Raw genomic sequence first — 57,671 nt, 5'->3', positions numbered from 1 at the left:
ATTTTATAGGAAGTGATTTCCTGCCGCTGTTTTTTTAGAATCATCACCACATCTATCGCGCTGCAACCGCCAACGCCCATCAACAAAAGTTCCATCGGACTTGCGCCTTTTGAAGGTTCGTCGGTTTTATTGTCGATTAAAACTGGAACTCCCGAAGCGCTTTTTGCTTCAAAAAGATAGTTGTCGTTTATTCTGTTTAGTGAAACTTTCATTAAATTAATTTTAGTCTTTTATCTTTCAGCGAAGCGGTCTTGAGTCTTGAGTCTTGTGTCCTTTTCAATCTTTATCGCTTATCCGCAAAATATCCCCAAAAACCCCACGAGCCGTAACTGCGGCTCCCGCCCCCGCGCCTTGAATAACGATCGGGTTGTCGCCATAACTTTCGGTGTAAATTTCAAAAATGGAATCACTTCCTTTAAGAGCGCCCAACATACTATTCTTGGGAACTGAAGTTAAATTTACGGTTAAAATTGCACCCGTTTCTTTTGACAAATCGCCGTGTAAATCTGCTACGTAACGAAAAACACAATCTTTCGGTCGGTTTTTCTTTTTGATTTGAAACGGTACGTCCAATTCCTGCAAACGGTCTAAAAATTCTCCTTTTGAAACGTTGCGTAAATCCTTTGGAATTAAATTTTGAATTGAAATATCTTCAAATTCGTTGTGCAAATCCAATTCACGGGCCAAGATAAGCAATTTCCGTCCAACGTCGTTTCCGCAAAGGTCTTCGCGTGGGTCGGGTTCTGTAAAACCTTTGTCAATTGCCGATTTTAAAACTGAACTGAACGTTCTATCTTCTTCCGAAAAAGTATTGAAAATATAACTCAACGAACCAGAAAACACGCCGCGAATTCGTGTAATATTTTCGCCCGAAAGATGCAAAAGCTTGATTGTATCAATCAACGGTAATCCAGCGCCCACATTCGTTTCATATAAATACTGACGTTTTTTGGAAGTCAGTTTTTGGCGAAGTTCTTTGTAAAAATTCAAATCCAACGTATTGGCGATTTTGTTTGAGGAAACCAAATGGAAACCGTTTTCCACAAAAGCCGAATAATTTTGAACGAAGTTTGAATCTGCTGTATTATCAACTAAAATCAGGTTTTGTAGGTTGTTGGTTTTTGCGAAGGAAATTACCTCTTCGGGATTATAACTTTTTCCCGATTCAATTTTTTCTTCAATCCAGTTTTTGTTCAATCCATTTTGCCGAAGTAAGACCGTTTTTGAATTTGCGATTGCAAAAATATTTAGGTCTAAATCGCGTCTTCGGGAGATTTCTTCTTTTGATGAAATGATTTGATCCACCAAATGGCTTCCCACATTTCCGTGGCCGAAAATGGCGATGTTTATCTTTTTCTTTTTAATCTTTTCCAGATTTATCAATTGTTCCAAAGGAATTTCAACTGTTGCTGCGCTCATCTTTTTTTTGTTTAATAGGTTAAAATTTCTTTAGATTTTTCAATGGTTTTAAATGCCTTGGAAAGATCGTTTAACAAATCGTCAGCATCTTCAATTCCGCAGGAAAGTCGAATGAGTGAATCGTTAATTCCAGCATTCAAACGAATTTCACGCGGAATGGAAGCGTGCGTCATTTGCGCGGGATGGCAAAGCAAACTTTTAACGCCACCAAGGCTTTCCGCCAATTTGAAATATTCTGTGTTGGTTACGAATTTTACGGCAGCTTCCTGTGTGTCATTTTTTAAACTGAAGGAAACAATCCCTCCAAACAAACCATTTTGCTGCTTTTTGGCGATTTCGTGGTTTTTATGGGTTTTTAAACCTGGGTAATGTACTTTTTCAACCGCATCTTGGTTTTCCAAAAACAACGCAACTTTCAGCGCGTTTTCGCATTGCTTTTTATAACGAATATCAAGTGTTTCAATTCCGCGAATGGTTAAAAAACAATCCCACGGACCTAAAATTCCGCCGGAAGCATTTTGAACAAATTTTATTTTTTCTGAAAGTTCCTGCGTGTTTGTAATCACCAAACCTGCAACCAAATCAGAATGGCCGCCGATGTATTTGGTACCGCTGTGAATTACAATATCTGCACCCAAATCAATTGGTTTTTGGGCAATTGGTGACGCAAAAGTGTTGTCGACAACCAATAGCGCATTTACACTTTTCGCAACTTTTGAAATGGCTTCGATATCTGAAATTTTCAAAGTTGGGTTGGTTGGCGATTCAATCCAAACCAGTTTTGTTTTTTTTGAAACTGCGTTTGCAATGTTTTCAACTTCTGTGGCATCAACGTAGTTTATTTTTATGCCAAGTTTTTCGTAAACATGGGTAAAAAGTCTGTACGCTCCGCCGTAAATATCGTCAACCGCGACTATTTCGTCTCCTACAGAAAGCAATTTCAAAACTGAATCAATCGCTGCCAAACCTGTGGCGAAGGCAAAACCGGAATGTCCATTTTCAAGTTGAGCAACTACGTCTTCCAACACTTTGCGGGTTGGGTTGTTGCTTCGGGCGTAATCAAAACCTTTGTTAACGCCCGGCGCTTCTTGGATAAAGGTTGAAGTTTGGTAAACCGGAACGGAAATAGCCCCAGTTAACGGATCACTTGGAATGGAATGGATAATTTTTGTTGCACTCATTTTTCTAATTTTTTTGAGTTAATAAATAGATTAAACCAAAAGTCAAAATGCGCCTTGCGACGTACTTCAATAGAAAAATGTTAAAAAGAATGAAAGCAAATTTTTCAGAATCGAAAAAATTGTCTTGTCGTTATCTATCGTCAATTCTTAAAATTCAGAATCGTTGTAGAATGTAGCACCTTCTTTCCGGAGAAAGGGTTGCTAAGGCGTCATAGGGTCTATTCCCTCGGCCTTTCTTGATAACATTTCAATAAAGTTTTGAACTTTGTGAGGGCAAATATAGCGTCAGAAAAATTTAATAACCAAATTTTTCGCCAAAAAACTTTAAATAAAATTGCGGTTCATTTAATTTTTTTACTTTTGCGCAAGACAAATTAAGAGGAAAGATTTGACTGATTGCAACCTCAATAAAAAATGCTAAAGGCAGTGAAAACTTCCCTTCGGCGCTCTCGTCAAATCTTCTGAAAAATATAATTTTTAAAACCATTTTATGGCCTATTTATTTACTTCGGAAAGTGTTTCCGAAGGACACCCAGACAAAGTTGCGGATCAAATCAGCGATGCGCTTTTAGATAATTTTTTAGCTTTTGACCCAGAGTCAAAAGTGGCTTGCGAAACTTTAGTTACCACCGGACAAGTTGTTTTGGCTGGCGAAGTGAAGAGCAATACTTACCTTGATGTACAAACTATTGCTCGCGATGTGATAAACAAAATTGGTTACACCAAAGGCGCTTATAAATTTAGCGGAGATAGCTGCGGGGTTATCTCTTTAATTCACGAACAGTCGCAAGATATCAACCAAGGTGTGGACCGTGAAAACAAAGAAGAACAAGGCGCTGGTGACCAAGGGATGATGTTCGGTTATGCTACCAAAGAAACCGAAAACTATATGCCATTGGCATTGGATATTTCACATAAAATTTTGATTGAATTGGCTGCGCTTCGCCGTGAAGAAAACGAAATAAAATATTTGCGCCCCGATGCGAAAAGCCAGGTAACTATTGAATATAGCGACGATAATGTTCCACAGAAAATTGTTGCAATTGTTGTATCCACACAGCACGATGACTTTGACGAAGACGAAAAAATGCTTTCGAAAATCAAAAAGGATATCACGGAAATTTTGATTCCAAGAGTGAAAAAATTGCTTCCAGAATATGTTCAAAAATTGTTTAATGATGATATCGTTTATCATATAAATCCAACCGGAAAATTTGTAATCGGTGGGCCTCACGGCGATACTGGATTAACGGGAAGAAAAATTATCGTTGACACTTACGGCGGAAAAGGCGCCCACGGCGGTGGTGCTTTCAGTGGAAAAGACCCGAGTAAAGTTGATAGAAGTGCTGCATATGCATCGCGACATATTGCGAAAAACCTTGTTGCTGCTGGTGTTGCCGATGAAGTTTTAATTCAGGTTAGCTATGCAATTGGAGTTGTGGAACCAACTTCTATTTTGGTGAATACTTACAACTCATCAAACGTAAAAATTTCCGATGGCGACATAGCAAAAAAGGTTTCAGAAATATTCAATATGCGCCCTGCTGCTATTGAAAAAAGGTTGAAATTGAGAAACCCAATTTATTCCGAAACCGCTTCTTACGGGCATATGGGCCGTGAGCCAAAAACCATTACCAAAACTTTTGAAAGTCCTTATAATGGACAAATTACAAAAGAAGTTGAACTTTTCACTTGGGAAAAATTGGACTATGTTGATAAGGTGAAGGAAGCATTCAACTTGTAAAACACAAATTACAAGCACCAAATTCCAAATAAATCCCAAAATTCAAATCCCAAATTCCAAAGAATACACTTGGAATTTGGGATTTGTTATTTGGTGCTTTTGAGATTTGTTGCTTTTACGGTTTACATTCCTCCTTTTCTTTCGGGAACTCTTGGCGTGGGCCAGGTTTGACGTTCTCCTGTTTTATCATCAATAGGCAAAATAACTTGCTCTCGCGAAGTTTTTGAATCATCTTCAGAAGCCATATAGGCTAAAATTGCTGTTAGAATCACATTGCTTTGCACATCGTCAAAAACAATTTTATCGTAGGTGTCCCGGTTTGTGTGCCAAGTGTAATTCCAGTAATTCCAGCTAAGCGAACTTAAACTGAAAGCCGGAGCTCCTGCCGCAACAAAGCTTGCATTGTCCGAACCGCCCCGTGCTGGCCAACCTGGAAAAGTGGTTTCAATATTTTTGCGAATAGTGTCGGGAACTGCACGTAACCAGCGCGACATATAATCATACGATTGTAAAAAACCTGCACCGTTAATACTTGTGACTCTTCCAGTTCCATTATCTTGGTTGAAAACTGCTTGAATATTACTGACAATTTCGGGATGATCTGCAACAAATGATGAAGAACCATTTAAACCCTGCTCCTCGCTTCCCCAATGGCCTACCAAAATGGTTCGTTTTGGATTGGGATATACTTTTTTCAGAATTCGCATGGCTTCCATCATAACCAAAGTTCCGGTTCCGTTATCGGTTGCGCCTGTTCCGCCGTCCCACGAATCAAAATGTGCGGAAAGTATAACATATTCCTCGGGTTTTTCAGTTCCTTTTATTTCTGCGATGGTGTTGAAAGTTGGCACTCTTCCCAAATCTTTCGACTCTGCAACTACGTGGATTTTCGGTTTATCGCCGTGTTCTACCATTCTGTAAAGCATAGTGTAATCTTCCAGTTCAATATCTACGGAAGGGATTTTTTTAGTACGGGCTCCAAAAATTTTATTCACTCCAAAACCTTTGGACCAATAGGAATCGACAATTCCAATTGCGCCAGCTTTTTCCAACGCAGGTATAATGCTTCGTCTATCATAACCGCTTCGCTTTATGTTTTCGTCCCACGCTTTCGTCTGTTCTTCTCTTTCAGTTTTCATCTTTTCAAAAGATTCGGGTGTTGCAAATTCTTTCCAGTTTTCGTCGGGACGGCCCGTAGGTTGCTTCATTGCTACCATTACAAATTTCCCTTTCACATTCGGCAACCATTTTTTGAATGAAATTGAATCTTTTATTTCAGGAAGTACAATCAATTCCGCAGTTACACCTTTTGATGAAGTTCCGGGATTCCACGCTAATTGGGTTCCATCTAAAGTCTGCACCCGTGGATAAACCATATCAATATGCGTTATGCCGCGCTCCCAGCCTTTCCATTCGCCCCATTGTTGGTTCTCAGCGGAAATACCCCAAGACTTGTATTTTGCTACAGCCCAATCGTGAGCTTGTTGCATTTGTGGAGTTCCAACCAATCGCGGACCAATATCGTCCAGCAATTCGTGGCCGAGAATTTCGAGTTGTGAATTTTCATAAGCCTCTTTTTGAATGTTCTCAATTACAGGGTTTTTTTCCTGCGAAAACACTGAAAAGGTTGAAAATAAAAAAAGGGATAGTGTAAAGAAGAATAGTTTTTTCATAGTAATAGGTTAATCTTCTGAAGTATTTTTCAGAAATAAAAAACATAAAACTACAACTATTTTCAGAAAGGAAAAATCTTAAATAATATTGTGATTCCTTGCCTTTTGAACGGCTTCAATCTTGCTGTGCACCTGCAATTTTTTGTAGATGTTTTCAATGTGTTTTCTAACGGTGCTGGGCGAAAGGAAAAGATGATCTGCAATTACTGTATAGCTCAAACCTTTGCTTAGCTGTTCCAAAACCTCAACTTCCCGTGTGGAAAGTGATATTTCTTCTTGATCGCGCGGGTTTTGGATATCTATAGGATTTCTGAGCAATTTCAAGGTTTTCATCGCAATGGAAGGATTCATCGCCGCACCGCCATTCAAGGTTTCCAAAATCCCTTCGTATAAATCTTTTGGATTGATTTCTTTCAGCAAATAACCGTCAGCACCAGCTTTTATCGCATTGAAAATATGCTCGTCATTGTCAAAAGCGGTGAGCATAATTATTTTGATGTGCGGGTATTTCTGCTTAACTATTTGGGTTGTTTCAATACCGTTTAAAACTGGCATTTCAATATCCATCAAAATTAAATCGAGGTTGTGATTTTCTTGCAGTTTTGTGAGAAGTTCGCTCCCGTTCAAGGAAGTATGCTTTACGGAAACATCTTCAAAAAAGGAAAGTTTTTCCTTTATGGCGTTTATAAGAAAAGTGTTGTCGTCAACAATTGCAATTTTAAGCATCTTTGGTACGGTTAGTTGTTTTAAAGATACTAAAAATACCTTTTATGAATTATTGAAAAAATAGGGCAATTGACGTATAAATAAAAAAGTGAAGACAGTATGCTTGTCCTCACTATTTTGGAAAATTTAAAACCACTTTTGTCCCCTTACCCATTTTTGAAACAAATTTAATGTTTCCTCCAATCTCTCTGGAACGCTTTTTCATATTGTTCAATCCATTGCCAAGTTCCGTGCTGTCTTGGTCAAAGCCGATTCCGGTATCTGTGATTTCAACTGTGTATTTGTTTTCTTTTTCTGAAATATTTACTTCAATTTCATCTGCTGACGCATATTTTAAAGCGTTGTTTACGGCCTCTTGAATAATCCTGTAAATATTCATTCCTTCCACCGAAGAAAAAATATGTGTTTCATCAACATTTTCATCAATGTTAAACGAAAAATCAGTTTTTTCGGAAGCGTTTTTTGCGTGTTCAATAAAGTTTGCAATACGGGATTGCAGATCTTCAAAGGTTATATTTTCCTTGTTCATCGCCCAAATGGTATCGCGCAATTCATAGATTGTCTGTTGCGTAAAGCTACTGATACCGATAAGTTTATTACCCAATTTTTCGCTTATATCCGTAAAACCATACTTTAAATTATCGATACTGGAAATAATGAAAGTAAGCTGCGCACCAATGTTGTCGTGCAAATCCCGTGAAATTCTTAAACGTTGTTCCTGTAATTTGTTTTGGGTTTCAATTTTTGCCAAAGCAGAGGTCAATTCGGTTTCTTTTTGAAGTTGTCGATTCTTCATTTTTTGCTGATTGTAAAGCAAGTAACCCAATAGTCCCAAAATCAAAGCAAGACCCAAACTACCAAAAATAAAAGTGTTTTTTCGGCGGACTTCCAAATCCTTTTCCGCAAGTTGGGCGCGTTGTTCCAGAATTTCGTTTTGCTTCTTTTCGGTTTCAAACTCAATATTGAGCGCAGCAATACTTTCCTGCACTTTTATACTGTGAACGCTGTCTTTAATTGCTGAATATTGCTCAAAATAATACAATGCTGAATCTGTATTGTTCAGTTTTTTGAATATATCTGAAAGCATTTTATAGTTGTACTGCGTAAGATTTCGATATTGCTTTTTAAGCGAAATGGGCAATGATTTATGCATAAATGGAATTGCGTCGTTCCATTTTTTTTCGGCCATAAAAACCTCGCCCAATTGTGTGTAATTCTCAGCAATTCCCAAAGAATCTGCCCAAACCAATCGTTGCTGAAGTGATTTATTGAAATATTCCCTCGATTTTGAAAAATTTTCCTGCAAGCCATAAGCTCCTGCCATATTACTCCAACTGTAGGGAATGCCTATAGTGTCGTTAATTTTTATTTTAATTTCCAACCCTCTATTAAAATAATATAGCGCACTGTCCAACTCATTGTTTATTTCTTTTAAAACCCCGTAATTGTTGTAAATATCTTTAAGCAGCTCTTCAAGTTTATTGGCTTCTGCAACTGCTTTTCCCTTTTGCATATAATAAAGTGCATTCTTTAAATCGCGATATTTCATGCTATAGCCCAAACCTGCATAATAGCCTGCAATTTTGTCCGTCTGCTTCAGCTTTTCATAAATAGTTATAGCCTCAATTGTGCTTTTTGTGCTTTCTTCATATTTGCCCTGATAACTATAAACCAATCCCAATTGCGAATACCCATCCGCAACTCCCAGTTCATAAGAAATCTTTTCGGCTGCTTTTATATTTTTCTGAAAGAGTGCAACAATGGAGTCTTGCGGAATATTGAGCCCTTGAACATAAAGTTTATTTATGGAATCTATTTGTTGCTTATTCTGCGAATAAATAGTGGCCGAGCCCAGCAAAACACAAAAAAGAAGTAAAAATCTCACCATATTTTACAGAATAATTTCTGGTTGCACTACAAGCACTTCTGTTAAATTGTGCTTTAAAAAACTATACTCCTGCAATCCAGAATTTCTAAATTTTATTTGATTGCCATTTAAAAAAATAGCGTGCTCCAATCTATCAATTTTTGACGAATGTGCATTCTTAATGGCTCTATTTTTAGTATAAAAATAAAATATTAGCACAAAAATAATGGCAAGTACTATTAAAAGTATGATTAATGGCAAATACATAAAGGTATGCTAGATTTAAACTTTAAAGATAGGTTTCTTTCTAAATTTTTAATATAGGGCAAATGCCCTATTTGATTGGGTGATATTTGTATTTTTAAAAAAAATGTAAGCCTATAAGACAGTTGTTTTATTGTTTGCAAAAAAATTAATTCTTCAACAATAAAATAATTAATGTTACAAATGCCACTACCACCGATGTGGCTATCAAAACGTAATTTACTTTTGAAAACAAGTTGCCCGGCATAGCTTTATTGGCAGACTTACAAAGAAAAAAAGCTGCGATAAGGCTTGGGAAAGCAATAAAAAGGTTGACATAATACGCCCAAAGCCAAGATGTTAAAAGTGCAATTATTCCAAAAAACAATGCTAAGGAATTATACAAAAGTGCTTTTGTTTGATTTTTCATAGAGATTTATTTTTCATAAAATCACTCACTATATTCCTGTAGTTGCTTTTTAATTTCTGGATATTGTTCGGGAGTCTTTGCAAGTTTTTTCGAAAGAATTTCCAAGGTTGCACTGTCCTTTTTTATAGAGAACATTATTAAATCCACAAAAAGCCTAAAGAGTATCAAAAGCACCGCTGCTATCATTCCGCTATTAAAAAGCATGTAAAAGAAAAAAGCCAGAATAACCACAAACTGCTGAATGAAAATACGCACATAGGGTTTCATTAAAATACCGTCCGGCGTATATTCCCTATATTTTTCGTTTCGCCAAAAATTGGTGTAGAAATAAGTCAGATTATTTACAATTATAGAAGCCAAAATAATCGGCATCCCTGCACTACCAAGAATAAATGTGTAATTATGAATTAAGTGGAACCCATCTTCTAAACCAGGAATACTGCTTTCAAAAAGCGAAAAAGCAAAAACAGATTGAATGGCCACAAACATTCCATAATGGAAGCAAAAGAAAATCATCAACGGAATGCCCGTAAGCTGTTTCTTGGGATCTGTGGATTTATTTCCGTATTTACCTACCAACCATAATTTCAATAAATGAATTACACCAATAATGATAGTTTCCAAAAAATAGGCAAACACAATGGTAAGTGGGTCTGCCATATGCAATGCCAAAAGCAAGAAAAGAAAAAGCGCGTTAGCCCATAAAATAGCATTGCTTTTGGTTGGCATCAGGATTGCATTCCACATAGTCTATATTTTATTTCAGTAGTTGGAGGCTTAAAAATAAAAACCCCATAGTTGAACATGGGGTTTCAGAACTGCAAACGCCCCTCAACTCGTTTGCATTTGAAAAATAATCTGGTTAGTAGATCACTTTAAATTTCCTATACAAAGATGCTTTTTAACAAAGGTGCAAACAATACGGCAATTGCCGTATTGTTGAAATTTCAGGTTTCAAATTCTAAAACTAAAGTGATGCCAAAACTTCTCAACCCATCGACTTCTCAACTCATCGACTTCATAAAAAAAACCGGAAGAAAAACTTGCGTTTCACCCCCGGCCCACGTAAAAACCTCAACATAGAGATTTTCTTAAGTGCGTGTGGCTATTAAAAATTTAAATCGAAAGAACCGTCCGTAATATTTTTTATTGACTGATCCCCGTTTACGTTTTTAGCCATAAAGTTGAATGTACCTTTGATTTTAGTATCTGTTTTTTCAGAAATTTTTACTTCCCCAACTACCCCACTACCTTGATAAGGAGCAGACCAAGTTTGTGAATTTTGTGGATTGTTCACATTTGCCTCTACATAAGTAGCGGTTACAAATACATTTGAATCGCTGAACTCATAAGTACCTGTACCATCATAATTATTGATGATAATAAAGATTCCTTTTCCAGAAGCATCAGAACCTTGAAGTGTAATTGTAGTACTTCCGCCACCTGTAGACTGGCTAGCAGTTGAAGCTATATCAAGTGAGGTAAAATTATTACCGTTCACTTTGGCAACAACAGTTCCAGAACCAGCACTTCCGCCTCCGCCGCCATCATCATCTTTTTTACAAGAAGTTAAACTTACGGCAACAACTGCCATTAATACTAAAATTGATTTTTTAAAAGTTTTCATACTATTTGGGTTTAGTGTTCCGCTCTTGGCGAATACGTGATTAATTGTTGAAGCAAAATTGCCCTAAAACCAAAAGGCAGACAATACGGCAATTGACGTATTCTTTTCTGAAAATTTATTTTGGTGCGCAACAATTAAGGGTTTGATGCGTACCAACTATCAATTTAGTGCGTACCAATCAACAAATTGATGCGCACCAATTTAAGTTTCGGCAACAATCTTAAAATATAATGTGTGGGTAATGTTGTTTAAGCGAAGTTATTTTTTGCTGGAGTTTTTCAGAAAATTGTAGATGTTCCTTGCTTTGCGGGTTGAAAGGTCTGTGAAGCAAACCATTTTGAATGGACACAATTTCTTTCTGTAGCGTTTCTGTTTCCGAACCAATCCACACTTCAGAAAATTTCTGCCAAATAATTTCGATAGCGGTTTTGTTTGGGTGAAGTAAATCCTCGGCGTAAAAGCGGTAATCACGAAGTTCGTCCATCAATATTTCAAACGACGGAAAATAATAATAACTTCTCGACTGCGCTCGAAGTGACAAAGATTGGTGAATTGCCGAAAGTAAATAAGCTTTACTGAGCGAATTTTCTACAAAACCATCTTTAATATGCCGCACGGGCGAAACGGTGTTTATAATTGTCGCGGCTGGGTTTATTTCTGAAATTCGACTAAAAATATTTTGAAGGCTTTTCGAAATGGTTTCAATGGAAAGCAATTCCTTTTGAAAATTTTGCTGCGGAAGTTTATGGCAATTGGCTACAATTTCATTGGTTTCAGTTTTTCTATAAACCCACGAAGTGCCAAAAGTGATAATGATATGTGTTGAAGAAAATAAAGCTTCCCGTAAATTTTGAAGTGCTGAATTTAGATTTCTTAAAAATTCACTTTTATTCGGAGCTGAAAGCTCGGAATGTACTTCAAAACATTTCCAAATTCCATTATGCTCAAAGATGTTTTCTTCTGAAAAAGGGTTGTTTTCAATCGCCCGTACAACTAATCTTTCAATTGAAACTGGATTGAAAATAACCCCAAACGGATTCTGTAAATTCTGAAATTTAAAGTATTCAAACTTCGCCCCAATATTTTCCGAAAAACAACTTCCCAACAAAAGTATTTTTGAGGAATAATCTATTTGATTTTCTTCGGGTTTTAGCGGTATTTCGGTTTGGAGTTTCATTATTATCGGCGAAAACCTCTGCGAACTTTGCGTCTTTGCGGTAAAATTTACACCGCAGAGGCGCAGAGAACGCGAAGCATTACTTTAAAAATTCTTTTGCTTTTTCCAAAGCTTCGTCAATTCCGGCAGCATTCTTTCCTCCCGCAGTTGCAAAGAAAGACTGTCCGCCGCCACCGCCTTGAATGTATTTTCCAAGTTCGCGAATAATCTTTCCTGCATCAAGGTTTTTTTCACTGGCCAATTCTTTTGAAATATAGCAAGCAAGCAACACTTTTCCGTCGTGTTCAGCACCAAAAACCACAAAGAGATTTTCAGTTTCGCCGCCCATTTCAAAAGCCAAATCCTTCATTCCGCCTGCATCTAAATCTATTTTTTTAGCAAGGAAATTCACCCCGTTTATTTGCGCAATTTCAGCTTTTAATTCGCCTTTTAGATTCTTCGCTTTATCCTTTAACAATTGCTGAATTTGTTTTTGCAAGGCACTGTTTTCTTCCTGCAAACTTTCCACAGCTTTTACGGGGTCTTGTGCATTGTTCAATGCTTTTTGAAGCGATGCGAACGATTCACTTCTATCAATAAAATACTGTTTTGCAGCATCTCCAGTAATTGCTTCAATCCTTCTAATTCCAGATGCAACCGCCCCTTCGGAAGTGATTATAAAATGCCAAATATCATTCGTATTCGGCACGTGCGTTCCGCCGCAAAGCTCCATCGATTTTCCAAATTTTATCGCGCGAACGGCATCGCCATATTTTTCACCGAAAAGCGCAATGGCGCCCTCGTCTATGGCTTGTTGATAGGGAATATTTCTTCGCTCTTCCAAAGCGATTCCTTCGCGGATTCTTGCATTCACAAAATCTTCAACTTGTTTCAACTCCTCATCACTCACTTTTGCGAAATGTGAAAAGTCAAAACGCAAATTTCTGCTGTGAACCATACTTCCTTTTTGCGCCACGTGTTCGCCAAGAATATTGCGCAAACCTTGGTGGAGCAAATGCGTTGCTGTGTGATTTGAAGCTGTTCTGCTTCGTTGTTTTTCATCAACCACCGCTTTAAAAGTAGTTTCAGGATTTCGCGGAAGTGTCTTTGTAAAATGGATTATTAAATTGTTCTCCTTTTTGGTGTCAACAATATAAGTAACGCCGCCATCGGCTGCTTCCAAATAGCCTTTATCGCCCACTTGGCCTCCACCTTCGGGATAAAAAGGGGTTAGGTTGAAAACGAGTTGGTACATTTCGCCTTCCTTTTTGCTGTCCACTTTTCGATAACGTGTAATTTTTACTTGGGTTTCCAAGGTATCATAACCTACAAATTCCTCTACATCATCTTTTTCCAAAACAACCCAATCGCCCGTTTCCACTTTTGTTGCGGCGCGGGAACGATCTTTTTGCTGCTGAAGTTCTGCATCAAATTCCTTTTCATTTAAGGAATAACCGCGTTCGCGAAGAATCAATGCCGTTAAATCTATCGGGAAACCGAAAGTATCGTACAATTCAAATGCTTTTTTACCAGAAATTTCTTTGGAATCAGCAGTTTCAATAACGTTTTCAAGCAACACCAAACCTTGGTCCAGCGTTCGTAAAAAAGAATTTTCCTCTTCGCGGATAACGTTTGTAATTAAGTTCTTTTCAGTAATAAGCTCTGGAAAGGCATCGCCCATTTGCGCGCTCAACGTTTCAATCAATTTATAAATAAAAGGTTCTTTTTTGTCCAAAAACGTAAATCCGTAGCGGATTGCCCTTCTCAATATTCTTCGGATCACGTAACCAGCTCCCGTATTGCTCGGAAGTTGTCCATCTGCAATTGAAAACGCAACCGCACGAACGTGGTCTGCAATTACTCGCGTTGCTATGTCCTTCTTTTCGTCTTTTCCGTAGTTCGTATTTGTAATCGCTCCAATTTCACGAATTAACGGCGTGAAAACATCGGTGTCATAATTGCTCTGTTTGTTCTGCAAAACCATACACAAACGCTCAAAACCCATTCCCGTATCAACGTGCTGCGCAGGTAATTTTTCAAGACTGCCGTTGGCTTTTCGGTTGAACTGCATAAAAACCAAGTTCCAGATTTCCACTACTTGCGGATGGTCGTTATTCACCAAATCCTTTCCTGGAATTTTCTCCTTTTCTTCCGCAGAACGAATATCTACGTGTATTTCGCTACACGGCCCGCAGGGACCTTGGTCGCCCATTTCCCAAAAATTGTCTTTTTTGTTTCCATTCAGAATTCGGTCTTCGGGAACAAATTGTTTCCAAAGATCGTAGGCTTCGGTATCGCGCTCCAAACCTTCACTTTCATCGCCTTCAAAAATGGTTACGTACAGTATATCTTTATCAATTTTATAAACTTCGGTCAAAAGTTCCCACGCCCATTCAATTGCTTCTTTTTTGAAATAATCTCCAAAACTCCAATTCCCCAACATTTCGAACATGGTGTGGTGATAAGTATCCATTCCCACTTCTTCAAGATCATTGTGTTTTCCGCTTACGCGAAGACATTTTTGGGTATCGGCGATTCGGTTGCTTTTTGGTTTCCCATTTCCTAGGAAATATTCCTTAAACGGAGCCATCCCGCTATTGGTAAACATCAGCGTTGGATCGTTTTTTACAACCATTGGCGCAGATGGAACAATGAGGTGCTGTTTGGACTTGAAAAATTCTAAAAATTTGGAACGGGTTTCCTTCGAGTTCATTTCTTATAAAATTATGCTAAAATTAAGGGTTGGGCGCAGTGATAAACAATTTATATATTTGTAAAAACGTTACCTTTACTTCGCGCGAACAAGCAACGCGCAAAAATAGCAATTTTTTAACGCATGTCTAAGGTTAAATATTACTACGATAGCGAAACGCTTTCGTACCGAAAAATAGAAAAGAAAAAAGGCCGAAAAATAAAGATTTTCGCTTTAAGTCTTTTAGGCATGTTTCTTAGTGGCTTTCTGTTGCTTTTGGTCTATATAAACCTACCATCAGTTCAAACCCCTAAGGAATTGTCATTACAGCGTGAATTGAACAATATGCAGCTTCAGTTTGAGCTTCTGAACAAAAAAATAGAGCAAGCACAGGCAGTACTTGCTGAAGTTGAGGATAGGGACAACAACCTGTACCGTGTATATTTTGAAAGCAACCCAATTCCAGACGAACAGCGAAAAGCAGGTTTTGGAGGTATAAACCGTTACAAGGATTTGGAAGGTTTTGACAATTCAAAATTAATTATAAACACAACCCGCAATTTGGATATTTTGACGAAACAGATTGTTGTACAGTCAAAATCTCTGGACGAAATAGCGAAACTTGCAGAGGAAAAAGAGAAACTTTTGGAAGCCATTCCTGCAATCCAGCCAGTAAAAAACGAAGATTTAACGCGAATGGCATCGGGTTATGGTTACCGCACAGATCCATTTACAAAAGCTCGGAAATTTCACTACGGAATGGATTTTACCGCACCACGCGGAACGCCAGTTTATGCAACAGGAGACGGCAAAGTTACTCGTGCCGATAATACCGCAACAGGCTACGGAAACCACGTTGTAATTGATCACGGTTATGGCTATGAAAGTCTTTACGGGCATTTGTATAAATACAATGTGCGGGCTGGACAAAAAGTAAAACGTGGTGATATTATAGGTTTTGTTGGAAGCACAGGAAGAAGTGAAGCTCCGCATTGCCACTACGAAGTTTTTAAGGATGGCGAACGCATAAACCCGATAAATTTCTATTACGGAAGTTTAACGGCTGAAGAATTTGCTGATATTTTGAGAAAAGCACAGGAAGAGAACCAATCTTTAGACTAAAATTCCAAATTCCAAAGAAAAGAAAACTCATAACTCATAACTAAAATTAATGCACATAGACCTACCCGAAAGATTATATTACAACATTGGCGAAGTAGCCGAAGCTTTCGGTGTGAACACTTCACTTATACGTTTTTGGGAAAAGGAATTTGATGCATTAAAACCGAAAAAAAACGCAAAAGGCAACAGAAAATTCACGCCGCAGGATATAAAAAATCTTGAACTCATCTATCATTTGGTGAAAGAACGCGGATTTACATTGGAAGGCGCAAAAATCCATTTAAAGGAAAACAAACAAAAAACACTTGACCAATTTGAGATTATCCGCAAATTGGAATCAGTAAAAGCAGAACTTATAAAAATTAAAGAACAACTCTAAAAACAACCTCATCATGAAAAAATGGTTACCCATTATTATTATTCTTGGCATTATTCTCCTTATTGGCGCCTATATGGCGAGTTTAAACAATAAACTTGTAGTACTGGACCAAAACGCAACGGCACAATGGGCAAATGTTGAAAGCTCCTACCAACGTCGTGCAGATCTTATTCCTAATATCGTCAGCACCGCAAAAGGATATGCTGAATTTGAACAATCAACATTAATTGCCGTTACCGAGGCCAGAAGTAAAGCAACATCTGTAACTATTGACCCTTCAAACATTACTCCGGAGCAACTTGCACAGTATCAAGAAGCGCAAGCAGGCGTTACCTCTGCCCTTTCACGTTTATTGGCAGTTTTTGAAAGATACCCAGATTTAAAGGCGAATGAAAATTTCAAGGAATTGATAAACGAACTGGAACGTACCGAAAACCGCATCAACGTGGAGCGCAATAGATTTAATGACACTGCTCGTGAGTTCAATACTAAAGTAAATCAATTCCCAACAAAACTTTTTGCTGGCATATTGGGCTTCCATGAAAAAGCTTATTTCAAAGCAGATGCAGGAACTGAAAAAGCGCCACAAGTGAATTTTGATGACTTAGGAAAAGATAACTAGAATGTCTAAAGTTGAAGATTTTCTTACTTCGGAAGAAGAAGCCGCTATTGTTGAAGCCATTCGCATTGCTGAAAAAAACACCTCGGGAGAGATCCGGGTTCATTTGGAACCTAGTTCAATTTCTGCGGAAGAACCCAACGAACACATTGACGCCTTTGACCGTGCCGCGGAAGTATTTGATATGCTGAATATGGACAACACGGCAGAGCGTAACGGCGTTCTTATCTATGTTGCCGTTAACGATCGCACCCTTGTAATTATGGGTGACAAAGGTATCAACGATATTGTAGGGCAGAATTTTTGGGAAAGCACCAAAGACATCATCATAAACAATTTTAAAAATGGGGATATGAAACAAGGTTTGGTGGAAGGAATCTTAAAGGCAGGCGAACAGTTGAAAAAACATTTTCCTCATCAAAAAGATGACAAAAATGAATTGCCGGATGATATTTCGGTGGGATAATTTTTAATATTTCAGTCGGCAAATCAGTTGGCAGTAAACACCTTCAATGAAACATTTTCTTCAGAAATATAAAATTCTATTTGTTTTAATTGCCATTGCATTTTTATCTGAAAATGTTTTGGCACAATATGAAATTCCTCCAAAACCTTCCGTTCAGACTTCACTTTACGATTATATAAATCTGCTTACACCGTCACAAAAAACTGCATTAGAAAATAAGCTGATTCGCTATGCAGATTCTACTAGCACGCAAATTGTTTGCATCATTATTGGTTCTACAAACGGCGAAGACATTTCCATGCTCGGTGCCGAATGGGGCCAAAAATGGGGAATCGGGCAAAAAGGGGAAGACAACGGAATTGTAATCACGCTTGCAAAAGACGACCGCAAAGTTGATATAAATACAGGTTACGGCATTGAATACCGAATCACCGATTTAATGTCTGAACGTATCATAAACCGAATTATGATTCCTGAATTTAAAGCAGAAAATTATTACGAAGGTCTTGATAAAGGTAGCGATGCAATTTTTGCAGCGCTGAAAGGGGAGTTTAAGGAAGATCGTGATTTTGGGAAGAAAAACGGAACCCCCATCCCCTTTTTTATAATCTTCGTATTTATCATTATTATTTTAGCTCTTATACGTAAAGGCGGTCGCGGTGGTAAAGGTGGCGGCGGAGGAAGTTTGCTTGATATTATTGTGCTCAGTAGCCTTGGTCGTGGCGGTTTTGGCGGCGGAGGAGGCAGCTTTGGCGGTGGCGGAAGTTTCGGTGGCGGAGGCGGCTTTGGCGGCGGTTTCGGAGGCGGTGGCTTTGGCGGCGGTGGTGCTAGTGGTGGCTGGTAGTTCAGTATTCAGTAAATTTCTGAAAAGCGCTTCTTTATATTTTCCTTTATAGCTGAAACTTATAAAATATCAATCCCACGGATTGTCATCTATTTCTCCTTTCTTCCCAAGCGTATTGAATTTGTAACTTAGCGTAAGCATAAAATATTGCTTCAAAACAGTGCTTTCAATATCTTGAATATAGTCTTCGCTTGAAGTTCTTTTTACATTGTTATTCTGATTGAGCAAATCATAAATTTTTAAACTTGCACTTGCCTTATCATCCAAGAAAGAATAAGATACCGTACTGTTCCAAAAAACATAATTTTTTTCAAATCCATTGGCAACATCTGGATTGTATATATAGGAAACATCGTTGTTCCATTCCAGGTTTTTAGGAAAAAAAGTAGTTGTTTTCAAATTGAATTCGTGCCGTGTATATTTTCTATCCTCAAAAGAATCGATATTGAAAGTATTCGTATTGAAGTTTAATGAATATTCAGGGTTTATTTCAAAATAATCATTCCATTTAAAACTTAAATTCACCGATGGAAAATAACTTACCGTTTTACTGGCGTATTGCACGTTGTTATTAAAGTTTATATTTCTATTTAAAGTGGCATACATTTGCACCCCATACTTGAAACTGCGCAAGGTATCAATTTTTATATTTTTACTGTAACCCAGACTTCCGGATAGTTCATAATTGCCATTTACGTTTGCGTAAGTTGTGTTTCTCACTAAATTTTCATCCACAATAGTATTTGGCGCCACACGATCATTGGTCATTGCAGCCCTGATATAACTATATATTCCTGATTGGGTTTTAAAATCATAGTTATTGGCTCCGAAATATAAATTATGCGAATTTGAAGGTTTTAAATCTGGATTTCCTCGGGTAATGTCCAACGGATTTGAAACATCCACAAAAGGAGATAATTGCTCAACGGAGGGTGCATTATTTTGCAGATAATAACCCATATAGGTGCTGAATTTTTTACTGAATTGATATCTGAAATTAAAACTCAACTCCAACGCGTCAAAATCATTTTTAAAATTAATGGCTCGCAGGGCATCATTACTTTCCAAGGTTCTAAAAATATAGCCAACAGTGATACCCGTATGTAATTTTTCTGAAGTATATGTTAGGCTTACTTGAGGCTTGGAGGATTGATCTGTATTTGTAAAGTCTGTACTTTGCGCTGTATTGAAGATTTCGTATTGCTGTGATTGGTTATCAAAATCGAAAACGCTTTTTCGGTCTTTTCGTTTATCCTTTTCAAAGTTATATCCCAAATAAAGAAAAAGGGTATCTGCAATAATTGGGAATCTCCAAGACGGTGTGATTTTAAAATCCGCTGAACTAGTTTTACCCTCAGTTAGTTGATTTCTATTGATAGAATTGGGTTCATCGCCAAAAATTTGTGTGGAAGAATTCGTAAAATCCTCGTTATCTACATCGTTGATTTTATTGTTCGTCCTAATCCTGAAATAACCACCTTTAGTTCCGTATTTTTTGGTCACAATTAATTCACTTTCAAAATTTCTCCCTTCCCGCTCGCTGTGGTTATCGTTTTGTGATTGGTTTATTAATTCTTGGTCTAAATTTCTACTTTCTTCACTTTTGTTTAAATCTGTAATGGATTTATTAAAGGTTAATTGTGGGCGCACCTCAATTAAAAACGTAGAATCTATTTGGGTTTTAAAACGAAGATTTGCAGAATGACTGTCATTATCATTTTCTGAATTGGAGCTGGAAGTTGAGAAATATCTGTTCTCGGGCAGAATATTTTCCCTGCTCCGCAACTCTTCATTAAAAGAATTTGAGGAAGAATAAAAGTAATCTGCAGATATGTCTGAGCCTTTTCCAAAATCGTCGGCAAAATTGGCGCCTGCAGTTCTTGAATTTGTAATTCCATCTCCTCCTCCAAAAGATCTTCCGTTATAATTAAAGGAACCATTGCTATTCATATTTATATAGCGGGCACTGCCAAACATTTTTTCAATTTCGCCAAAACTAAAACCTGGCGAATTGATATTATTTCCACCAGCAAGCGCACTCACCCGAAAATCGTTGTCAAAATAATTTATAAGTCCCGCATACTCGAAACGTTTATCCGTTCCGCCACCAGCTGCTACTCTACCAAAAATTCCTTTGTTTTTTTCTTCGTCGATTTTGATGTTTATGGTTTTGTTGTTCTCGTCGCCTTTTTCGCCAGTGAAAGCTTGTGAATCTGTTTTGGTATCGGTTACCTGAATTTTTTCGACGATTTCTTTTGTAAGATTTCGGGTTGCAATGGTGGGGTCGTCGCCGAAGAATGGTTTTCCGTTTACCAATATTTTATTTACAGGTTTTCCATTTACGGTTATATTTCCTTGGGCATCTACTTCAACCCCCGGAAGTTCTTTCAGCAAATCTTCAACCGTTGCATTTGCTTTAGTGTTGAATGAAGCTGCATTAAATTCCAACGTATCTTTTTTAATGGTAATGGGCGCCCGATTCGCAGTAACAACAACGCCTTCCAACTCTTCGGCCAGAACCGCCATTTTTATGGTCCCTAAATCTATGGGTTGTCCGTTAAGTGTTACTTTTTTTCGGAATGGGGTGTAACCATTATAACTTATATTCACGTTTATCTCTTCGGAAGAAGATTTTCCGGCCAATTCAAAATCCCCCTGTTTTCCGGTAATTGTATAAGTTATTAATGAACTATCGGCTACTTTTTCTGCAAAGACAGTAGCTGATTCCAAAGGAATTTCTTCATTTTCGTCAACAAGTTTCCCAGTAATTTCAAAATTTTGAGCATAAAGCAATGAAGAAAGCATGCTGAAAATCAGCAAGTAGAAGTATTTCTGCATAAATGGTAGATTCAATCTTTTTAAATTTTATTTTACTGGGGAGAAAATAAAGTTTAAATATAAAAGATTTACCTTTTAAAAAAGGAAAGGCCCTTATTTTTTTCTGAAATAAACAGTAATGGGAACCCCAGAAAAATCAAAGTTTTCCCGTAGTTTATTCTCAATGAAACGTTTATATGGATCCTTCACATACTGCGGCAGATTACAGAAAAATGCAAAACTTGGGTAAGGCGTTGGTAACTGCGTACAGAATTTTATTTTTACATATTTCGCCTTGTAAGCCGGAGGAGGATAATTTTGAATTATGGGAAGCATAACTTCATTCAACTCACTTGTCTTCACTTTTTTGCTTCGGTTTTGGTATACTTCAACCGCAGTTTCAATGGCTTTATAAATACGTTGTTTGGTAAGAACAGAAACAAAAACAATCGGTACGTCCACAAAAGGCTCACACTGCTGACGGATATATTTTTCATAATCCTTCACACTGCTGCTTTCCTTGTCTTCCACTAAATCCCACTTATTGGCAAGTATCACAATACCTTTGTTATTGCGCTGGGCAAGCCAGAAAATGTTTTCAACCTGTCCGTCAAAACCACGGGTGGCGTCAAAAACCAAAATAATTACATCGCAATGTTCAATGGCGCGAACGCTTCGCATTACGGAATAGAATTCCAAGTCTTCCTTTACCTTACTTTTTTTACGAATTCCAGCCGTATCAACCAAATTGAATTCAAAACCGAAACGATCGTATTTTGTATCTATACTATCACGCGTTGTTCCTGCAATATCAGTAACGATATAACGATCTTTACCAATCAAGGCATTTATGAATGAGGATTTCCCAGCGTTTGGACGACCCACAACTGCGAATCTTGGCAACTCACTATCATCCGGTTCTTCTCTATCCGGCAATGCTTTCACTAAATCATCGAGCAATTCACCTGTTCCACTTCCGTTAATGCTCGATAGGTTGTATTGATTTTCGAAACCTAAAGAATAAAATTCCAAAGCATCATTTACCCGTGAAGCTCCATCAACTTTATTGATTGCCAAAAAGATTGGTTTTTTTGAACGGCGAAGTAGTTTTGCAACTTCCTGGTCCATTCCTGTAACGCCACTTTCCACGTCAACCATAAAGATTATTGCATCTGCTTCATCAATGGCTAGTTCCACTTGCTTGTCAATTTCAGCTTCAAAAATATCGTCGCTTCCCTTTACATAACCTCCAGTGTCAATTAACGAAAATTCCTTTCCGTTCCAATCGCTTTTTCCGTAGTGACGGTCGCGCGTAACCCCACTCACTGCATCAACAATGGCTTCACGACGCTGAATCAATCTATTGAAAAAAGTGGATTTCCCTACATTTGGTCTTCCTACTACAGCAACAATGCTCATAATCTTAATTTTAGGGTGCAAAAATAGCTTTTAGTTGGCAGAAAAAATACTATTTTAACGGCTTTAAAAATAAATAATTAAAGAATGCTTTCCAATGAAATTGTATTGCGCCCACGTTTCCAAATGGAACTTGAAAAACCTTGTTCACAATTGGTTGTAAAATTTTCGGAAGCAAAAAAATCGCAAACTAAATTTGTGATTTCCTGCGTGGACGATCATATTTTTATAAAACTTCCAAATAAGGAACAGCATTTTTGGTCGCCGCAACTGCATTTGGAAATTTCTGAAAAAGATGAAAATTCGTGTAGTTTGCACGGATTTTTTGGACCAAATCCAACAATTTGGACCATGTTTATGTTTCTGCATGTTGCAGTGGGTATTCTATTTATGGTTGATTTAACTTGGCTATACTCCAATTATAAATTAGGGAATTCAATAACCATTCAAATTGTAATTGCAGCAATTTTGGTATTGGCTTGGATTTTACTGTATTTCGCCGGAGCCATGGGAAAGAAAAAAGGAAAACCCGGAATGCGCGAGCTTTATGATTTTATGCTGAAAACAATTCAATCATAATTCGTTATTGATTGTAGCCGAATCTTCGTAGCTGCCTTTCGTTACTTCGCCAATCTTTATTCACCTTCACATAAAGTTCTAAATGAATTTGTTTTCCAAAGAATTTTTCCAAATCCTTTCGGGCTTCGGTGCCCACACGCTTTAAAGCTGAACCTTTGTGGCCAATGATAATCCCCTTTTGCGTTTCGCGCTCAACCATAATTATACTGCGGATTCGGATGATATTTTCGTCCTCAAAAAATTCCTCGGTATCAATTTCAACGGAATAGGGAATTTCCTTTTTATAGTGCATCAATATTTTTTCGCGTATGGCTTCGTTTACGAAAAACCGCTCGGGTTTATCGGTGAGCTGGTCTTTTGGATAAAATGGCGGCGACTCGGGAAGTAATTCAATAATTCGATTAAAAACTTCGGAAACCCCAAAATTCTGAAGTGCCGAAATGGCGAAAATTTCAGCATTCGGAACTTTTTCCTGCCAAAGCTTTAAGGCTTCGGAAAGCAGCTCCTCGTTGCCTTTGTCAATTTTATTTATCAGCAATAAAACTGGAATTTTTGAATTGGTTATTTTTTTGAAAAACGCTTCATCTTTCAGCTCCTTTTCGCCCAATTCAACCAAATACAAAAGAATATCGGCATCCTCAAAGGCAGATTTCACAAAATCCATCATACTTTCCTGCAGTTGGTAGGCAGGTTTTATGATTCCGGGTGTATCGCTCAAAAGCACTTGAAAGTCATCGCCGTTCACAATTCCCAAAATTCTATGGCGCGTGGTCTGCGCTTTGGAAGTGATGATGGAAAGGCGCTCGCCCACAAAAGCGTTCATCAACGTGCTTTTGCCCACGTTTGGGTTTCCAATAATATTTACGAATCCGGCCTTGTGTTTTGTCATTTCTTTGGAATTGATATTGCAAATTTAAGGCTTAAATCCCGAAACAATGGATTTGGTTCAATTTTAAAACTTTCAGCCTTGAAATCCTTACTTTTGTGAAATGCTTTTTCCAAAGAAAAAAATAGAACTCGAAGAAGGCGATTATTACCTAACGCCCGAAGGCTACAAATGTTTTACGGAACAGTACCACTTAAAACGCGGATATTGCTGTGAAAGTGGCTGCCGTCATTGTCCGTACGGCTTTGACAAAAAAACTGGGAAGCATTAATAAACTCTGTGTGCTCTGTGCCTTTGCGGTTAATTTTCTCCATCGCGAAGGCGCAGAGAACGCAAAGAAAATATTCAAAATGACTGAGAACGAAATATCTTCAAAAATAATCGGTGCGGGTATTGAAGTCCACAAACAACTTGGACCTGGGTTATTGGAAAGCACCTATGAAGTTTGTTTAGCGCATGAGTTAAAATTGATGGGGTTGGAAGTGAAGCAACAGGTTCCGTTGCCAATTATTTATAAAGAAATTAAACTGAATGCTGGGTATAGAATTGATATGATTGTGGAAAATAAAGTTATTGTCGAAATTAAATCTGTTGACGCATTGGCCCCGATACATACTGCCCAAATATTGACTTATTTAAAGTTAAAAGAAGTAAAACTTGGACTTTTAATAAATTTCAATTCTGTAAAATTAATTGATGGACTCAAAAGAATCGTAAACAATTTATAACTCTGCGCCCTCTGCGTCTCTGCGGTTAATTTCCTCCACCGCGAAGGCGCAGAGAACGCAAAGAAAAATATAAAAAAAATGACTTTTAAAGAACAAATACAACAAGGCATTCCTTCAGTTTTACCCGAAAAGAAACCTTACGACCCATCCATAAACCACGCACCAAAACGAAAGGAAATCCTTTCAAAGGAAGAAAAGGAACTCGCGCTACGCAACGCCCTTCGCTATTTTGAGCCGAAACACCACGCCACGCTCCTACCCGAATTTCGCGAGGAGCTGGAAAAATACGGGCGCATTTATATGTACCGTTTCCGTCCCGATTATAAAATGTACGCGCGGCCAATTGCGGAATATCCCGGAAAATGTGAGCAGGCAAAGGCGATTATGCTAATGATTCAAAATAACTTGGATTATGCCGTGGCGCAACATCCGCATGAGTTGATTACCTATGGCGGAAATGGCGCGGTATTTCAAAACTGGGCGCAGTACCTTTTGGTGATGAAATACCTTTCTGAAATGACCGACGAGCAAACCTTAGCTGTTTATTCTGGGCATCCAATGGGTTTATTTCCTTCTCATAAAGATGCACCGCGAGTGGTTGTTACAAATGGAATGATGATTCCAAATTATTCAAAACCAGACGATTGGGAAAAATTCAATGCTTTGGGCGTAACACAGTACGGTCAAATGACCGCGGGAAGCTATATGTACATCGGTCCGCAGGGAATTGTACACGGAACCACAATTACCGTTTTGAATGGTTTCAGAAAAATTAAAAAAGAGCCAAAGGGCGGCTTGTTCGTAACTTCCGGTCTCGGCGGTATGAGCGGCGCGCAACCCAAAGCCGGAAATATTGCAGGCTGTGTAACGGTCTGCGCCGAAGTAAACAAAAAAGCTACGGAAACAAGGCACAGCCAAGGCTGGGTGGATGAAGTGATTTCAGATTTGGATAAACTCTCAAAACGAGTAAAAGAAGCATTGGCGAATAAGGAAACCGTTTCCATAGCCTACGACGGAAATGTGGTGGAAGTTTGGGAAAAATTTGCTGAGGAAAATATACATATCGATTTGGGAAGTGACCAAACTTCACTTCACAATCCCTGGGCTGGAGGGTATTACCCAGTTGGGTTGAGTTATGAGGAAGCCAACGAAATGATGGCAAACAATCCCGAACAATTCAAAAAAGAAGTGCAAAAAAGTTTGCGCCGCCAAGTGGAAGCCATCAACAAGCACACTGCAAAAGGCACATATTTCTTCGATTACGGAAATGCTTTTCTTTTGGAAGCCTCGCGCGCAGGTGCCGATGTGCTTTCCTCAGAAATAAATAAGGAATTCAAATATCCTTCCTATGTGCAGGATATTATGGGCCCAATGTGTTTCGATTACGGTTTTGGACCGTTCCGTTGGGTATGCGCTTCGGGAAAACCCGAAGATCTTCAAAAGACCGATGAAATAGCTTGTATTGTTTTGGAGGAATTGATGAAAAATTCACCAAAGGAAATCCAGCAACAAATGCAGGATAACATCACTTGGATTAAAGGCGCGCAGGAAAACAAATTGGTCGTTGGTTCGCAAGCGCGCATACTTTATGCAGATTCAGACGGGCGTGTGCAGATTGCTTCGGCTTTCAACAAAGCTATTTCGGAAGGAAAAATTGGCCCGGTAGTTTTGGGGCGTGACCATCACGATGTTTCGGGGACCGATTCGCCCTATCGCGAAACTTCAAATATATACGATGGTAGCAGGTTTACGGCCGATATGGCCATCCAAAATGTAATTGGCGATAGCTTTCGTGGCGCAACTTGGGTGAGCATCCACAACGGTGGCGGCGTAGGTTGGGGCGAAGTGATAAACGGTGGTTTCGGAATGGTTCTTGATGGTAGTACCGATGCACAACGGCGACTTGAAAATATGCTTTTCTGGGATGTGAATAACGGAATAGCCAGACGCAGTTGGGCACGGAATGACGAAGCTGTCTTCGCAATAAAACGCGCGATGCAAAACAATCCGCAATTAAAGGTTACGCTTCCAAATTTTGTTGACGATAAATTATTCAAATAAAAAATTACTCCTATGAAAGCACTTAAATTCTTACCACTGCTCTTGCTTTTTGTTTTCGCTTCCTGCTCCACCGTTCGCGTGGCGACAGATTTCGATAAAGAAGCAAATTTTAATCAGTACAATTCCTTTGCTTTTTTTAAGCCGGGAATAGACAAGGCTGAAATCAGCGATCTTGACAAAAAACGCATACTTCGCGCTATAGAAGAAAATCTTACCGTAAAAGGAATGTCAAAATCTGAAACTCCAGATTTGCTCGTTAGCATTTTCACCAAAGAGCGTGAGCGCATTGACGTTTACAATAATAATTTTGGTATGGGTTGGGGCTGGAGCCCTTGGTATTATGGAGGTTATTATGGCGGAAGCAACGTTTCCCGCTCAACCGAAGGCACCCTTTATATCGATTTGATTGATGCCAAAACTAACAATCTTGTTTGGCAAGGAATGGGAAGCGCAGATTTAGTAACGAGCAATATGGAAAAAAAGGAAGAGCGTATTCGTGAAATTGTGATGAAAATTTTAGCGGAATATCCTCCGGGAGCTATGAAAAAGTAAGTTTAAAAAACCCTCAACTAACAAAACCTTATTCTGAAAAAATTGTTTTAAGAAATAATTTCTTGAAACTATAGTAAAATCGACCTCATTCGATTTAAAAATTTAAAAAAAAGAAAAGGTATGAAATCAATTAAATTATTATTGTTCCTACTGCTTGCAAGTTTTGGAATGCAAGCACAGGAATTGGTTACCGGAAAGGCTGTTTTAACTCGCGTGGCCACGGGTATTTATGAAATCAAAAAAGAAGACGGCACAACTAAAAAAATAAACATTCGGCCAAATGAAGACAATCACGTGCAAGGCACACTTGCAGTGCTTTTTAGGGATTGTGAAAAATTGAGGCAATCTGTTTTCGATTCACATCTAGTTACGGAAGGACAATTGATACAAGTAGTTGAAACTTATAACAATTGCGAATACACACCTTTTGAGCCAACAGAAAAGGAGATTAAACAGGCCGCGAATTTTCAAGGGGATGAATATAAATTTTTCGTGAGCATTGGTGGTTCTTTAAACCGCATCAGTTTTTTCAATTTTGACGATTACGAAAATTTAACACAAGGGCAAGCAAGTTTTGGTATTGCCGCAACTCCTGGTTTTATTGGTTCCCTACAAGGCAATCTATATGTTACTTTGGAAGTGAATGCTGCATTTTCTGGCGATAAGGATTTTGGAAACTCTCCTTTCGAAACAAATTTTCGGAAGGATTCACAAAAAGCAAATTTAGGTTTAGAATACCACTTCAATAAAAATGGTTCAATTAGACCTTTAATTGGTATTGGGATTGGTCTTTCAAGCGACCATTATAAAGGGAACTATAATGGTTACAAATTAAACGAGAGAGATGGTAGTGCCTTTGCCATTCCCAAATTGGGCGTTTTGTTTTCTTTGGATGAGAAAAAATCGCTGGGTGTAATTTTAAGCTACATTCCTGAATATGAAAATGATCTTTCTTTCAGAACGGAAGACGATATAATTCCTTTGATTGTTGATACGCATTATATAAATGCAGGTTTGTATCTTTACTTTTAACTTTATAGGAAGTATTAACGATTAATACTTCCTATAAAGATTTTAAAATGTAGGGAACATGATAAAACTTTCAAAATACAACCAACGGTCGCTTTATGGTGGATTAATTGCTGCAATTATTACCGGAACTGGCGTTTTTCTCTTGGGAAATATTTCAGGTTACGAAGCAAAAAAATTGATAACCTCTTCCCTTCCGGGCATAAATATGCTTTGTAATACCATTGTGCTTGCCTCGGCTACAATTTTAGCACTTTTACTCACACTTTTAGGAATTAGTTCGGGTTCAAAATCAAAATTAAAAAAAGAACACTATGTGCAAGTGATGGCCATTGCAAAGCTAGATACTATACTATTTGTTGTGGCAATTATTCTTTTTCAAGTATTCAATATTCCTATTACGGAATCTGAAGAATTAAAAACCAATTGGTACTCCAATATTTATTGGGCAACATTATTTCTATCATCGCTACTAAGTGGTGGAATGGTTTCAGTTATTTTAATGCTCTACAATACCGTAATAAATATGATAAAAATTGTGGGGTTGGGAGAAAAAGATCATCCCTTGGTTTTTCAGGAAGAGGATGAAAATAAGGAATAAAAAAGCCTCCCCAAAAAAATTCTTGGAAAGGCCTTCAAAAATTGGGGATATATATGCTTACTGTTTAACCAATTTTATTCCTTTTTTAAATCCTTCGTTTGTGGAAACATTCATAAAATAAATACCAGATTTCCAGCTTCCGGTATTGATATTAATGGTTGTTTCTCCATTGTATTCTGCACTGAACAATTGCTGTCCCAAAACATTAAATACTGAAATTGATTCAATGGTAGAGTTACTTTTAATTATCATTTCATCATTCACCGGGTTTGCGAAAAATATTGAAACATTTGAAAACTCCTCTGTCCCTGCAGTTTCGTCAACCACATTTTGCGCATAAATTTTAGAGCCATTTCCTTTATCTTCTAAAAAAACTGCCACATTCTGCATATTTGCTTCTTTTGTAAAATTAACCCTGCTCTTATCTGCTGCAAAAGTAGCTACAGGACGTGTTTCTTCGTTCCAAAAAAAGTTTCCGTTTTCATCTAAATAAACAACGTTCAATGTGGTAGGAGAGACTCCATTGTTTTCACCTTCTTCCATCAAGAAAAGAGGGTTGCCATTTCTTAAACGAAGTGAACCCGCATGTGATTTATCATTTCCTATAGGAAATACAACTTTTGCATTGTCTGTCAATTCACGAGCACCTGAAACTTTGTCGAATTTTTGAACATATTCACCTCGTTCACTTTGGGTAGGATTTGTATAAGTTGCAACGGCCCATACATATTGCGACCCAGTTTGAAAAGCGATTTCAGTATCCATTTCATAATCCGTTTCATTAGTGTCAAAATCGGAACCATTGATTCCCCAAGGCAATGTTCCGTCAGAATCTATTCGTTGTAAATAGGAATCAAAACGCGTTCCAGCGGAAGCAAAATAGCCCATATAAACAACATCACCATCCTGCACCCCTGTATATGAACGGTTAAAAGCTGTAGCTCTATCGGCAATCTGTATTGCGCTTGCCCATACTGGATTTCCGTCCGTATCATATCTTTGGGCATATAAATTTGAGTTTATCCCGCTTAAGACAGAGTGATAAACTATTTCAAAATCGCCGCCTGCAAGTTCAAATAAATTACCTGCCACAGTATTTCCTGAACCAATAGTTTTTGTAGTTGGCCAAACAGCTGTTCCGCTAGCATCATATTTTTGCATAACGGCAGCACCGGAATCATGCCATGAAACAATGGCTTCTCCCGAAGATAGCGGTAATATAGTTACCGGAACACCTGTGCCCAGACTAATGCCATTGGCTCCCCAAAGTTGGTTTCCATCAATATCCATTTTAAAAGCATAAGCGGAAAAATCTTCCGTGCCTGTAACGCCTATATAAAGATTATCGTCCGCATCAACCACAGAATTCATTATAACCGTAAACGTGCTCATTGGCAATTGATCACTTACCAATATCCCGTCATTGCCCAAAGTTCGGTTGCCATCAGCATCCATTACTTGCAAACGCAATTCTATATTGGTTGGCGCGCCAACGTTTTTCCAATAAACAACATAGGTTTGTCCGTCAGAGGTGCCGCGAGCTTGCATGTCCAGCTCGCCAGATTCGGCGACCAATGTATTCACATCTGTGTCTGTCGTCCATTGCGCCGTGGCAATAAACATTGATAAAAAACAGCTAATAGTAAAAATAGTTTTCATGATATTCGTTTTAATTTCAGTTTGACTTTTTAATTGTAGTTTGCTTTTTGTCCAGCTCTTGGATTATTTTTTTTAAAGCATTTTTTTTGTCTGAATTGTTTTCCAACAGTTTTTCCAAATTGGTTTTTTCATTTGGTGTTTTTTTCATTGCAATGGTTTTGATTGTAAAACTTTTCCAAAAGTATATCCGGATTTTAGTTGTGCATAATTTTTCACCCTATCAAAAACACTCAAGCCCGAAAAACAACCATAGCATTACTACTCAATTATTTATAAAATATTGATTTTCAATTATCTAAATCTTGATTTAAAATTTAAAAAAATATGGAAATTTTACCCAAAGCTGGACAAATATGCAGACAAATCTGTATTTGAATTAGTAATGTCCAGCTTTTTTCGAAGCCGTGTTCGTGCATTTTCAACCGATTTTGAAGACTGTCCGGTAATTTGCGAAATCTCTTTTGAAGTAAGGTTCAATTTTAAAAGCGCGCAAAGTCGCTTGTCTCGAGAAGTTAAATCTGGGTGCTTTTCGGTCAAGTTGTTATAAAACGATTCGTGGACTTGCTCAAAACGCAGTTCAAATTCTTCCCAAACATTGCTTGAAGTGTCGCGCTTCAATCTTTTTACAATATAATCAATTGCGTTTTGGGTCTCTTTTTTGGCCGCTTTCAGTTTTATTTCCTTTAAATCGTTTAAAATATCCTCTATTATTTCGGTGCGATGCATTTCTATCATCGCTTTCCCTATCAATTCTTTATTTTTTAATTCCAGATTTGTATTTAACTCTTTCTGTTTTGCCGTAGCAAGTTGTTTTTCAAGTTCTGCCCTTTTCAATTTGTTTCGAAAACGATATAACAACATCCCCAAAACCAACAAAATGGCAAGCAAACCCAAAAGAATAATATAGTTTCTAGATTGTCTTTTACTTTCTTCCAGCGCGTGTATTTTTTCCTTGTTTCGGTATTCTTCACCAATCAAAAGCTTTTCAAGGTTTACGCGTTTATCCTCTAAATTTAAGGTATCGCCAATTGCAGAATATTTTTCAAAATAATTGGATGCATTTTCAAATTCCCCTTTTGCAATGTAACCTTTATACAAAAGCCCAATGGCACGCTGCTGTTCAAAGCCGAAGGGCGCAACGCTATCCAAATTTTTTACGGCTTTTTGCGCAAAATACACCGATGAGTCCGGCATATCTATATTTTGATAGAATTCTGAAAATTCGTTGTAAAACCAAGCCGCATTTCGGGAACTAGCACCTTTTTCAACATCCACTAGCGCTTTGTTGAAATAACTTTTAGCCAAATCTGGCTCATCTTTAATTACATAACAACGCGCGAGATTGGTGTGCAGGAACATTTTCAAATTTGGGTCTGAAATATTTTTTGAAAGGTGAAGCGACTCCTTGAAATAAGCCACTGAAGAATCTACATTTTTTTCCAAATAAAAACTCCCCATATTGTTGAGGATTCGCGCAAGATTTATGGTATCGTTCTTCTGCTTTTGATAATTGTAAACTTTTTTGAAGAATTGCAGCGCTTTTTCTTCGTTATCGGTTCGGGCATAAATTATTGCAAGGCCATTTTCCAATTTGAAACGTTCCGAAGCTGGCTGCGTTTCATAAAAACTGTACGCTTTTAGAAAATGTTCCAATGCAATATCCAGTGCATCCTTATCAAAATAAATGTCCCCAAGCGCTTTGTAAAAATGTGCAACTGTTTTCTGCGAATTAGATTTTAGGGCGCTCTCCTTTGCAATATCCATATAGCTTAACGCCCTATCCCAATCATCATTCGCCAGTTTTGAAGCAATTTTGATGCTCAATCTGGCTTTTTCACTTTCAGAAGAAGTTTGCGCCAAACTGTCCATCAAAACGGAAACGCCTTCTTGGGCAACCGCGGAGTGAACAAGGAATAGAAATAAAAGGAAACGAAAAAGCATAATTTAAAACTATCAAAATATTACTTATCCCAAATAGTGATCCGCTACATACCTAAAAAAACCCTATACCAACTGCAATCTTTAATTACTTCTGCCTCAAAAGCAGTATCAGAATAATCATTTTTCAGGATTTGGAAATAATCTCTATGATCGCCACAAACCTCAATCCTGTATCTGTAATTTGCATTCCGCTCTGTTGTATAGCAATAATTTGTTTTGGCGAGCATAAAAATAGCTTTTGCTTTGGTTTCTTTGCTCCCCTTCGCCTCTGTCGCTTTTTTAAAATATTTGGTGGCGTTCTTTAAAAATTCGGAATTCGTGCATTTTTGTTGGCCATCGGAATCATAATCATATCCCAAAATAGAGTTCCGGTCATTATTGCCAATATATTGAAGGGTGTTCAAAAACCATCCGCGTGCACTTGTATTGTACCACGCGTTTCCCAACATATAATAATAGTCGGCAGCATTTTCGGGATCATTTTTTGCCAATTCCTCAAGTTTTTTAAAGGTCTGGGCCAACTTCAGTTTATTGTCTGCATAGGTTTCTTCAAGTTCGATTTTTGGAGCATCATCACCAAAAAACTTTTTATATTTTAAATGAATTTTATCTGACTTTTCGGAAAATGGAGTGTCAAAATACTCCCGGATAGCGCCGGAAAATAATTCAGTCCTTATATTTTTTCCGTAAAAAACAGATGGATTTTCTATTTTTTTGAAATAGGAAATCGCTTCATCCAACTGGTTTTGCTGAAAATACCACGTGCCTTTCAGTTCATTTACATAATCTTGCGGATTGCTTTTCAGTTTTGACACAATCAATTTTTCATAATCAGTCTTTGCGGGAAGATTTATAAAATTTTGGATCTTTTGAATAACCTCATCCGCAACAAATTCATTTTTATAATGCAGTTTCCAATGATTTCCCAAATCTGCTTCAGACCTTTCAAAAGAATATTGGGCATTTTCCCCACTATAATCCATACTTCCCAAAAGTGAAACAATTACATTGCCATCTTTTTTATATAAATCTGAAATGGAATTAAAGAAAAATGCGGTTAACGGTCGGGATTCATTAAGTTGTGTGTCCGACTTCAATTTTGAAAAAAGCCACCCAATTTGTTTTCTGTCCAAGGTTTTTAGTTGCAATATTTCAATGGAAAAAGACAGGCGTTTGGCTTGCGGATACAGCTCACTATTTTTTTCAACTTTAGAGACTGATAGTGCTGCATTTTTGAAATCATCGTTTTTTAAATAGCTTGCCGAAAGAACGATTCTCCAAAAATCCTTTCTCAAAACAGCCTTATTTTCAAGTTGGTTTTTTGCTATTTCTTGAAGGGTTTGTAAAGGTTCAAAATCAAGTGCTCTTTCAGTGTCAAAATTTTCATACCATTTGTTGTAATTATTGGCGAATATTTTATTCTGAAGTTTATCAACCTCACGGATAGCAAGCACTTCCAAATAAGGAGAATTCGGGTTTTTCTCCTGCAATTTCTGCATCTCTTTGGAAATGCTGCCGTTGTAATAATATGATTTGAAAAAAGATTGAATTTCCGCATAACCGTTATCTGTAAAAAAATCGTCATTGAGTTGGGGATTGGACCAATCAAAATATTTTAAACTTAGGGCGCAACTTCTTCGGCGCGAAGGGACTTTTGAATAAACTTCTAAAAATCCCTTGGAAGCTTCCTGAAATTTTTGAAGATTATAGGCCGCCCCGGAACGTTGTTCTAAAGCGAGATAATAAATATAGGGCGCTTCGGAATCCAACTTCAGAAAATTATCGAAATATTGCAAAGCAGCTTCGTTCTCTTGAAGATAATGCGCCAAACGCACAATTTGATAGGCATACCTATTCTTTAAAAAGGAATTGGTTTCGGCCTTATAATTTTTCATAGCGAGTTCCAACAACTCAGGCTTCTGGTCATAATCATCGCTTTTCTCTCCCTGATACCAACCGTTGCCGCCGTTTTTATTGCTGCTAATTCCTTCGCATTGCTTTGCCAGCAACATATATTTAGCGAATGGTTTTTGAAGGTTTTTATTTATTTTATTCGCCATAATTCCATTAACAACATTGGAATTATTGTCTTCAAGTTTTTGATACCAATCTGAAGTTTCGGAATAAATTAGCTGATAAAGAACTTCTTCGCTCAAATTTTTTCCGAAGAATTTGCGCCAATCCTCCAAGTTTTCCTGCGTAGCAGTCAAGGTCTCTGGAAATTCGCAAAACGTGCTCCACGGGCAGTTTAAAAAAGGGTAAAGAGAGGCATCGCCAACAATTTTTTGGTCTATTACGGGATAATAAAGTTCTTCATATTCCGGGGCATAGCCACAAAAATTATTCGGCTTTTCTGCTGCAAATGAAATTGCTGAGGCAAATAAAATGACACTAACGTACAGTTTCCAAGAGTTCATTTACATTTAAATTTTGAAGCGTGGAGGAATTTATATGATATAAAATTACAGAATAATCCCGACCCGCAGCTTCCGAAATCATTTTCTGAAGTTTTTTAAATTCTGAAAAGGTTACGTCTTCCATTCTTAGTTTATCACCTTTATAAACAAAGTTTCCGTTTATAAAGGCATCGTCTGTAGCAATAAACCAATTTTCACTTTCTGAAACCGTAAAGTTTTCGGTGAGCTGCTGTTCCTCAATATCCGATAAAATACCAACCAATTGCCCCTCGCGGTACAAAACTCCCCAACTAAAAATGGGCAAGGCAACATTAAATGGTAATGGATATTCGTGAAGTCTGGAAAGGTATAAAGAGGTTTTTTCAATATTTAAAATTGAGTTAGTCTCTTCCATCGAGCCCAAATCGCCAACATTATAAAACATAATGGTAGCTTCATCAACCGGCGGAACTCCTGTTTTTTCTGGAAATTTTACTTGATGGAGCCTGACGGTAGCGGAAAATTTAATAGAATTTTCGCCGAATTGGCTCAATAAATCACTTTTTTGCAATTCCTCCAAAAAAGTAAAATACGATTCTTTTGTGCTTACAGTCCAATCGCAATCAATTTGAATCTGTGGAAAAATAATATTTCCATTGAAATGCTGAGACTTTAACCGAAGTATTTTCTCCAAAGTTTGCCCAGCAATATATTTCAATTGTGAAGGTTTCGTCGTTTTCTCAAAAACCTCATTTGTTATGTAAATTACAGGAATTATTTGCAAGCCCAAAGTTGAATCTTTAGCTGGCATTTGAAGCGTTGCGGTAGGTAAAACTTGATTTTCCTGTTGGTTATAACTCAAATCAAAAAAACGTAAGTACAGTTTTTTGGAATTCGCTTTTTTCAATAATTGCTTTTCGTTTTCTGAAATGGAATATTTTGTTTTCCAATGATAAAACGAAACGCTTTTTGCTTCATTTTCTTTACAGGCTTGAAAGCAAAATAAAACGAGAAAACACAAAGTGGCTACTGCAATTTTTTTCATCAGTAGTTCAAAACTTCCAAAATCTTTTGCTTCACTTTTTCGGTTGAAGGAATCATCGTTTCTTCCAAAACAGAGTTAAGCGGAATTGCAGGCATATTTTCGGAACCAATCAACATAACGGGCGCATCCAATTGCTGGAAACATTCCTCTTGGATTCTTCCCTGCAAGCCGCGTGAAAACCCATTTTCTGAAGGTTCTTCCGTTACGACCAAGCATTTTCCGCATTTCTTTACGCTTTTGAAAACGGTTTCATAATCCAAAGGATGAAGCGTTCTTAAATCCACAACTTCAATTTTGTCCTGCATTCCCAATTCCTCGGAAGCGTTCATAGCCCAATGCACGCCCATTCCGTAAGTGATAATTGAAAGTGTCTCCTCTTCTTCCTGTTTCCAGATTTCCTGTAAAACCCAAGCTTTTCCGAAAGGCAAAATATAATCTTCATCGGGCATCAGTGAAGTTGCACCTTTTGTACCCTTCACTTTGCTCCAGTACAAACCTTTGTGTTCAAAAATCACAACCGGATTTGGGTCATAATAAGCCGCTTTCAGCAAGCCTTTTAAATCGGCTCCATTGCTCGGATACGCAATTTTCAACCCACGAATATTTGTAACCACACTTTCCACGGAAGAAGAATGATACGGCCCGCCGCTGCCGTAAGCGCCAATGGGAACACGCAAAACCATTGAAACCGGCCATTTTCCGTTCGAAAGATAACAGCTTCGGGAAACTTCAGTAAAAAGTTGATTTAATCCCGGCCAAATATAATCTGCAAATTGAACTTCTACGATTGGTTTTAAACCCACAGCGCTCATCCCGACAGTACTTCCAACAATAAACGCTTCTTGAATTGGCGTATTAAAAACACGATTGTCGCCAAATTTTTGTGCCAAAGTTGCTGCTTCGCGAAATACGCCGCCCAAACGTCCGCCCACATCCTGTCCATAAAGCAGACATTCTTGGTGCTTCGCCATCAATTCCTCAATCGCAAAAAGCGCGCAATCTACCATCACAACTTTTTCGCCACCTTTTGGGGAACGTTCGCCAACTTCTTCAGTAATTTCCGTTGGTGCGAAATCGTGGGTAAACAAATCTTCGGATTTTGGGTCTTCGGCTTTTAAAGCTTTTTCGAGAGATTCTTTGACTTCGGTCTTGATTTCGGTTTCGAATTCCTCAAGTTCCTTTTCAGAAAAATCATTTTCCAATAACAATTTCTTCAATTTTGGATACGGATCCCGAGTTCGTGCTTCCTCCAAATCATCGCGGTAAAATTCCATCCTTACTCCAGAAGTATGATGGTTCAAAAGCGGTACTTTGGCGTGTACCAAAAACGGTCTGCGTTCTTCCCTAATTTTTGAAATTACATCTTGAATTGTATTGTAACTTTCCTCAAAATCGGTTCCGTCAATTGAAACCGCTTCCAAACCGTGAAAACCTGCTGCATATTCAAAAGCATTCTGCGCGCGGGTTTCTGCGGCATTGGCTGAAATATCCCACCCGTTATCCTGCACTAAATATAGAATTGGCAATTGCTTTAAAGCCGCCATTTGAAAGGCTTCGGCTATTTCACCTTCGGTTACGGAAGCATCCCCTAAACTGCAAACTACAATTGGAGATTCAGAAGTTTCATTTTTAAATTCTGCCTTAAACGATTCTTTATACCAAAATCCCATTGCCACTCCCGTTGCGGGAATAGCCTGCATTCCCGTTGCGGAACTTTGGTGTGGGATTTTCGGTTTGTCATCATCCTTTAAACTGGGGTGTGAATAATAAGTTCTTCCCCCAGAAAATGGATCGTCTTTTTTCGCCAAAACCTGAAGCATCAATTCGTACGGTTTCATCCCAATAGACAGCAACATAGAATCATCGCGATAATACGGAAAAGCATAATCCTGTGGTAAAAGCTGCATTCCCACAGCAGTTTGGATTACTTCGTGTCCGCGCGAAGTTGCGTGGACGTATTTTGAAACGGTTTTAAAATTTTCTTCATAAATCTCGGTCATCGCTTTTGCTGTGACGAGGTTTTTGAAGGCTTTTTTTAATATATCTTTTGAAATATTCACTTATTTATTGTTTGTGAGGTCTCGACTGCGCTCGACCGGACATTTTAAATTTTTCTTTTGGAATCAAATTTCTCCATGTAATCTGCAATTCTTCTTAAAAACGAACCCGCCAAATAACCATCTACAATTCTATGATCGAAGGAAAGTGATAAATACATCATCTGTCTTATTTCAATGGTATCGCCATCTTTTCTTTCAATAACTTCGGCACGTTTTTTAATGATTCCCGTTGCGAGAATTGCTGCTTCGGGTTGGTTAATTATTGGCGTTCCCATCAAACTTCCGAAAGTCCCAACATTGCTTATTGTGAAAGTACTTCCTTTGGTATCATCAGCTTTTAGCTTATTGTCTCGTGATTTTCCAACGAGTTCATTAGTGCTTTCAGCTAATTCTTTTAAATCTTTTTTATCAGCATTTTTCACGACGGGAACAATTAAATTTCCTGAAGGAAGCGCCGTTGCCATCCCGATATTTATTTCGTCTTTTACTATAATATTGGTTCCATCCAGCGTGGAATTTATCATTGGAAAATCAGTAATCGCTTTCGCCACACATTCAATGAACAAAGGCGTGAACGTCAGTTTTTCATTAAATTTTTTCTGAAAAGCTTCTTTGCTTTTGTTCCGCCAATTTACCATTTCGGTCAAATCTGCTTCCACATAAGCGGTTACGTGTGGCGAAGTATGCTTGCTGAAAACCATATGGTCCGCAATCATTTGGCGCATTCGGTCCATTTCAACTATTTTGCCTTTTCCTTTATCGAATTTTAAATCGGGGATTTTAAAACCCGAAGGTTCTGAAACTGCTTGCGCAAATTGAAACGGACGTCCATTTTCCAAATATTCTGAAACATCACTCTTTCGCAAACGTCCATCTTTTCCAGTTCCGGAAATTCGAGCGAGTTCTTCGTAACTGATGTGGTTTTTACGAGCAATGGCATCAACTAAAGGGGAAATAAAAACGTTTTCATTTACTTTAAATGACTTTGAGGTTGAAGTTGAAGAAGAAGGTGAAACTTTTGTTGTTGCTTTCTTCTCTGAAGTTTTTGAAGCGGGTTTTTCAGAACTGCTGTTTTCTGAAAGTTCTAAAACAGCAATCACTTCACCAACGGGAACAACATCTTGGGGCTTAAATTTATGTTCCAGCATTTTTCCAGAACTTGGTGCGGGAACTTCATTGTCAACTTTATCGGTTGCAACTTCCAGCAAAATATCGCCTTCTTCAAAAGAATCGCCTTCGTTTACCAACCAATTGATAATCGTTCCTTCGGTAATGCTTTCGCCCATTTTGGGCATTTTGAATTCTGTTTTCGACATAGTTGTCTTTATTCTTTTTTCTCTTTTCTGAATTCTTCCAAAGTTTTATAAAAATCTTCTTGTTTTGGACGATTTGCTGGAATTGTCCTCAACGGCTCCACTTCTCTTAAACTTTCGTGGCAATCTGTTGGTAATTGCTGGTACAATCGGGTTCCAGCGGTTTTCCACGCGATCATTTCATCTGAAATATCTTTTATTGCTTTTGCGGGATTGCCGACAATCAATTTACGCTTCGGGAATTTTTCCTCGGCTTTTACAAAACTCATTGCGCCAACGATACATTCATCACCAATTTCGGCATCGTCCATTATTACGCTGTTCATTCCAATCAAACAATTTCTTCCCAAATTGGCGCCGTGAATTATTGCTCCGTGACCCACATGTGCACTTTCCTTCAAAACAATGCTTTTCCCCGGAAACATATGAACGGTGCAATTTTCCTGCACATTCACGCCATCTTCGAGAATAATCTCGCCCCAATCGCCTCGAATTGCAGCTCCAGGACCGATGTAGCAGTTTTTTCCAATAATTACATTGCCAGTAACGGCCGCCAAAGGGTGGACGAAACTGCTTTCGTGGATTACTGGGATATGGCCTTTAAAGGAATAAATCATAAATTTTAAATGATAAAAGGATTAACGGATAAAAGGATTAAAAGACATTTTCAGTTTAGCGTTTTTTTGAAGTTTGATATCATTGCTTGCAATTTTTGTATTGCTTTGAGATTTTTCTCAAATATAACATCATCCATGTATTCCAAATCCTTTGCGCAAATTAATTGGGTTTCCCACTCAAATGAAGAACCCAATGCTGTTTCCAAATATTGGACAAAATGCTTATCAGAATTCCTTGCAGAACCTTCCGCAATATTTGAGGCAATGGAAACCGCACATCGTTGCAACTGATTTGAAAGTCCGTACATTTCAGATTTTGGAAATTTCGAAGTTATTAAATAAGTTTCATTAACGAGCTTTCTCGCCTCCTGCCAAATTGCTAATTTTCTAAAATTATGCTTCAACGACATATCACTTCAATCCTTTTGTCCCTTCGTCCTTTTGTCCTTTTGTCCTTTTATCCCTTTGTCAATTCAACTAAAACTTTTCAATTTTTCCTTCGTAAAATCACTCAAAACCAATCTGCCTGAAATTATAGCCCTTTCAGCCAATAATTTATCCCAATCTTCCGTGCCGCTCCAAAATACTTTTTTCATTTCTTTCATTGCTTCGGGATTGTAATTGCACAAATTTTCAGCGAATTTCTGAACGGCTTCGTCCAATGCTTCCAAAGAATCAAAAACCTGATTGTACAAGCCTTTTTGGCGCGCCCATTCAGCTTCGTAAAAGGAATTCGCGTCAATTGCTATTTGACTCATCCCGCTCAAACCAAGTTTTCTTTCCACGGCGGGACCAACCACAAACGGGCCGATTCCCACATTTAATTCACTTAACTTAATTGCTGCAAATTTTGTGGCCATACAAAAATCCGTCGCCGAAGCAACGCCTACGCCTCCGCCAACAGTTTTTCCCTGAATCCTACCAATTATAAACTTTGGGCATTTCCGCATGGCGTTGATAACGTTTGCAAATCCGCTGAAAAATATTTTTCCAGTTTCGGCATCGTTTATATTTATGAGTTCGGTGAAACTTGCGCCTGCACAGAACGTTCTGTCGCCGCCACTTTTCAGAATAATTACTTTCACCTCATCGTTATTTCCAGCTTCGGTGATTGTATTTGCAAGTTTTGCCAACAAATCTCCCGGCAGGCTATTGTGCGCTGGATGAAAGAACTCTATTGTTGCAATTCCATTTTCAGTTTTTATGTGAACGTATGGTTCAGACATTTCTTTGTTTTTAAAATTTATATTAATCCGAATTGTTCGAAATGGTGGTTCAAATGCTTCCGCTCCAACAAATACCACTCATATCGATTCATTTCACCAAAAACCAAATTGTTTAATTTGGCGTCCGGATTTTCTTTGAAATAGGTTTTATAAGCTTCTCGTTCTTCAAGAAATTTCTCTTTAGCGGTTGCTAAATCGGGATGTTTTAATGTATCCAAAGTATCCTTTTCGAGCATTGGGAAGTTTGTGTTCCGAGGAAATTTGTCATAGTTATAAAGACTCGCATGGACTTTTTCCAAAATCTTTTCGGGCGTTGCAACCTCAAAATCCTGAATTTTTCCCGAAGCTATTTTATAGGTGTACTCCAAGTGCTCCAACATATGCTGGGGCGTCATGATGCCCCATTTTGGCTTGGTATCTTCGGTTAGTTTGTTCAAGCATTCCTCGATTTTTTCATCGGTTATTTCAACAAAAGTTTCCTGTTTCTTTTGAACCATTGTGAGAATTGTAGCCAAGGCAACCAATTCATCATCAGTATCAAAAACCTCAACAAACCATTTTACAATTCCACTTGGATGTTCTGCGGAAGCCACATCGCGATCCACTTTTTGTTTGCACGTCAATCGCACATAAATAGTGTCGTTGTGATACAACGGACGTAAAAATCGGCAGTCTTCCAAACCGTAATTCGCCGCTACCGGACCTTTGTTCGGATAAACGAAAAGCCCGGCCGCTGCGGCGATTATAAAATATCCGTGGGCGGTTCGCTTTTCAAAAATACTGCCGTCCAGAGAAGTGATGTCTGTGTGGGCATAAAAATGGTCCCAAGTTAGATTGGCAAAATTGATTATATCGGTATCGGTAAGCGTGCGATTATGCGTTTTTAACGACATTCCAGGCTCGATGTCTTCCCAATGGTATTTAAATGGATGCTGTTCTGCCTCTTTATATTTTGCATTCGCTTGATAAATTCCTGTGATTTCCGTTAAAGTTGTCGGTGAACCTTGAATGGCTGTTCGCTGCATATAATGTTTAATACCACGCACACCGCCCATTTCCTCGCCTCCGCCGGCGCGGCCCGGACCTCCATGGACCAAACTTGGTAAAGGTGAACCGTGACCTGTACTTTCTTCAGCGCTTTCACGGTTTAGAACTAAAATCCTTCCGTGGTGGGAAGCGGCATTTATTACGTATTCTTTGGCAATTTTATCATCGTTTGTCGCAATTGAAGAAACCAAGGAGCCTTTGCCCATTTGGGCTAAAGTGATTGCTTCGTCCAAATTTTTATAAGGCATAATAGTACTGACAGGACCAAAAGCTTCGGTTTCGTGAACGGATAAATTTTTAAACGGATTGTCTTCGCGAAGTAAAATTGGAGCCAAGAAAGCACCTTTTTTGGCATCAGCGCCAATCACGTCTATTTTATCCAAATCGCCGAAAACAATACTTGCGGTTTTGGATAATTCTTGAACGCGTTCCCGAACTTCCTTCACTTGATCCAAACTCACCAAAGAGCCCATTCGCACTTCCTTTAAACGGGGGTCACCAATAGTCACTTTTGAAAGGGCATTTCCAAGTGCAATTTGCACGTCTTCAACTAAATTTTGGGGAACTATAACGCGACGAATTGCGGTACATTTCTGTCCGCACTTCACCGTCATTTCATTTCTTACTTCTTTTATGAAAAGGTCAAATTCAGGCGTTCCGGGAACGGCATCTTCGCCTAAAACGGAGGCGTTCAAACTGTCTGCTTCCATTGTAAATGGAACTGCTTCTTCAATAATTCTTTTATGCGCTTTAAGCATTTGGCCCGTAGTTGCAGAACCCGTAAACGTAACCACATCCTGTGATTCCACGCTATCGAGAATAGTTCTGGCCGAGCCTGTAATCAATTGCAAAGCACCTTCAGGTAAAATTTTTGAAGCAATAATTTCACGAACTACGGCTTCGGTCAAAAAGGAAGTGTTTGTTGCCGGTTTTACAACGGCGGGAACGCCCGCCATCCAATTTACTGCACATTTTTCAAGCATTCCCCATACTGGGAAATTGAATGCATTTATATGAATTCCAACCCCGCGTTTTGGTACCATAATGTGATGTGCCATAAACCGTCCGCCACGCGAAAGATCTATAGGTTCGCCTTCAACATGATAGGATTGGTTTGGGAATAATTTTCTGAGGGAAGCATTGGCAAAAAGATTTCCGAAACCACCTTCAATATCAATCCAGCTATCCACTTTTGTTGCGCCAGTGCGGTAACTTATTTCATAAAAATCGGCTTTCTTTTTAACCAAATGCAGGGCCAGGGATTTTAGCATATTTCCGCGTTCCTGAAAGGTCATCTTTCTAAGTACTTCGCCTCCTTTGGTTCTTCCGTATTGCAGGATTTCAGCAAAATCAAGTCCTTCTGTATCTGAAAGGGCAATGATTTCACCAGTAATGGCGTCGTGCATTGGCACGCCTTCGCCGTTTCCTTCAAGCCATTGTCCCGTGACGTAATTATGTAATTTTTTCATTTTTAAATTTTTAAGCAATCCGCAATGAAGCGGAAAACAATTTTTTAAACTCGCTCAATGATAGCGGCATATCCTTGGCCAACGCCCACACACATGGTGATTAAAGCGTATTTTTTATTTTGAAGTTGAAGTTCCAAAGCTGCGGAATAAGCGATTCGCGTCCCGGTAACCCCGAGCGGATGCCCAATGGCAATAGAACCGCCGTTTGGATTGATGCGTGGATCGTCATCTTTCAATCCCCATTCGCGAATGCACGCTAACGCTTGCGAAGCGAAGGCTTCGTTCAATTCAATCACGTCCATATCTTCCATTTTCAAACCTGCTTTTTCCAAAGCTTTATTTGAAGCCGCAACGGGACCGATGCCCATAATTCGAGGCTCTACACCTACTACTGCGGAAGAAACAATTTTTGCAATCGGTTTTAAATTGTACTTCTTTACTGCATCTTCCGAAGCGATAATTGTTGCGGCGGCACCGTCATTCAATCCCGAGGAATTTCCGGCGGTTACGCTGCCATCCTTTTTGAAAGCTGGGCGTAATTTTGCCAACACTTCTTTGGTGGTTTCAGGACGAATAAATTCGTCATCTTTAAAAATAATCGGATCTTTTTTCCGCTGTGGAATTTCTACGGCAACGATTTCTTTTGACAAACGACCATTTTCTTGCGCTTTAGCAGCTTTCATTTGCGAATGATACGCAAATGCATCTTGGTCTTCACGATTTATTTTATGCTTTTCAACTAGATTTTCAGCCGTATTTCCCATTCCATCAGTGCCGTACATTTCGGCCATTTTTGGGTTTACAAAACGCCAACCAAAACTGGAATCGTACATTTTAGCATCGGTTCCAAAAGCGGAAGATGGTTTTGCAATTACGTATGGCCCGCGCGTCATATTTTCAACTCCTCCAGAAATAAATAAATCACCATCGCCAGCTTTAATCGCGCGATTTGCGTGGATTATTGCCGAAAGTCCGCTGCTGCAAAGTCTGTTTACAGTTTCTCCTGGAACGGTTACTGGCAAACCTGCCAACAGGGAAGCCATTCGCGCAACGTTTCTATTGTCTTCCCCAGCTTGGTTTGCGCAACCAAGGATTACATCATCATAGGCTTCTTTAGGGATGTTTGGATTTCTTTTTACTATTTCAGCAATTACCAAAGCAGCCAAATCGTCTGTTCTTACAGCGCTTAACGTTCCTTGATAGCTTCCTATGGGTGTTCTTATTCCGTCAATTATGTATGCGTTTTTCAAAGTCAAAATTTTAAATGATAAATGTAAAATGTAAAAGTGCCTTTAACTTTAAAATTTTACATTTATCGGTTTTACATTTTCTGTTTTGTAGTTTTAATACTTGCTGTGAATATTGCAACAAGTTCTTTGCATTCGTTTTCTATAAAAATAAATTCTTCCCTTTGATTTATTAAATCTGCTTCTTTTAAAATCTGTAAGTTAACTTGTGATTCTCGCAATTCTTTTAAGACCAATTTCATTTTATGAACAAAATCTTTTTTTGATTCTGCGCCTTGCGCCTCACCATAATTAAGTGCAGCTGATGTTACAGAACGAATCAATTGTTTGGTTAAATGCTCAGTTGCAAAATTTTTCTTAAGCATCCCAATATTCAAAATTATATTGGCTGAAAACTTAACCAACCGGTCTTGTAAATTATATTTATTTTCACTTTTCACTTTAGAATTTTAAATTTTTCAGTTTTACATTTTATATCTAATTTAAAATTTCCGAAAAGGTATCGCCTTGCTTAATATCGCCAGTTTTATAGCCTCTCATAAACCATTTCATTCGTTGCTCGGAGCTTCCGTGTGTAAAACTATCAGGCACAACACTACCTTGCATTCTTTTCTGAATGGCATCATCACCAACAGCGTTGGCGGCACTCAAAGCTTCTTCAATATCGCCTTCTTCTAAATATTCTTGGTTATAATGCGCCCAAAGCCCTGCATAAAAATCGGCTTGAAGTTCCAAAGCTACAGAAAGCCTATTCCCTTCAGTTTTATTGCTTTGGCGCTGTAACTGTGTTACTTTTTGGGAAGTGCCCAATAAGGTTTGAACGTGGTGGCCAATTTCGTGGGCCGTAACATACGCAATTGCAAAATCACCTCCTTTTGCTCCAAAACGGGTTTTCAATTCATCAAAAAATGCTAAATCCATGTACAATTTATGGTCTGCGGGACAATAAAAAGGTCCGGAGGCTGAAGTTGCATTTCCACACCCAGTACTTACTGCATCAGTAAACAAAACCATTGTAGGTTTTTCGTATTCACCAATATTGTTTTGCCTAAAAATTTGGCTCCAAACATCTTCGGTATCAGCTAAAACGGTAGCCATGAAATTCCCCATTTCCTTTTCTTGGGCAGTAAGTTCTCTTTGCTCTGTTTGCTGAGTCCCTTGACTGTTGCCCAATTGTTCTACAATTGGCGCAAGTTGTTGTCCTGTTTCTCCTCCGAAAAAATTTAGCGCTAGCACTATCAATGTTACCACAATTCCGCCACCTGCGGCCAATTTGCCTTTACTCATTCCACGTCGGTCGTCTAAGTTGCCGCTTTGTCTTCTGCCTTGCCATTTCATAATTTATCCTGTATTCGTTAGATTTATATTAATTCAAATTATTCCCAATCCTTGCTGGTTCTATAAACAACACCTTTAAAAAGCGCGACCAATTCATCGCCGCGTTTTACTTCAACGATATTAAAACCGAGTTTGTTATTTACTTTTTCAATTACAGATTCTGCTGTTAAATAATCACCCTCGTTCAACGCTTCAATATGATTTATTGAAGTTTCAATAGAAACCGCATACTTTCCGTGGGTATTCGCTGCAAAGCCGAAAGCGGTATCTGCCAAACTATAACTTATCCCTCCGTGGGCTTTGTTCATACTGTTAAGCATCTCTTTGCGGACGGTCATTGCTACCTTGCACCTTCCTTTTTCAACTTCCAATATTTCGATACCGAGCCAAGAACTGAAAGCGTCCTGGCTGAGCATTTTTACTGGTATTTTTTTAGCTTCCAGCATTTAAAAGAAAGTTTTATTTTCTCGATTCATCTTTCTTAATAAAGGAGAACAACGGTAACGGTCTTCGTGATATTCATCGTAAAGTTCGTCCATTTTTGAAACACACCAATTTATTCTTTTTTCATCAGCCCAAGTCAAAAGACCTTTTGGATAATTTACGCCTTTGGTCATTGCGTTGTCTATATCTTCTGCGGAAGCTATGTTCCAAAAAAGTGCGTCGGCAGCTTCGTTTATTAGCGTTACGAGTATTCTTTCGAAAATATTTTCAGCAGCAACATTTTCTTTCGAAGACGTTCTCGACTGCGCTCGAACTGACAATTCTCCGTTTTCAGAATAATCATAATAACCTTTTCCACTTTTTCTTCCCAAATAACCTGCTTCGGCAAAACGCTTTTGGGTGAAGGAAGGTTTGTAGCGCGGATCGAAATAAAATGCTTCAAAAACGGTTTCGGTAACGGTGTAATTTACATCGTTCCCTATAAAATCCATCAGTTCGAAAGGGCCCATTCTGAAACCTCCAATTTCTTTCATTGCCGAATCTATTTCTGAAAACGAAGCCATACCTTCTTCATAAATTCGCAGCGCTTCACCGTAAAAAGGGCGTGCAACACGATTCACTATAAATCCGGGCGTATCTTTTGCAACGGCAACCGTTTTTCCCCAATCTTTAATTGTTTTTACGGATGTATTTAAAGTTTCTTCGGAAGTCTGAATTGCGGGAATAACCTCAACCAATTTCATTAACGGTGCGGGGTTGAAAAAGTGAATACCAATACAACGCTCTGGTTTTTGTAATGAAGAAGCAATGGAAGCTATTGACAACGACGAAGTATTTGAGGCAATAATACAATCATCGCTCACAAATTTTTCAAGTGTTGAAAACACGTTTTTCTTGATGTCGAGATTTTCAACTATAGCTTCAATCGTCAAATCTGAATCTTTCAATTCTTTTAGTGAATTGACGTATTTTATGTTGTTTTGGACACGCTCTTTTTCTTCGGAATCGATTTTTCCTTTTTCAACCAAACGGTCCATTATTTTTTCCAAATCAGTTTTGGCATTTTCCAAAGCTTCGGTTTTGGTATCGTATAGTTTTACGAAACATCCAGCCTTGGCGGCTACTTGTGCAATACCAGCACCCATGGTTCCGCTCCCTATAATTCCAACGTTTTTAATCATAATTTTTAAATGATAAATGCAAAAGTTAAAAGCGCCATTAAAAACATTTTAATATTTTACATTTTTCGGTTTTACATTTTTCGGTTTTTTATTTCCCTTTAAAATTCGGTTTTCTTTTATTTACAAATGCATCAACGCCTTCTGCATAATCTTCACTTTGGGCGGATTCTATTTGAAGTTTGCTTTCCAAATTCAATTGTTCTTCCAAAGAATTTTCTAAGGAATTGTTTAGTAAACGCTTCGTCAATCCCAATGCTTTCGTCGGCATATTTGCAAGTGTGTTTGCAATATTATTCACCTCTTCCGAAAAGTTTTCTGAAGAAACAACTTTGTAAACCATTCCTAATTTTTCAGCCTCTTGTGCAGAAACTTTATCGCCGATCATCATTAAAGCGGAAGCTTTTTGAAAACCAATCAATCGTGGCAAAAAGAAAGTACCAGCACTGTCCGGAACCAATCCAATTTTACTGAAAGCTTGAATAAAACTGGCATTTTCCGAAGCAATTACAATATCGCAAGCTAAAGCAATATTTGCTCCAGCTCCTGCGGCAACTCCATTGATTGCTCCAATAATTGGTTTTTCAATATTTCGAATTCGCGAAATAATAGGGTTGTAATGTTCCTCAAGAATTTTTTTGAAACCGGGGTTTAACTCTGGCGAAGTTACTTCCTTTAAATCCTGCCCGGCGCAGAAAGCCTTTCCGTTTCCGGTGATTACGATTGCCCGAACTTCAGGATTTTTTTCGCAGGCATCCAATTCGTTTTGAAGCAAGAGTGCCATTTCACGGTTGAAACTGTTAAAAACCTCTGGCCTGTTTAAGGTTAAGATTGCTACTTTATTTTCTATTGAGACTATTATAGATTTGTTCAATTTTTATATCTTTTAAAGACCCTTCGACTGCGCTCAGGGTGACATTTCATATTTATTTCAAACATTTAAAGTAATCAAATGGTTCTTGGCAATCGTCGCATTTAAAAATCGCTTTACACGCCGTTGAACCAAACTGACTAACTAGATGTGTATTTGTACTTCCACATTGCGGGCATTTTACTAACTTTTTGTCGCCGAGCAAAACGTCTTTATCATTCGATTCTGAAAGAGGACGAGCAATTCCGTATTTCTCCATTTTCTGAAGTCCTTCTTCTGAAATCCAATCGGTGCTCCAAGCTGGGGAAAGGATTAATTCAACTTCCGCTTTTTTTCCTATTTCAGAAAAGGCTTTTTTCAAATCATCACCAATAACATCCATCGCTGGGCAACCGGAATAGGTTGGCGTTAATTTTATATGAACGATTCCATTTTCTTCAACAGCTTCGCGAATTACACCGAGATCCAAAACCGAAAGCACAGGAATCTCAGGGTCTGAAACGGTTTTCAGAACTGGGATTAAATGTGTTTCGATATTTAAATTTTCAACTAACAATTATCAATGCTCAATTTTCAATTATTTTTTTGATCTCGCTGTCTGAATACTTTTTGAGAAAATGGCGATTAGTTCTTCGCATTCTTTTAAACTTTTTTCTGCACTATCAATATCATTTAAAAGATTGGCGCCATTTTGAATTTTAAGATTTACTCTCGATTCTTTTAGTTCTTTTAAAACAATTCCCATTTTATGAATAAAATCCTTCGCAGATTCTGCACCTTGAACCTCTCCATAATTTAAAGCTGCACCAGTAGCAGATCTTATTAGCTGTTTTGACAAATGGTCCAAAGCATAATTATATTCAATTTTCTTAAAAAGATTAATACAAAGAATTGCAAAATCAATTAACCTATCTTCCAAATCAAATTTTCTTTCCATAATATTTTTTTAGTGAAAATTGAAAATTGTTAATTGAGTATTGAGCATTTATTACCAAGTCATATTTGGATATGTGCGTTGCATGTATTGCAAATCAGCCAACAAATAGCCCATATGTTCGCTGTGAACTCCTTCTTTTCCACCTTTTGTGAAATATTTATTTTCGGGAATTGTGAGCGTTGCTTCTTTTAAAATTTCGGAAACTTCTTCGTAATATTTCTCTTTGAAAGCAGAAATATTAATTCCGATTCCTTCTTTTGTCATTTCCTTTTCAGCTTCCGTCATAAAGAAAAGCTCATCTGTATATCGCCAGAGATCGTCAATTGCTTCCTGCATTTTTGCTTTGCTTTCCTCGGTTCCATCTCCCAATCTTTTTACCCAATCGGAAGAAAAACGTTTGTGATAACTTACTTCCTTTATTCCTTTTTTTGCAATTGCGGCCAAAGTTTCATCAGGGCTGTTCTGCAATTTTTCCATCAACATTAAATGATAAACATCAAACAGAAACTGACGCGCAATGGTATATCCGAAATGCGTATTCGGTTGCTCAACCAACAAACAATTTTTGTATTCCCGTTCAATTCTTAGGAAAGCGATGTCATCTTCGGTTTTGTTTTCTCCAGAAATTTTTGCGGCGTATTGATAGTAACTGCGCGTTTGCCCGAGCAAATCCAAAGAAATATTAGTCAGCGCAATATCTGTTTCCAAATTTGGGCCGTGGCCACACAATTCGCCCAATCGCTGTGCGAGAATTAGGGAATTGTCGGCGATTGTGAGGATATAATTATAGAGTTGTTGATTTTTCATTTCTTTGAGGATGAAGTTGAAGTTCAAGATGAAGTCGATTTTACAACTAATTTATATTTTTTATTAAGGTTACAATTATTCTTATCAATTCGTCATTTTCCTTTTTTAAAGGATTCATAATTTCATCACTATATAGTTTAGCCTTAGTTTGTATATTTAGGTTTCTGATGCTTTCTCGTAATTCTTTCAAACAAATTCTCAATTTATTAGCTTTATCCTTATCGGTTCCAGCACCCATCGCCTCTCCAAAATTTAATGCCGCAGAACAAGTAGAACGTATCAACTGTTTTGCTAAATAATTAGATGCAAAAGTTTTGGGTGGCTTATTGTAAATAATTATAATTGAGGCCGCAAAATTTTCTAATCTCGAATCTAAATCATATTTTTTCAACAGCCAACTTATTAATTATTGATACTTTTTCATCTTCATCTTGAACTTCACCTTCAACTTTATTTTACATATGCTTCACCTCATCAGGCAAATCGTAAAAAGTGGGGTGACGATATACTTTATCCTGCGCAGGCTCAAACATTTCGCCATTTTCCTGCGGATTTGAAGCAGTAATATTTTTACTTTCCACCACCCAAATGCTTACGCCTTCGTTTCTCCTTGTGTAAACATCACGAGCATTTTCCATTGCCATTTCAGCGTCGGCAGCGTGAAGGCTTCCGAAGTGACGATGTTCCAATCCGTTTTTACTGCGGACAAATATTTCCCAAAGCGGCCAGTTTTTCTTAGTATTTTCCATTTTAACTTGCTTTTGCTACTTTTCTTTTTTCGTTCTTTTCAGCGTGTGCCATTGCAGCATCACGAACCCATTCGCCATTATTCCAAGCATTCACACGGGCATTCATCCGCTCTTTGTTGCACGGGCCGTGGCCTTTTACTACCTGCCAAAATTCATTCCAATCAATTTCGCCGAAATCGTAACTTCCTTTTTCCTCGTTCCATTTTAAATCTGGATCTGGAACCGTGATTCCCAAAAGATCTGCTTGCGGTACGGTTTGATCTATAAACTGCTGGCGTAATTCGTCATTACTTTTGCGCTTCAGTTTCCATTTCATCGATTGCTCTGTGTGAATGGATTCCGCATCGGTGGGTCCGAGCATCATTAAAGCTGGCCACCACCAACGGTTTAGAGCATCCTGCGCCATTGCTTTTTGCTCTTCGGTTCCGCGGCAAAGTGTTAACATAATTTCAAAGCCTTGTCGCTGATGAAAACTTTCTTCCTTACAAACACGAACCATAGCACGGGCATACGGACCAAAAGATGTATTGCAAAGCGGCACCTGATTTATAATCGCAGCTCCATCAACCAACCAACCAATCGCGCCCATATCGGCCCAAGTAATTGTTGGATAATTGAAAATTGAAGAATATTTTGCCTTTCCGGAATGCAATTGTTCGTACAATTCATCGCGGGAAATTCCCAGGGTTTCGCAAGCGGAATACAGATATAATCCATGTCCAGCTTCGTCCTGAACTTTTGCAAGCAGCGCGGCTTTTCTTCGTAAAGAAGGTGCACGGGTAATCCAATTTCCTTCGGGAAGCATCCCAATAATTTCAGAATGTGCGTGCTGGCTCATCTGCCGAATGTGGGTTTGACGGTATTTTTCCGGCATCCAATCTTTTGGCTCTATTTTTTCGTCACGCGCAATTCGGGCTTCGAAAATTTCTTCTAAGTTTTTTACTTCTTTTTCACTCATCACTATATGCTTTAAGCTTTAGGCGCTATGCCGTAAGCTAGTTATACATCAAAATCTACTTTCACTTTTTCGGAAGTTGGAACTGCTTGGCAACTCAATACAAAGTTTTGCGCCACTTCTTTTTCTTCCAAAGCGTAATTTATTTTCATCTCTACACTGCCTTCCAAAATTTGGCATTTGCAAGTGCTGCAAACCCCACCTTTGCAGGCAAATGGCAAATCTGCACCAGCCGCCAAAGCAGCATCGAGAATATTGTCAAAATCTTTTGTCATCGTGAATTGGAATTCTTTTCCACCATCCACAATTGTAACCTCAACGCCCTCCACGTTTTGTTGCGCCAAACGTTCGGCGCGTTTTTTATCTTCTTCGGTCAACCCTGTTACGAACAATTCAAAATGAATCAATTCCTTTGGCAAACCTGCTTCAATTAAATAATTGCTAACGTAATGCACCATTTCTTCGGGACCGCACAGAAACACTTCGTTTGTATCTGGAATATCAATAAAGTTTTTGGTCAGCACTTTCATCTTTTCATCGTCAAAACGCCCATTGAAAAGTTCAATATCACGGCGTTCCTTTGTTAGAAAATAATAAATTTCCAGTCTTCCAAAGTATTCATTCCGAAGCTGTTCCAAAGCTTCTTTAAAGATAATGGATTTCGCGGTTCTATTGGCATAAAACAGTTTGCAAGTTGCGTTCGGTTCCAATGCCAAATGTGTTTTTATCATCGATAGCACCGGCGTAATTCCACTTCCGGCGGCGAAAAAAAGATAGTTTTTGGCTTTATTTGGTTCAATTTCAACACCAAACATTCCGCTGGGCTCCATAATTTCCAGAGTGTCTCCAGACTTCAATGTAGTATTTACATAAGTTGAAAACACCCCTCCGGGAATTGTTTTTACCGCGACTTGCCATTGCTTGTCAACCGGACTGGAGCACAAACTGTAGGAACGGCGGGTATCTTCGCCATTAATGTCGGCTTTCAAAGTTAAATGCTGGCCTTGGCGGAAGTTGAATTCTTCAGCCAATTTTTCGGGAACGTCAAAGGTTATTACCGAGCAGTCGTCGGTTTCTTTGTAAACGTCCTTTACTTTTATTTTATGAAATTTCGCCACCTGTTTTTTTGTCGAATTAGGTTAACAAAACTAACGCTTGTTAGTTTAACTTGCAAATTATTAACTTTTGTCAATCCACATGTATGTGTATTACTTGAAAAAGGTTTGATAAAATTTCCGATGAAAAATTCATAAGCCCAAAGATTATTAGAATTGAAAAACTCGGTTATTAGCTATATAACCTGTTGGGAAGGCTTTTATTCATAACTAAAATCTAAATCTCTCAAAAATTGGAGATGTAAAATCTGTTTATTAATGCCGTGACTTATTATTCTATTCATCCATTCTTTTGTGTCGATGTAAATTGGATTAACAAGGTTTTCACTAATTTTATCTGGGTCAAAAATTACAGAGTAAACAATTTTCTCATTTTTCAAATAATCAACCTCTTGTTTAATTTGTTCTAAAGTCTTTTTTTCTGTGGTCAATAAAACAAAAATACAATTTTTATCATTTTTCAATTTCAAATAAAATTTGTTGCCCTCTTGTATTTCGAAGTTATTTTTATTACCATTATCGATAATCATTTCTAAAAAAATATTTCTCTGATAATTGACATTTAATAAGCTTTGAAGAGTTTCTATCGAAATTCTCTTTTCAATAAATCCGTCTACAAAACTTTTCATTATATTATGATATGTTTTTTGATTAGTTCAGCAAGTCTAGTTTTGTTTTTTATATTGCTGAAAGTACGACTATAACCTAATACAACTATTCCATCCTCACGTTTTAAAAAACCACAATTGTCTTCCCATTCCAAATCCGTATAGTCCTCATAATCTTTTATGACATCAAAAACACCTTTTCCTTCGCAAATAATTACTTTAGGTCGAATAATATTTATTAAATCTCCCGTCCATTTATAGGATTGAAGCCAGTAATTATTAAATCCATTTTGTTCGACAAGATTGAAACATTTTTTAATGTCGGTTTCATTTCTTGTAATGATATAGTGAAAATTTGTTTTAACCGATTTATTATTAAGAATATCTATAATTTGTTCAAGATTATAACCTGATTTTTTAAATACATCGATTGTCTCTCTTGCCAATGTATAAGTTAAATTTGGCTCCTCAGTATCTAAAAATTCTAAATATGACATTTGGGATTCTGGTTTATAATTTAATGAACCATTATTACTTGGATTTCCATTTCCAGGATTTATTCCAATAAACATAATTTCTGGATTTAGAATATATTTACTATCCCAGATATAAAATCCACCATAAAGATGTTGTGCTTGTTCATTTTGGTCTATAATTTTCTTTTGTGCTTCAAGACCTTTTAGCACATCTTTTTCCCAATTTTTAAATCTTTCATTTTGCATAATTTCTATTTTAAATTTCTACAATTTTAAAACAAAAGTTTGAATAAAAAAATTATAAATGCCTAAAAATCAATAATTTAAATTTTATAAAACTTGTAGGGGTTTTAATCCCGATAATCCGCCTCGAAAGATAAATCGGCTTTTTTAACCTGCTTTTTTTTAAAATGTTTTTGACTTGCGCACAACTTGTTTGTATTCTGAATGAAATTCACACAATCCCTTTTATCAATACAGAAACCATATCCTTTTTCAAAATATTTACATCCACTTTTCCACGTTTTTGATACCACAAATAGAGCGTTCGTAATGTGGAAAAGATGGAAAACAGTATAACTTCGGGATGATAGGATTTTATTTCTCCCGAATCAATTCCTTGTTTTATAATTTTTCGAAAATTTTCTTCGTAATCTTCGCGCATTTTTACAAAAGCCAATAAATCTTCCTTCTCCAAATGCATCCAATCATTATTCAAAGAAGCGAGCGCTTCGGAATAATTCACGGTAATATCAACATGCATTTCGATAACTTTTTCCACTTTTTTGATTGCAGAACTGTTTTCAGAAACCACTTTTTCCATTCCAACTGTGAACTCTTCAGCAACTTTCAAAATAATTTCCGAAAGGATTTCCTGTTTACTATTAATATGATTGTAAAGACTTGCAGCCTTTATATCCATTGCCGTGGCGATATCTCGCATGGAAACTGTTTTGTATCCTTTTTCATAAAAAAGGCGAGAAGCAACTTGTATTATTTCTTCTTTTCGGGAAATTGTTTTCATTGTTGCTGCAATTTACAAAACAAGTATCAATTACCCCTTCCGAATTTTTTCCAAAAGCAAAAAATCCACCTTCGCCTTAAAAAGGGGAAGTAGCAATATGTTTTCAAAGCAAAACCAATTACTTTTGAGCTATGGAAATTAAAATTGAAACCAACGAATTGTTGGACCGGTTGCCGCCACATTTAAAACAGTACATAAAACCACAGAATTATGAGCAATACACGCCCATAAACCAAGCTGTGTGGCGCTATGTGATGCGAAAAAATGTGGATTATCTGGCAAAGGTTGCCCACGAAAGTTATTTGGGCGGTCTTAAAAAAACCGGAATTTCCATAAACGAAATTCCATCTATGTACGGGATGAACCGTATTTTGAAGGAAATTGGTTGGGCTGCAGTTGCGGTTGATGGCTTTATTCCGCCGAATGCTTTTATGGAATTTCAGGCTTATAGAGTGCTTGTAATTGCCAGCGATATTCGCCAACTTGAAAACATAGAATACACGCCAGCCCCCGATATTATTCACGAAGGCGCCGGGCACGCACCTATTATTGCCAGTCCGGATTATGCGGAATATCTGCGCCGTTTTGGGGAAGTGGGCGCAAAAGCAATTTCCAGCGCTCACGATATTGATATGTATGAAGCCGTCCGCGAGCTTTCCATTTTAAAGGAAGCCGAAGGCATTTCACAGGAATTGATTAATGCCGCAGAAGCTCGGGTTGAAGAACTTCAAAATAAAAAAGTGAAACCTTCTGAAATTTCCTTGATTCGAAATTTACATTGGTGGACGGTGGAATATGGAATGGTGGGTGCGGTTGAAAATCCTAAAATTTATGGCGCAGGATTACTTTCATCCATAGGTGAAAGTGTTTGGTGTATGAAAGATGAAGTGAAAAAAATCCCATATTCAATCGATGCTGCGTACCAAGATTTTGACATTACAAAACCGCAGCCGCAACTTTATGTAACTCCAGATTTTGCTTATTTGCAGGAAGTTTTGGAAGAATTTGCAAACACGATGGCCGTGCGAAAAGGCGGATGGCGTGGATTGAAAAAATTGATAAAATCAAAACAACTCGGCACTATTGAAATCAGTACGGGACTTCAAATAAGCGGTCACTTTTCACGAATGATCAAAAACGACGATAACGAAGTTGTCTATTTTGAAACCGAGGGCGAAACCGCACTTTCTTACCGCGAAAAAGAAGTAATTGGCCACGGAATACTTCGTCATAAAAAAGGATTTCGTTCTCCTTTGGGAAAATTGAAAGGCATCAATTTATCTATTGAAAATATGGGGCCGCGTGATTTACAGGCGTATAATTTTTATGACGGAAAACAAATTGCTTTTGAGTTTGAAAGTGGAATTACGGTGCAAGGTTTAAACGTTACCGGAATTCGGAATCTAAGGGGCGAATTAATGTTAATACAATTCACGGATTGCACCGTAAAATATAAAAACGAAATATTATTTTCACCTGAAATGGGCGATTTTGATATGGCCGTGGGCAAGGAAATTGTTTCAGCTTTTGCGGGGGCTGCTGATTATAATTCGTTCAATTTGGTGAATCATGTTTCTTCAAGTGAAACTATTCGAGCTCAACTTTCAGAGATAGAAAAAGAACTGAACTCACTTTATAAAAAAGTTCGGGAAATACGGAATTCAAAAGAAATCAATTCAGAAAAACTGGAATCAATTTTCACTATTTTGACCGAAAATCATTCAACAGATTGGTTACTTCCGCTGGAAATTTATGAATTGGTTTCAAATAGCGATTCCAAATTTTCAGAAGAAGTTTTAAAACATCTATTAAATTTGAAGCAACAACGACCAAAAGTGGCGCATTTGATTGAGGGCGGATTGAGCCTTTTGGAAACGAAAACACAAGAAATTATTAATTAAAAAGACACTTCGACCCTTCGACAAGCTCAGGACAGGGAAGCTCAGTGTGACAAAATATATTATATGGGACTATTGGATTTTTTATTCGGAAACAAAACAAAGAAAATTGAGGATTTTAAAAGCCGGGGAGCTATCATTATTGATGTTCGCAGTAAAGGCGAATATGAAAGTGGTGCCATTCCAGGCTCAAAAAATATCCCGCTTCAGAATATTTCTTCAAAAATATCTGAAATAAAAAAATGGGACAAACCAGTTATTGCGTGTTGTGCCAGTGGAATGCGCAGTGCAAGTGCAACAGGAATCTTAAAAAGCAATGGTATTGAGGCGATGAATGGCGGCGGTTGGTTCAGTTTGAGCCAAAAACTTTAGCCCCACCCCAACCCTCCCGAAG

At 38.0% G+C, this 57,671-nt stretch carries 56 protein-coding genes, 1 pseudogene and 1 riboswitch (1 of these 58 running past the window's edge); of the genes and pseudogenes, 16 read left to right on the top strand and 41 right to left on the bottom strand.

Annotated elements, in window-relative coordinates; translation table 11 throughout:
• From A7A78_RS10100 to A7A78_RS10090, 3 genes and pseudogenes are all read right to left on the bottom strand, one after another.
• A protein-coding gene (locus A7A78_RS10100) for an OsmC family protein (RefSeq protein ID WP_068762334.1) crosses the window boundary here: on the bottom strand, nucleotides 1-212 show its 5' portion. The gene continues 211 nt to the left of window position 1, outside the view; only the first 212 of its 423 coding nucleotides appear in the window; it begins with the start codon at nucleotides 210-212; its stop codon lies off the left edge, out of view.
• Between the two features lie 64 nt (nucleotides 213-276).
• A pseudogene (locus A7A78_RS10095) lies at nucleotides 277-1,449 on the bottom strand (homoserine dehydrogenase family protein); the annotation flags it as partial.
• A complete protein-coding gene (locus A7A78_RS10090) occupies nucleotides 1,431-2,600 on the bottom strand; it encodes a trans-sulfuration enzyme family protein (protein WP_068762332.1) in 1,170 nt (389 codons plus the stop codon). The gene A7A78_RS10090 and the pseudogene A7A78_RS10095, both read right to left, overlap by 19 nt.
• Nucleotides 2,601-2,727: 127 nt before the next feature.
• Nucleotides 2,728-2,846: riboswitch (SAM riboswitch) on the bottom strand.
• A gap of 244 nt (nucleotides 2,847-3,090) precedes the next feature.
• On the opposite strand from A7A78_RS10090, the gene metK reads away from it, so the two are divergent.
• The gene (gene metK, locus A7A78_RS10080; protein ID WP_068762330.1) at nucleotides 3,091-4,344 is read left to right on the top strand and encodes a methionine adenosyltransferase; all 1,254 of its coding nucleotides are present in this window, start codon (nucleotides 3,091-3,093) and stop codon (nucleotides 4,342-4,344) included.
• A 122-nt stretch (nucleotides 4,345-4,466) separates the two neighbouring features.
• Here metK and A7A78_RS10075 read toward each other — a convergent pair whose 3' ends face one another.
• From A7A78_RS10075 to A7A78_RS10050, 5 genes are all read right to left on the bottom strand, one after another.
• Complete coding sequence (locus A7A78_RS10075; protein WP_068762329.1) at nucleotides 4,467-6,017, bottom strand: M20/M25/M40 family metallo-hydrolase; 1,551 nt, start codon at nucleotides 6,015-6,017, stop codon at nucleotides 4,467-4,469.
• Nucleotides 6,018-6,095: 78 nt separating this feature from the next.
• The gene (locus tag A7A78_RS10070) at nucleotides 6,096-6,743 is read right to left on the bottom strand and encodes a response regulator (RefSeq protein WP_068762328.1); all 648 of its coding nucleotides are present in this window, start codon (nucleotides 6,741-6,743) and stop codon (nucleotides 6,096-6,098) included.
• Between the two features lie 112 nt (nucleotides 6,744-6,855).
• Nucleotides 6,856-8,631 (bottom strand): tetratricopeptide repeat-containing sensor histidine kinase, encoded by a 1,776-nt coding sequence (locus A7A78_RS10065; protein ID WP_068762327.1) that lies wholly within the window; start codon nucleotides 8,629-8,631, stop codon nucleotides 6,856-6,858.
• 391 nt (nucleotides 8,632-9,022) lie between these two features.
• Complete coding sequence (locus A7A78_RS10055; protein WP_068762325.1) at nucleotides 9,023-9,283, bottom strand: hypothetical protein; 261 nt, start codon at nucleotides 9,281-9,283, stop codon at nucleotides 9,023-9,025.
• 21 nt (nucleotides 9,284-9,304) lie between these two features.
• Nucleotides 9,305-10,030: a DUF6498-containing protein gene (locus tag A7A78_RS10050; RefSeq protein WP_068762324.1), complete on the bottom strand. Its 726-nt coding sequence runs from the start codon at nucleotides 10,028-10,030 to the stop codon at nucleotides 9,305-9,307.
• A gap of 147 nt (nucleotides 10,031-10,177) precedes the next feature.
• On the opposite strand from A7A78_RS10050, the gene A7A78_RS10045 reads away from it, so the two are divergent.
• Nucleotides 10,178-10,366: a hypothetical protein gene (locus A7A78_RS10045; RefSeq protein ID WP_068762323.1), complete on the top strand. Its 189-nt coding sequence runs from the start codon at nucleotides 10,178-10,180 to the stop codon at nucleotides 10,364-10,366.
• A 25-nt stretch (nucleotides 10,367-10,391) separates the two neighbouring features.
• Here A7A78_RS10045 and A7A78_RS10040 read toward each other — a convergent pair whose 3' ends face one another.
• From A7A78_RS10040 to alaS, 3 genes are all read right to left on the bottom strand, one after another.
• The gene (locus A7A78_RS10040; protein ID WP_068762322.1) at nucleotides 10,392-10,910 is read right to left on the bottom strand and encodes a Riean_0653 family protein; all 519 of its coding nucleotides are present in this window, start codon (nucleotides 10,908-10,910) and stop codon (nucleotides 10,392-10,394) included.
• A gap of 220 nt (nucleotides 10,911-11,130) precedes the next feature.
• Entirely contained in the window at nucleotides 11,131-12,087 is a 957-nt protein-coding gene (locus A7A78_RS10035) for a GSCFA domain-containing protein (protein ID WP_068762321.1), read from the bottom strand.
• Nucleotides 12,088-12,166: 79 nt separating this feature from the next.
• On the bottom strand, nucleotides 12,167-14,779 hold the full coding sequence (gene alaS, locus A7A78_RS10030) for an alanine--tRNA ligase (protein ID WP_068762320.1): 2,613 nt from the start codon (nucleotides 14,777-14,779) through the stop codon (nucleotides 12,167-12,169).
• A gap of 123 nt (nucleotides 14,780-14,902) precedes the next feature.
• On the opposite strand from alaS, the gene A7A78_RS10025 reads away from it, so the two are divergent.
• From A7A78_RS10025 to A7A78_RS10005, 5 genes are read left to right on the top strand one after another with little or no spacing between them, the layout of a single operon-like run.
• Nucleotides 14,903-15,880: a M23 family metallopeptidase gene (locus A7A78_RS10025; protein WP_068762319.1), complete on the top strand. Its 978-nt coding sequence runs from the start codon at nucleotides 14,903-14,905 to the stop codon at nucleotides 15,878-15,880.
• Between the two features lie 49 nt (nucleotides 15,881-15,929).
• The gene (locus tag A7A78_RS10020) at nucleotides 15,930-16,259 is read left to right on the top strand and encodes a MerR family transcriptional regulator (protein WP_068762318.1); all 330 of its coding nucleotides are present in this window, start codon (nucleotides 15,930-15,932) and stop codon (nucleotides 16,257-16,259) included.
• 13 nt (nucleotides 16,260-16,272) lie between these two features.
• The gene (locus A7A78_RS10015; protein ID WP_068762317.1) at nucleotides 16,273-16,881 is read left to right on the top strand and encodes a LemA family protein; all 609 of its coding nucleotides are present in this window, start codon (nucleotides 16,273-16,275) and stop codon (nucleotides 16,879-16,881) included.
• A 1-nt stretch (nucleotide 16,882) separates the two neighbouring features.
• Nucleotides 16,883-17,344, top strand: coding sequence for a TPM domain-containing protein (locus A7A78_RS10010; RefSeq protein WP_068762316.1), 462 nt, complete (start codon nucleotides 16,883-16,885; stop codon nucleotides 17,342-17,344).
• A gap of 46 nt (nucleotides 17,345-17,390) precedes the next feature.
• On the top strand, nucleotides 17,391-18,188 hold the full coding sequence (locus tag A7A78_RS10005; protein ID WP_068762315.1) for a TPM domain-containing protein: 798 nt from the start codon (nucleotides 17,391-17,393) through the stop codon (nucleotides 18,186-18,188).
• Nucleotides 18,189-18,257: 69 nt separating this feature from the next.
• Here the strand turns inward: A7A78_RS10005 and A7A78_RS10000 are convergent, their stop codons facing one another.
• The gene (locus tag A7A78_RS10000; RefSeq protein WP_068762314.1) at nucleotides 18,258-21,026 is read right to left on the bottom strand and encodes an outer membrane beta-barrel protein; all 2,769 of its coding nucleotides are present in this window, start codon (nucleotides 21,024-21,026) and stop codon (nucleotides 18,258-18,260) included.
• A gap of 93 nt (nucleotides 21,027-21,119) precedes the next feature.
• Nucleotides 21,120-22,427 (bottom strand): ribosome biogenesis GTPase Der, encoded by a 1,308-nt coding sequence (gene der, locus A7A78_RS09995; RefSeq protein ID WP_068762341.1) that lies wholly within the window; start codon nucleotides 22,425-22,427, stop codon nucleotides 21,120-21,122.
• Nucleotides 22,428-22,508: 81 nt separating this feature from the next.
• Between der and A7A78_RS09990 the strand changes: the two genes are divergently transcribed.
• Nucleotides 22,509-23,000 (top strand): GTP-binding protein, encoded by a 492-nt coding sequence (locus tag A7A78_RS09990; RefSeq protein WP_068762313.1) that lies wholly within the window; start codon nucleotides 22,509-22,511, stop codon nucleotides 22,998-23,000.
• Nucleotides 23,001-23,004: 4 nt separating this feature from the next.
• Here A7A78_RS09990 and era read toward each other — a convergent pair whose 3' ends face one another.
• Nucleotides 23,005-23,889 carry a GTPase Era gene (gene era / locus A7A78_RS09985; protein WP_068762312.1) on the bottom strand — a complete coding sequence of 295 codons (885 nt, stop codon included), beginning with the start codon at nucleotides 23,887-23,889 and terminating at the stop codon, nucleotides 23,005-23,007.
• A gap of 100 nt (nucleotides 23,890-23,989) precedes the next feature.
• On the opposite strand from era, the gene A7A78_RS15125 reads away from it, so the two are divergent.
• From A7A78_RS15125 to A7A78_RS09960, 6 genes are all read left to right on the top strand, one after another.
• A complete protein-coding gene (locus A7A78_RS15125) occupies nucleotides 23,990-24,157 on the top strand; it encodes a C1orf53 family protein (RefSeq protein WP_165593562.1) in 168 nt (55 codons plus the stop codon).
• A 79-nt stretch (nucleotides 24,158-24,236) separates the two neighbouring features.
• Nucleotides 24,237-24,614, top strand: a complete 378-nt coding sequence (locus tag A7A78_RS09980; RefSeq protein ID WP_062622626.1) for a GxxExxY protein — start codon at nucleotides 24,237-24,239, stop codon at nucleotides 24,612-24,614.
• Nucleotides 24,615-24,692: 78 nt separating this feature from the next.
• Complete coding sequence (locus tag A7A78_RS09975) at nucleotides 24,693-26,675, top strand: urocanate hydratase (RefSeq protein WP_068762311.1); 1,983 nt, start codon at nucleotides 24,693-24,695, stop codon at nucleotides 26,673-26,675.
• A gap of 12 nt (nucleotides 26,676-26,687) precedes the next feature.
• Nucleotides 26,688-27,227, top strand: a complete 540-nt coding sequence (locus A7A78_RS09970; RefSeq protein ID WP_068762310.1) for a DUF4136 domain-containing protein — start codon at nucleotides 26,688-26,690, stop codon at nucleotides 27,225-27,227.
• Between the two features lie 120 nt (nucleotides 27,228-27,347).
• Nucleotides 27,348-28,259, top strand: coding sequence for a hypothetical protein (locus A7A78_RS09965; protein ID WP_068762309.1), 912 nt, complete (start codon nucleotides 27,348-27,350; stop codon nucleotides 28,257-28,259).
• A gap of 58 nt (nucleotides 28,260-28,317) precedes the next feature.
• Nucleotides 28,318-28,857 (top strand): hypothetical protein, encoded by a 540-nt coding sequence (locus A7A78_RS09960; protein WP_068762308.1) that lies wholly within the window; start codon nucleotides 28,318-28,320, stop codon nucleotides 28,855-28,857.
• Nucleotides 28,858-28,914: 57 nt separating this feature from the next.
• Here A7A78_RS09960 and A7A78_RS09955 read toward each other — a convergent pair whose 3' ends face one another.
• The 27 genes from A7A78_RS09955 to A7A78_RS09830 all read right to left on the bottom strand — a co-directional run bounded on the left by A7A78_RS09955 (nucleotide 28,915) and on the right by A7A78_RS09830 (nucleotide 55,379).
• The gene (locus A7A78_RS09955; protein ID WP_094746101.1) at nucleotides 28,915-30,516 is read right to left on the bottom strand and encodes a T9SS type A sorting domain-containing protein; all 1,602 of its coding nucleotides are present in this window, start codon (nucleotides 30,514-30,516) and stop codon (nucleotides 28,915-28,917) included.
• A gap of 16 nt (nucleotides 30,517-30,532) precedes the next feature.
• The gene (locus A7A78_RS15335; protein ID WP_278184089.1) at nucleotides 30,533-30,664 is read right to left on the bottom strand and encodes a hypothetical protein; all 132 of its coding nucleotides are present in this window, start codon (nucleotides 30,662-30,664) and stop codon (nucleotides 30,533-30,535) included.
• 185 nt (nucleotides 30,665-30,849) lie between these two features.
• Nucleotides 30,850-32,457, bottom strand: coding sequence for a tetratricopeptide repeat protein (locus tag A7A78_RS09950; protein ID WP_068762306.1), 1,608 nt, complete (start codon nucleotides 32,455-32,457; stop codon nucleotides 30,850-30,852).
• 44 nt (nucleotides 32,458-32,501) lie between these two features.
• Entirely contained in the window at nucleotides 32,502-34,874 is a 2,373-nt protein-coding gene (locus A7A78_RS09945) for a hypothetical protein (RefSeq protein WP_068762305.1), read from the bottom strand.
• Nucleotides 34,849-35,898, bottom strand: a complete 1,050-nt coding sequence (locus tag A7A78_RS09940) for a hypothetical protein (protein ID WP_068762304.1) — start codon at nucleotides 35,896-35,898, stop codon at nucleotides 34,849-34,851. The genes A7A78_RS09945 and A7A78_RS09940 overlap by 26 nt, the downstream gene beginning before the upstream one ends.
• Complete coding sequence (locus A7A78_RS09935; RefSeq protein ID WP_423190702.1) at nucleotides 35,898-37,898, bottom strand: alpha-ketoacid dehydrogenase subunit alpha/beta; 2,001 nt, start codon at nucleotides 37,896-37,898, stop codon at nucleotides 35,898-35,900. The genes A7A78_RS09940 and A7A78_RS09935 overlap by 1 nt, the downstream gene beginning before the upstream one ends.
• Nucleotides 37,899-38,002: 104 nt before the next feature.
• Nucleotides 38,003-39,274 carry a dihydrolipoamide acetyltransferase family protein gene (locus A7A78_RS09930; RefSeq protein WP_068762302.1) on the bottom strand — a complete coding sequence of 424 codons (1,272 nt, stop codon included), beginning with the start codon at nucleotides 39,272-39,274 and terminating at the stop codon, nucleotides 38,003-38,005.
• Nucleotides 39,275-39,282: 8 nt separating this feature from the next.
• Entirely contained in the window at nucleotides 39,283-39,888 is a 606-nt protein-coding gene (locus tag A7A78_RS09925) for an acyltransferase (RefSeq protein ID WP_068762301.1), read from the bottom strand.
• A 50-nt stretch (nucleotides 39,889-39,938) separates the two neighbouring features.
• Entirely contained in the window at nucleotides 39,939-40,298 is a 360-nt protein-coding gene (locus A7A78_RS09920; protein WP_068762300.1) for a four helix bundle protein, read from the bottom strand.
• 63 nt (nucleotides 40,299-40,361) lie between these two features.
• A complete protein-coding gene (locus tag A7A78_RS09915; protein ID WP_068762340.1) occupies nucleotides 40,362-41,114 on the bottom strand; it encodes an enoyl-CoA hydratase/isomerase family protein in 753 nt (250 codons plus the stop codon).
• Between the two features lie 17 nt (nucleotides 41,115-41,131).
• Complete coding sequence (paaZ, locus tag A7A78_RS09910) at nucleotides 41,132-43,630, bottom strand: phenylacetic acid degradation bifunctional protein PaaZ (protein WP_068762299.1); 2,499 nt, start codon at nucleotides 43,628-43,630, stop codon at nucleotides 41,132-41,134.
• A gap of 44 nt (nucleotides 43,631-43,674) precedes the next feature.
• Nucleotides 43,675-44,880, bottom strand: coding sequence for a 3-oxoadipyl-CoA thiolase (gene pcaF, locus A7A78_RS09905; RefSeq protein WP_068762339.1), 1,206 nt, complete (start codon nucleotides 44,878-44,880; stop codon nucleotides 43,675-43,677).
• Nucleotides 44,881-44,951: 71 nt separating this feature from the next.
• The gene (locus A7A78_RS09900) at nucleotides 44,952-45,317 is read right to left on the bottom strand and encodes a four helix bundle protein (RefSeq protein ID WP_068762298.1); all 366 of its coding nucleotides are present in this window, start codon (nucleotides 45,315-45,317) and stop codon (nucleotides 44,952-44,954) included.
• A 37-nt stretch (nucleotides 45,318-45,354) separates the two neighbouring features.
• Entirely contained in the window at nucleotides 45,355-46,215 is an 861-nt protein-coding gene (ypfJ, locus tag A7A78_RS09895; RefSeq protein WP_068762297.1) for a KPN_02809 family neutral zinc metallopeptidase, read from the bottom strand.
• 38 nt (nucleotides 46,216-46,253) lie between these two features.
• On the bottom strand, nucleotides 46,254-46,661 hold the full coding sequence (locus tag A7A78_RS09890; RefSeq protein ID WP_207489358.1) for a PaaI family thioesterase: 408 nt from the start codon (nucleotides 46,659-46,661) through the stop codon (nucleotides 46,254-46,256).
• A complete protein-coding gene (locus A7A78_RS09885; protein ID WP_068762296.1) occupies nucleotides 46,662-47,840 on the bottom strand; it encodes a 3-hydroxyacyl-CoA dehydrogenase NAD-binding domain-containing protein in 1,179 nt (392 codons plus the stop codon).
• Between the two features lie 88 nt (nucleotides 47,841-47,928).
• Nucleotides 47,929-48,711, bottom strand: a complete 783-nt coding sequence (locus A7A78_RS09880; protein WP_068762295.1) for an enoyl-CoA hydratase-related protein — start codon at nucleotides 48,709-48,711, stop codon at nucleotides 47,929-47,931.
• 52 nt (nucleotides 48,712-48,763) lie between these two features.
• Complete coding sequence (gene paaD / locus A7A78_RS09875; protein WP_068762294.1) at nucleotides 48,764-49,264, bottom strand: 1,2-phenylacetyl-CoA epoxidase subunit PaaD; 501 nt, start codon at nucleotides 49,262-49,264, stop codon at nucleotides 48,764-48,766.
• A gap of 21 nt (nucleotides 49,265-49,285) precedes the next feature.
• On the bottom strand, nucleotides 49,286-49,645 hold the full coding sequence (locus tag A7A78_RS09870) for a four helix bundle protein (protein WP_068762293.1): 360 nt from the start codon (nucleotides 49,643-49,645) through the stop codon (nucleotides 49,286-49,288).
• 51 nt (nucleotides 49,646-49,696) lie between these two features.
• A complete protein-coding gene (gene paaC, locus A7A78_RS09865; RefSeq protein WP_068762292.1) occupies nucleotides 49,697-50,452 on the bottom strand; it encodes a 1,2-phenylacetyl-CoA epoxidase subunit PaaC in 756 nt (251 codons plus the stop codon).
• 46 nt (nucleotides 50,453-50,498) lie between these two features.
• Nucleotides 50,499-50,843, bottom strand: a complete 345-nt coding sequence (locus A7A78_RS09860) for a four helix bundle protein (RefSeq protein ID WP_341271723.1) — start codon at nucleotides 50,841-50,843, stop codon at nucleotides 50,499-50,501.
• A 64-nt stretch (nucleotides 50,844-50,907) separates the two neighbouring features.
• On the bottom strand, nucleotides 50,908-51,201 hold the full coding sequence (gene paaB / locus A7A78_RS09855; RefSeq protein WP_068762290.1) for a 1,2-phenylacetyl-CoA epoxidase subunit PaaB: 294 nt from the start codon (nucleotides 51,199-51,201) through the stop codon (nucleotides 50,908-50,910).
• A 1-nt stretch (nucleotide 51,202) separates the two neighbouring features.
• Complete coding sequence (gene paaA, locus A7A78_RS09850) at nucleotides 51,203-52,159, bottom strand: 1,2-phenylacetyl-CoA epoxidase subunit PaaA (protein ID WP_068762289.1); 957 nt, start codon at nucleotides 52,157-52,159, stop codon at nucleotides 51,203-51,205.
• A gap of 41 nt (nucleotides 52,160-52,200) precedes the next feature.
• A complete protein-coding gene (locus tag A7A78_RS09845) occupies nucleotides 52,201-53,274 on the bottom strand; it encodes a 2Fe-2S iron-sulfur cluster-binding protein (RefSeq protein ID WP_068762288.1) in 1,074 nt (357 codons plus the stop codon).
• A gap of 197 nt (nucleotides 53,275-53,471) precedes the next feature.
• Nucleotides 53,472-53,900 carry a hypothetical protein gene (locus A7A78_RS09840; protein WP_068762287.1) on the bottom strand — a complete coding sequence of 143 codons (429 nt, stop codon included), beginning with the start codon at nucleotides 53,898-53,900 and terminating at the stop codon, nucleotides 53,472-53,474.
• Nucleotides 53,900-54,601, bottom strand: coding sequence for a hypothetical protein (locus tag A7A78_RS09835; protein ID WP_068762286.1), 702 nt, complete (start codon nucleotides 54,599-54,601; stop codon nucleotides 53,900-53,902). The genes A7A78_RS09840 and A7A78_RS09835 overlap by 1 nt, the downstream gene beginning before the upstream one ends.
• A 208-nt stretch (nucleotides 54,602-54,809) precedes the next feature.
• Entirely contained in the window at nucleotides 54,810-55,379 is a 570-nt protein-coding gene (locus A7A78_RS09830) for a TetR/AcrR family transcriptional regulator (RefSeq protein WP_094746100.1), read from the bottom strand.
• 131 nt (nucleotides 55,380-55,510) lie between these two features.
• Between A7A78_RS09830 and A7A78_RS09825 the strand changes: the two genes are divergently transcribed.
• Both A7A78_RS09825 and A7A78_RS09820 read left to right on the top strand, forming a co-directional pair.
• Nucleotides 55,511-57,280: an aromatic amino acid hydroxylase gene (locus A7A78_RS09825; protein ID WP_068762285.1), complete on the top strand. Its 1,770-nt coding sequence runs from the start codon at nucleotides 55,511-55,513 to the stop codon at nucleotides 57,278-57,280.
• Nucleotides 57,281-57,343: 63 nt separating this feature from the next.
• Nucleotides 57,344-57,649 carry a rhodanese-like domain-containing protein gene (locus A7A78_RS09820; protein WP_068762284.1) on the top strand — a complete coding sequence of 102 codons (306 nt, stop codon included), beginning with the start codon at nucleotides 57,344-57,346 and terminating at the stop codon, nucleotides 57,647-57,649.
• The last annotated feature ends 22 nt before the right edge of the window (nucleotides 57,650-57,671 follow it).

This window comes from Aequorivita soesokkakensis (assembly GCF_001641085.1).
In the GTDB taxonomy this organism is placed as follows: Bacteria; Bacteroidota; Bacteroidia; order Flavobacteriales; family Flavobacteriaceae; genus Aequorivita; species Aequorivita soesokkakensis.
Note: the sequence above shows the minus strand (reverse complement) of the source record. Positions and strands in the feature narration are given on the sequence as shown.

Bases quoted from the DNA above. Each gene is read 5' to 3' on its own strand.
- A7A78_RS10090 (WP_068762332.1), bottom strand. From the start codon at position 2,600: ATGAGTGCAACAAAAATTATCCATTCCATTCCAAGTGATCCGTTAACT.
- metK (WP_068762330.1), top strand. From the start codon at position 3,091: ATGGCCTATTTATTTACTTCGGAAAGTGTTTCCGAAGGACACCCAGAC.
- A7A78_RS10075 (WP_068762329.1), bottom strand. From the start codon at position 6,017: ATGAAAAAACTATTCTTCTTTACACTATCCCTTTTTTTATTTTCAACC.
- A7A78_RS10070 (WP_068762328.1), bottom strand. From the start codon at position 6,743: ATGCTTAAAATTGCAATTGTTGACGACAACACTTTTCTTATAAACGCC.
- A7A78_RS10065 (WP_068762327.1), bottom strand. From the start codon at position 8,631: ATGGTGAGATTTTTACTTCTTTTTTGTGTTTTGCTGGGCTCGGCCACT.
- A7A78_RS10055 (WP_068762325.1), bottom strand. From the start codon at position 9,283: ATGAAAAATCAAACAAAAGCACTTTTGTATAATTCCTTAGCATTGTTT.
- A7A78_RS10050 (WP_068762324.1), bottom strand. From the start codon at position 10,030: ATGTGGAATGCAATCCTGATGCCAACCAAAAGCAATGCTATTTTATGG.
- A7A78_RS10045 (WP_068762323.1), top strand. From the start codon at position 10,178: ATGCTTTTTAACAAAGGTGCAAACAATACGGCAATTGCCGTATTGTTG.
- A7A78_RS10040 (WP_068762322.1), bottom strand. From the start codon at position 10,910: ATGAAAACTTTTAAAAAATCAATTTTAGTATTAATGGCAGTTGTTGCC.
- A7A78_RS10035 (WP_068762321.1), bottom strand. From the start codon at position 12,087: ATGAAACTCCAAACCGAAATACCGCTAAAACCCGAAGAAAATCAAATA.
- alaS (WP_068762320.1), bottom strand. From the start codon at position 14,779: ATGAACTCGAAGGAAACCCGTTCCAAATTTTTAGAATTTTTCAAGTCC.
- A7A78_RS10025 (WP_068762319.1), top strand. From the start codon at position 14,903: ATGTCTAAGGTTAAATATTACTACGATAGCGAAACGCTTTCGTACCGA.
- A7A78_RS10020 (WP_068762318.1), top strand. From the start codon at position 15,930: ATGCACATAGACCTACCCGAAAGATTATATTACAACATTGGCGAAGTA.
- A7A78_RS10015 (WP_068762317.1), top strand. From the start codon at position 16,273: ATGAAAAAATGGTTACCCATTATTATTATTCTTGGCATTATTCTCCTT.
- A7A78_RS10010 (WP_068762316.1), top strand. From the start codon at position 16,883: ATGTCTAAAGTTGAAGATTTTCTTACTTCGGAAGAAGAAGCCGCTATT.
- A7A78_RS10005 (WP_068762315.1), top strand. From the start codon at position 17,391: ATGAAACATTTTCTTCAGAAATATAAAATTCTATTTGTTTTAATTGCC.
- A7A78_RS10000 (WP_068762314.1), bottom strand. From the start codon at position 21,026: ATGCAGAAATACTTCTACTTGCTGATTTTCAGCATGCTTTCTTCATTG.
- A7A78_RS09990 (WP_068762313.1), top strand. From the start codon at position 22,509: ATGCTTTCCAATGAAATTGTATTGCGCCCACGTTTCCAAATGGAACTT.
- era (WP_068762312.1), bottom strand. From the start codon at position 23,889: ATGACAAAACACAAGGCCGGATTCGTAAATATTATTGGAAACCCAAAC.
- A7A78_RS15125 (WP_165593562.1), top strand. From the start codon at position 23,990: ATGCTTTTTCCAAAGAAAAAAATAGAACTCGAAGAAGGCGATTATTAC.
- A7A78_RS09980 (WP_062622626.1), top strand. From the start codon at position 24,237: ATGACTGAGAACGAAATATCTTCAAAAATAATCGGTGCGGGTATTGAA.
- A7A78_RS09975 (WP_068762311.1), top strand. From the start codon at position 24,693: ATGACTTTTAAAGAACAAATACAACAAGGCATTCCTTCAGTTTTACCC.
- A7A78_RS09970 (WP_068762310.1), top strand. From the start codon at position 26,688: ATGAAAGCACTTAAATTCTTACCACTGCTCTTGCTTTTTGTTTTCGCT.
- A7A78_RS09965 (WP_068762309.1), top strand. From the start codon at position 27,348: ATGAAATCAATTAAATTATTATTGTTCCTACTGCTTGCAAGTTTTGGA.
- A7A78_RS09960 (WP_068762308.1), top strand. From the start codon at position 28,318: ATGATAAAACTTTCAAAATACAACCAACGGTCGCTTTATGGTGGATTA.
- A7A78_RS09955 (WP_094746101.1), bottom strand. From the start codon at position 30,516: ATGAAAACTATTTTTACTATTAGCTGTTTTTTATCAATGTTTATTGCC.
- A7A78_RS15335 (WP_278184089.1), bottom strand. From the start codon at position 30,664: ATGAAAAAAACACCAAATGAAAAAACCAATTTGGAAAAACTGTTGGAA.
- A7A78_RS09950 (WP_068762306.1), bottom strand. From the start codon at position 32,457: ATGCTTTTTCGTTTCCTTTTATTTCTATTCCTTGTTCACTCCGCGGTT.
- A7A78_RS09945 (WP_068762305.1), bottom strand. From the start codon at position 34,874: ATGAACTCTTGGAAACTGTACGTTAGTGTCATTTTATTTGCCTCAGCA.
- A7A78_RS09940 (WP_068762304.1), bottom strand. From the start codon at position 35,898: ATGAAAAAAATTGCAGTAGCCACTTTGTGTTTTCTCGTTTTATTTTGC.
- A7A78_RS09935 (WP_423190702.1), bottom strand. From the start codon at position 37,898: ATGACCGAGATTTATGAAGAAAATTTTAAAACCGTTTCAAAATACGTC.
- A7A78_RS09930 (WP_068762302.1), bottom strand. From the start codon at position 39,274: ATGTCGAAAACAGAATTCAAAATGCCCAAAATGGGCGAAAGCATTACC.
- A7A78_RS09925 (WP_068762301.1), bottom strand. From the start codon at position 39,888: ATGATTTATTCCTTTAAAGGCCATATCCCAGTAATCCACGAAAGCAGT.
- A7A78_RS09920 (WP_068762300.1), bottom strand. From the start codon at position 40,298: ATGTCGTTGAAGCATAATTTTAGAAAATTAGCAATTTGGCAGGAGGCG.
- A7A78_RS09915 (WP_068762340.1), bottom strand. From the start codon at position 41,114: ATGTCTGAACCATACGTTCACATAAAAACTGAAAATGGAATTGCAACA.
- paaZ (WP_068762299.1), bottom strand. From the start codon at position 43,630: ATGAAAAAATTACATAATTACGTCACGGGACAATGGCTTGAAGGAAAC.
- ypfJ (WP_068762297.1), bottom strand. From the start codon at position 46,215: ATGAAATGGCAAGGCAGAAGACAAAGCGGCAACTTAGACGACCGACGT.
- A7A78_RS09890 (WP_207489358.1), bottom strand. From the start codon at position 46,661: ATGCTGGAAGCTAAAAAAATACCAGTAAAAATGCTCAGCCAGGACGCT.
- A7A78_RS09885 (WP_068762296.1), bottom strand. From the start codon at position 47,840: ATGATTAAAAACGTTGGAATTATAGGGAGCGGAACCATGGGTGCTGGT.
- A7A78_RS09870 (WP_068762293.1), bottom strand. From the start codon at position 49,645: ATGGAAAGAAAATTTGATTTGGAAGATAGGTTAATTGATTTTGCAATT.
- paaC (WP_068762292.1), bottom strand. From the start codon at position 50,452: ATGAAAAATCAACAACTCTATAATTATATCCTCACAATCGCCGACAAT.
- paaB (WP_068762290.1), bottom strand. From the start codon at position 51,201: ATGGAAAATACTAAGAAAAACTGGCCGCTTTGGGAAATATTTGTCCGC.
- paaA (WP_068762289.1), bottom strand. From the start codon at position 52,159: ATGAGTGAAAAAGAAGTAAAAAACTTAGAAGAAATTTTCGAAGCCCGA.
- A7A78_RS09840 (WP_068762287.1), bottom strand. From the start codon at position 53,900: ATGAAAAGTTTTGTAGACGGATTTATTGAAAAGAGAATTTCGATAGAA.
- A7A78_RS09835 (WP_068762286.1), bottom strand. From the start codon at position 54,601: ATGCAAAATGAAAGATTTAAAAATTGGGAAAAAGATGTGCTAAAAGGT.
- A7A78_RS09830 (WP_094746100.1), bottom strand. From the start codon at position 55,379: ATGAAAACAATTTCCCGAAAAGAAGAAATAATACAAGTTGCTTCTCGC.
- A7A78_RS09825 (WP_068762285.1), top strand. From the start codon at position 55,511: ATGGAAATTAAAATTGAAACCAACGAATTGTTGGACCGGTTGCCGCCA.
- A7A78_RS09820 (WP_068762284.1), top strand. From the start codon at position 57,344: ATGGGACTATTGGATTTTTTATTCGGAAACAAAACAAAGAAAATTGAG.